This window comes from Amycolatopsis sp. NPDC051716, from assembly GCF_040681595.1.
Classification (GTDB): domain Bacteria; phylum Actinomycetota; class Actinomycetes; order Mycobacteriales; family Pseudonocardiaceae; genus Amycolatopsis.
On sequence record NZ_JBFAZA010000010.1, the window covers coordinates 1 to 52288 of the forward strand.

At 71.7% G+C, this 52288-nt stretch carries 57 protein-coding genes and 1 pseudogene; 19 read left to right on the forward strand and 39 right to left on the reverse strand.

The window, feature by feature from the left end; translation table 11 throughout:
• Nucleotides 1-601: 601 nt before the first annotated feature.
• Both AB0M30_RS15355 and AB0M30_RS15360 read right to left on the reverse strand, forming a co-directional pair.
• Nucleotides 602-1857: pseudogene (locus AB0M30_RS15355) on the reverse strand (RNA polymerase sigma factor).
• A gap of 5 nt (nt 1858-1862) precedes the next feature.
• Nucleotides 1863-2213 (reverse strand): YciI family protein, encoded by a 351-nt coding sequence (locus tag AB0M30_RS15360; protein ID WP_364584484.1) that lies wholly within the window; start codon nt 2211-2213, stop codon nt 1863-1865.
• Nucleotides 2214-2318: 105 nt separating this feature from the next.
• Here AB0M30_RS15360 and AB0M30_RS15365 point away from each other — a divergent pair, with 105 nt between their 5' ends.
• Genes AB0M30_RS15365 through AB0M30_RS15375 form a run of 3 tightly spaced genes read left to right on the forward strand, consistent with a single transcriptional unit; the run spans nt 2319 to nt 3948 of the window.
• The gene (locus AB0M30_RS15365) at nt 2319-2771 is read left to right on the forward strand and encodes a hypothetical protein (protein WP_364584486.1); all 453 of its coding nucleotides are present in this window, start codon (nt 2319-2321) and stop codon (nt 2769-2771) included.
• The gene (locus AB0M30_RS15370; RefSeq protein WP_364584487.1) at nt 2765-2989 is read left to right on the forward strand and encodes a helix-turn-helix transcriptional regulator; all 225 of its coding nucleotides are present in this window, start codon (nt 2765-2767) and stop codon (nt 2987-2989) included. The genes AB0M30_RS15365 and AB0M30_RS15370 overlap by 7 nt, the downstream gene beginning before the upstream one ends.
• On the forward strand, nt 2986-3948 hold the full coding sequence (locus AB0M30_RS15375; protein ID WP_364584489.1) for an NAD(P)-dependent alcohol dehydrogenase: 963 nt from the start codon (nt 2986-2988) through the stop codon (nt 3946-3948). The genes AB0M30_RS15370 and AB0M30_RS15375 overlap by 4 nt, the downstream gene beginning before the upstream one ends.
• 269 nt (nt 3949-4217) lie before the next feature.
• Here AB0M30_RS15375 and AB0M30_RS15380 read toward each other — a convergent pair whose 3' ends face one another.
• From AB0M30_RS15380 to AB0M30_RS15390, 3 genes are read right to left on the reverse strand one after another with little or no spacing between them, the layout of a single operon-like run.
• Nucleotides 4218-4952 carry a hypothetical protein gene (locus tag AB0M30_RS15380; RefSeq protein WP_364584491.1) on the reverse strand — a complete coding sequence of 245 codons (735 nt, stop codon included), beginning with the start codon at nt 4950-4952 and terminating at the stop codon, nt 4218-4220.
• Between the two features lie 4 nt (nt 4953-4956).
• On the reverse strand, nt 4957-5772 hold the full coding sequence (locus AB0M30_RS15385; protein WP_364584493.1) for an NAD(P)H-binding protein: 816 nt from the start codon (nt 5770-5772) through the stop codon (nt 4957-4959).
• A 50-nt stretch (nt 5773-5822) separates the two neighbouring features.
• Nucleotides 5823-6194: a YciI family protein gene (locus tag AB0M30_RS15390; protein WP_364584495.1), complete on the reverse strand. Its 372-nt coding sequence runs from the start codon at nt 6192-6194 to the stop codon at nt 5823-5825.
• Between the two features lie 163 nt (nt 6195-6357).
• On the opposite strand from AB0M30_RS15390, the gene AB0M30_RS15395 reads away from it, so the two are divergent.
• Entirely contained in the window at nt 6358-7440 is a 1083-nt protein-coding gene (locus tag AB0M30_RS15395) for an exo-alpha-sialidase (protein ID WP_364584497.1), read from the forward strand.
• A gap of 3 nt (nt 7441-7443) precedes the next feature.
• Nucleotides 7444-7728, forward strand: coding sequence for a ubiquitin-like small modifier protein 1 (locus tag AB0M30_RS15400; RefSeq protein ID WP_360182619.1), 285 nt, complete (start codon nt 7444-7446; stop codon nt 7726-7728).
• Here the strand turns inward: AB0M30_RS15400 and AB0M30_RS15405 are convergent.
• Nucleotides 7703-9115: an MFS transporter gene (locus AB0M30_RS15405; protein WP_364584499.1), complete on the reverse strand. Its 1413-nt coding sequence runs from the start codon at nt 9113-9115 to the stop codon at nt 7703-7705. The genes AB0M30_RS15400 and AB0M30_RS15405 overlap by 26 nt on opposite strands.
• 24 nt (nt 9116-9139) lie before the next feature.
• On the opposite strand from AB0M30_RS15405, the gene AB0M30_RS15410 reads away from it, so the two are divergent.
• Both AB0M30_RS15410 and AB0M30_RS15415 read left to right on the forward strand, forming a co-directional pair.
• Nucleotides 9140-9571, forward strand: coding sequence for a MerR family transcriptional regulator (locus AB0M30_RS15410; RefSeq protein WP_364584501.1), 432 nt, complete (start codon nt 9140-9142; stop codon nt 9569-9571).
• A gap of 149 nt (nt 9572-9720) precedes the next feature.
• Nucleotides 9721-11352, forward strand: coding sequence for a DUF2079 domain-containing protein (locus AB0M30_RS15415; protein WP_364584503.1), 1632 nt, complete (start codon nt 9721-9723; stop codon nt 11350-11352).
• Nucleotides 11353-11356: 4 nt separating this feature from the next.
• Here the strand turns inward: AB0M30_RS15415 and AB0M30_RS15420 are convergent, their stop codons facing one another.
• The gene (locus tag AB0M30_RS15420; protein WP_364584504.1) at nt 11357-12442 is read right to left on the reverse strand and encodes a serine hydrolase domain-containing protein; all 1086 of its coding nucleotides are present in this window, start codon (nt 12440-12442) and stop codon (nt 11357-11359) included.
• Nucleotides 12443-12618: 176 nt separating this feature from the next.
• Here AB0M30_RS15420 and AB0M30_RS15425 point away from each other — a divergent pair, with 176 nt between their 5' ends.
• The 3 genes from AB0M30_RS15425 (at nt 12619) to AB0M30_RS15435 (ending at nt 16609) form a co-directional block, all read left to right on the forward strand.
• Nucleotides 12619-14844: a molybdopterin-dependent oxidoreductase gene (locus AB0M30_RS15425; protein ID WP_364584506.1), complete on the forward strand. Its 2226-nt coding sequence runs from the start codon at nt 12619-12621 to the stop codon at nt 14842-14844.
• 110 nt (nt 14845-14954) lie between these two features.
• On the forward strand, nt 14955-15470 hold the full coding sequence (locus AB0M30_RS15430; RefSeq protein ID WP_364584508.1) for a hypothetical protein: 516 nt from the start codon (nt 14955-14957) through the stop codon (nt 15468-15470).
• Nucleotides 15467-16609, forward strand: a complete 1143-nt coding sequence (locus AB0M30_RS15435; RefSeq protein WP_364584510.1) for an MAB_1171c family putative transporter — start codon at nt 15467-15469, stop codon at nt 16607-16609. Before AB0M30_RS15430 ends, AB0M30_RS15435 begins: the two co-directional genes overlap by 4 nt.
• Here AB0M30_RS15435 and AB0M30_RS15440 read toward each other — a convergent pair.
• Nucleotides 16590-16910 carry a hypothetical protein gene (locus AB0M30_RS15440; protein WP_364584512.1) on the reverse strand — a complete coding sequence of 107 codons (321 nt, stop codon included), beginning with the start codon at nt 16908-16910 and terminating at the stop codon, nt 16590-16592. The genes AB0M30_RS15435 and AB0M30_RS15440 overlap by 20 nt on opposite strands.
• Here AB0M30_RS15440 and AB0M30_RS15445 point away from each other — a divergent pair.
• A complete protein-coding gene (locus AB0M30_RS15445; RefSeq protein ID WP_364584513.1) occupies nt 16902-17147 on the forward strand; it encodes a hypothetical protein in 246 nt (81 codons plus the stop codon). The two genes, AB0M30_RS15440 and AB0M30_RS15445, sit on opposite strands and share 9 nt — an antisense overlap.
• Here AB0M30_RS15445 and AB0M30_RS15450 read toward each other — a convergent pair whose 3' ends face one another.
• Nucleotides 17148-17414, reverse strand: a complete 267-nt coding sequence (locus tag AB0M30_RS15450; protein ID WP_364584514.1) for a hypothetical protein — start codon at nt 17412-17414, stop codon at nt 17148-17150.
• Between the two features lie 32 nt (nt 17415-17446).
• Entirely contained in the window at nt 17447-18553 is a 1107-nt protein-coding gene (gene rlmN / locus AB0M30_RS15455) for a 23S rRNA (adenine(2503)-C(2))-methyltransferase RlmN (protein WP_364584516.1), read from the reverse strand.
• Between the two features lie 154 nt (nt 18554-18707).
• Here rlmN and AB0M30_RS15460 point away from each other — a divergent pair, with 154 nt between their 5' ends.
• The gene (locus AB0M30_RS15460; protein ID WP_364584518.1) at nt 18708-19286 is read left to right on the forward strand and encodes a hypothetical protein; all 579 of its coding nucleotides are present in this window, start codon (nt 18708-18710) and stop codon (nt 19284-19286) included.
• On the opposite strand, the gene AB0M30_RS15465 is transcribed toward AB0M30_RS15460, so the two are convergent.
• Both AB0M30_RS15465 and AB0M30_RS15470 read right to left on the reverse strand, forming a co-directional pair.
• Entirely contained in the window at nt 19279-21573 is a 2295-nt protein-coding gene (locus AB0M30_RS15465) for a pyruvate dehydrogenase (protein WP_364584520.1), read from the reverse strand. The genes AB0M30_RS15460 and AB0M30_RS15465 overlap by 8 nt on opposite strands.
• A 107-nt stretch (nt 21574-21680) precedes the next feature.
• On the reverse strand, nt 21681-22166 hold the full coding sequence (locus AB0M30_RS15470) for an Lrp/AsnC family transcriptional regulator (RefSeq protein WP_360182695.1): 486 nt from the start codon (nt 22164-22166) through the stop codon (nt 21681-21683).
• A gap of 119 nt (nt 22167-22285) precedes the next feature.
• On the opposite strand from AB0M30_RS15470, the gene AB0M30_RS15475 reads away from it, so the two are divergent.
• Nucleotides 22286-22909 carry a PadR family transcriptional regulator gene (locus AB0M30_RS15475; RefSeq protein ID WP_364584522.1) on the forward strand — a complete coding sequence of 208 codons (624 nt, stop codon included), beginning with the start codon at nt 22286-22288 and terminating at the stop codon, nt 22907-22909.
• On the opposite strand, the gene AB0M30_RS15480 is transcribed toward AB0M30_RS15475, so the two are convergent.
• Entirely contained in the window at nt 22846-23658 is an 813-nt protein-coding gene (locus AB0M30_RS15480; protein ID WP_364584894.1) for a class I SAM-dependent methyltransferase, read from the reverse strand. The two genes, AB0M30_RS15475 and AB0M30_RS15480, sit on opposite strands and share 64 nt — an antisense overlap.
• A gap of 114 nt (nt 23659-23772) precedes the next feature.
• Here AB0M30_RS15480 and AB0M30_RS15485 point away from each other — a divergent pair, with 114 nt between their 5' ends.
• Nucleotides 23773-24618: a VOC family protein gene (locus tag AB0M30_RS15485; RefSeq protein WP_364584523.1), complete on the forward strand. Its 846-nt coding sequence runs from the start codon at nt 23773-23775 to the stop codon at nt 24616-24618.
• Here AB0M30_RS15485 and AB0M30_RS15490 read toward each other — a convergent pair.
• From AB0M30_RS15490 to rpsB, 5 genes are all read right to left on the reverse strand, one after another.
• On the reverse strand, nt 24615-25478 hold the full coding sequence (locus tag AB0M30_RS15490) for a phosphatidate cytidylyltransferase (RefSeq protein ID WP_364584895.1): 864 nt from the start codon (nt 25476-25478) through the stop codon (nt 24615-24617). The two genes, AB0M30_RS15485 and AB0M30_RS15490, sit on opposite strands and share 4 nt — an antisense overlap.
• Before the next feature lie 368 nt (nt 25479-25846).
• Entirely contained in the window at nt 25847-26404 is a 558-nt protein-coding gene (frr, locus tag AB0M30_RS15495; protein WP_020644474.1) for a ribosome recycling factor, read from the reverse strand.
• Nucleotides 26405-26452: 48 nt separating this feature from the next.
• Complete coding sequence (gene pyrH / locus AB0M30_RS15500; protein ID WP_013223864.1) at nt 26453-27196, reverse strand: UMP kinase; 744 nt, start codon at nt 27194-27196, stop codon at nt 26453-26455.
• A 117-nt stretch (nt 27197-27313) separates the two neighbouring features.
• A complete protein-coding gene (tsf, locus tag AB0M30_RS15505) occupies nt 27314-28129 on the reverse strand; it encodes a translation elongation factor Ts (protein WP_364584525.1) in 816 nt (271 codons plus the stop codon).
• A 93-nt stretch (nt 28130-28222) separates the two neighbouring features.
• The gene (gene rpsB, locus AB0M30_RS15510) at nt 28223-29098 is read right to left on the reverse strand and encodes a 30S ribosomal protein S2 (RefSeq protein WP_086852124.1); all 876 of its coding nucleotides are present in this window, start codon (nt 29096-29098) and stop codon (nt 28223-28225) included.
• Between the two features lie 1053 nt (nt 29099-30151).
• Between rpsB and AB0M30_RS15515 the strand changes: the two genes are divergently transcribed.
• Nucleotides 30152-30646: a M23 family metallopeptidase gene (locus AB0M30_RS15515; RefSeq protein ID WP_364584527.1), complete on the forward strand. Its 495-nt coding sequence runs from the start codon at nt 30152-30154 to the stop codon at nt 30644-30646.
• On the opposite strand, the gene AB0M30_RS15520 is transcribed toward AB0M30_RS15515, so the two are convergent.
• From AB0M30_RS15520 to ffh, 19 genes are all read right to left on the reverse strand, one after another.
• Nucleotides 30647-31495, reverse strand: a complete 849-nt coding sequence (locus tag AB0M30_RS15520) for a FliA/WhiG family RNA polymerase sigma factor (RefSeq protein ID WP_364584529.1) — start codon at nt 31493-31495, stop codon at nt 30647-30649.
• A gap of 109 nt (nt 31496-31604) precedes the next feature.
• Entirely contained in the window at nt 31605-32585 is a 981-nt protein-coding gene (locus tag AB0M30_RS15525) for a tyrosine recombinase XerC (protein ID WP_364584897.1), read from the reverse strand.
• A gap of 102 nt (nt 32586-32687) precedes the next feature.
• On the reverse strand, nt 32688-33830 hold the full coding sequence (dprA, locus tag AB0M30_RS15530; RefSeq protein ID WP_364584531.1) for a DNA-processing protein DprA: 1143 nt from the start codon (nt 33828-33830) through the stop codon (nt 32688-32690).
• Nucleotides 33827-34309, reverse strand: coding sequence for a hypothetical protein (locus AB0M30_RS15535; protein ID WP_364584533.1), 483 nt, complete (start codon nt 34307-34309; stop codon nt 33827-33829). Before AB0M30_RS15535 ends, dprA begins: the two co-directional genes overlap by 4 nt.
• A gap of 134 nt (nt 34310-34443) precedes the next feature.
• Entirely contained in the window at nt 34444-35955 is a 1512-nt protein-coding gene (locus tag AB0M30_RS15540) for a YifB family Mg chelatase-like AAA ATPase (RefSeq protein WP_364584534.1), read from the reverse strand.
• On the reverse strand, nt 35955-36332 hold the full coding sequence (locus AB0M30_RS15545; RefSeq protein WP_364584536.1) for a YraN family protein: 378 nt from the start codon (nt 36330-36332) through the stop codon (nt 35955-35957). Before AB0M30_RS15545 ends, AB0M30_RS15540 begins: the two co-directional genes overlap by 1 nt.
• A gap of 262 nt (nt 36333-36594) precedes the next feature.
• Nucleotides 36595-36918, reverse strand: coding sequence for a DUF2469 domain-containing protein (locus tag AB0M30_RS15550; RefSeq protein WP_003096226.1), 324 nt, complete (start codon nt 36916-36918; stop codon nt 36595-36597).
• Entirely contained in the window at nt 36915-37757 is an 843-nt protein-coding gene (locus tag AB0M30_RS15555; protein ID WP_103343720.1) for a ribonuclease HII, read from the reverse strand. The genes AB0M30_RS15550 and AB0M30_RS15555 overlap by 4 nt, the downstream gene beginning before the upstream one ends.
• Nucleotides 37758-37847: 90 nt before the next feature.
• Nucleotides 37848-38786 carry a signal peptidase I gene (lepB, locus tag AB0M30_RS15560; protein WP_364584538.1) on the reverse strand — a complete coding sequence of 313 codons (939 nt, stop codon included), beginning with the start codon at nt 38784-38786 and terminating at the stop codon, nt 37848-37850.
• 31 nt (nt 38787-38817) lie between these two features.
• Complete coding sequence (gene rplS / locus AB0M30_RS15565) at nt 38818-39186, reverse strand: 50S ribosomal protein L19 (protein WP_013223853.1); 369 nt, start codon at nt 39184-39186, stop codon at nt 38818-38820.
• A 166-nt stretch (nt 39187-39352) separates the two neighbouring features.
• Nucleotides 39353-40099, reverse strand: coding sequence for a tRNA (guanosine(37)-N1)-methyltransferase TrmD (gene trmD, locus AB0M30_RS15570; protein WP_364584540.1), 747 nt, complete (start codon nt 40097-40099; stop codon nt 39353-39355).
• 4 nt (nt 40100-40103) lie between these two features.
• Nucleotides 40104-40808: a hypothetical protein gene (locus AB0M30_RS15575; protein WP_364584542.1), complete on the reverse strand. Its 705-nt coding sequence runs from the start codon at nt 40806-40808 to the stop codon at nt 40104-40106.
• Entirely contained in the window at nt 40805-41320 is a 516-nt protein-coding gene (rimM, locus tag AB0M30_RS15580) for a ribosome maturation factor RimM (RefSeq protein ID WP_103343716.1), read from the reverse strand. The genes AB0M30_RS15575 and rimM overlap by 4 nt, the downstream gene beginning before the upstream one ends.
• Before the next feature lie 27 nt (nt 41321-41347).
• A complete protein-coding gene (locus tag AB0M30_RS15585) occupies nt 41348-41587 on the reverse strand; it encodes an RNA-binding protein (RefSeq protein WP_003103110.1) in 240 nt (79 codons plus the stop codon).
• Nucleotides 41584-42027: a 30S ribosomal protein S16 gene (rpsP, locus tag AB0M30_RS15590; RefSeq protein WP_103343715.1), complete on the reverse strand. Its 444-nt coding sequence runs from the start codon at nt 42025-42027 to the stop codon at nt 41584-41586. Before rpsP ends, AB0M30_RS15585 begins: the two co-directional genes overlap by 4 nt.
• 159 nt (nt 42028-42186) lie before the next feature.
• Nucleotides 42187-42990 carry a type II CAAX endopeptidase family protein gene (locus tag AB0M30_RS15595; protein WP_103343714.1) on the reverse strand — a complete coding sequence of 268 codons (804 nt, stop codon included), beginning with the start codon at nt 42988-42990 and terminating at the stop codon, nt 42187-42189.
• 100 nt (nt 42991-43090) lie between these two features.
• A complete protein-coding gene (locus AB0M30_RS15600) occupies nt 43091-43816 on the reverse strand; it encodes a type II CAAX endopeptidase family protein (protein ID WP_360169505.1) in 726 nt (241 codons plus the stop codon).
• Between the two features lie 46 nt (nt 43817-43862).
• Nucleotides 43863-44939 (reverse strand): amidohydrolase family protein, encoded by a 1077-nt coding sequence (locus tag AB0M30_RS15605; RefSeq protein ID WP_364584899.1) that lies wholly within the window; start codon nt 44937-44939, stop codon nt 43863-43865.
• An 8-nt stretch (nt 44940-44947) separates the two neighbouring features.
• Nucleotides 44948-46486 carry a signal recognition particle protein gene (gene ffh / locus AB0M30_RS15610; RefSeq protein WP_364584544.1) on the reverse strand — a complete coding sequence of 513 codons (1539 nt, stop codon included), beginning with the start codon at nt 46484-46486 and terminating at the stop codon, nt 44948-44950.
• 195 nt (nt 46487-46681) lie between these two features.
• Between ffh and AB0M30_RS15615 the strand changes: the two genes are divergently transcribed.
• Both AB0M30_RS15615 and AB0M30_RS15620 read left to right on the forward strand, forming a co-directional pair.
• Complete coding sequence (locus AB0M30_RS15615; RefSeq protein ID WP_364584546.1) at nt 46682-48460, forward strand: ABC transporter ATP-binding protein; 1779 nt, start codon at nt 46682-46684, stop codon at nt 48458-48460.
• Between the two features lie 9 nt (nt 48461-48469).
• On the forward strand, nt 48470-48949 hold the full coding sequence (locus AB0M30_RS15620; protein WP_103343709.1) for a MarR family transcriptional regulator: 480 nt from the start codon (nt 48470-48472) through the stop codon (nt 48947-48949).
• A 279-nt stretch (nt 48950-49228) separates the two neighbouring features.
• Here AB0M30_RS15620 and AB0M30_RS15625 read toward each other — a convergent pair whose 3' ends face one another.
• Complete coding sequence (locus AB0M30_RS15625) at nt 49229-50110, reverse strand: Ku protein (protein ID WP_364584547.1); 882 nt, start codon at nt 50108-50110, stop codon at nt 49229-49231.
• 52 nt (nt 50111-50162) lie between these two features.
• Entirely contained in the window at nt 50163-50525 is a 363-nt protein-coding gene (locus tag AB0M30_RS15630; protein ID WP_364584549.1) for a hypothetical protein, read from the reverse strand.
• 120 nt (nt 50526-50645) lie between these two features.
• Here AB0M30_RS15630 and AB0M30_RS15635 point away from each other — a divergent pair, with 120 nt between their 5' ends.
• Both AB0M30_RS15635 and AB0M30_RS15640 read left to right on the forward strand, forming a co-directional pair.
• Nucleotides 50646-51233, forward strand: coding sequence for a TetR/AcrR family transcriptional regulator (locus AB0M30_RS15635; RefSeq protein ID WP_364584550.1), 588 nt, complete (start codon nt 50646-50648; stop codon nt 51231-51233).
• Between the two features lie 23 nt (nt 51234-51256).
• Nucleotides 51257-52009: a glucose 1-dehydrogenase gene (locus tag AB0M30_RS15640; protein ID WP_364584552.1), complete on the forward strand. Its 753-nt coding sequence runs from the start codon at nt 51257-51259 to the stop codon at nt 52007-52009.
• Nucleotides 52010-52288: the final 279 nt, after the last annotated feature.

Below are 52288 nucleotides of genomic sequence, written 5' to 3' on the forward strand. Positions count from 1 at the left end.
AGAACCCCAAGCCGTTCGTGTGGACCAAGACCGCCGAAGAGATCATCGACTCACTCGCACGATATTGCCGACGAATTTCAGGTGCGGGTCACTAGCGGCGCAGCCGCAGGGCAACGGCGCAACCGCAGGGCAGCGCGAAAGCGGCGGCGCAGCCGCACTGCGGCGCAAAAGCGGCAGCGGCGCAGCCGCACTGCGGCGCAGCCGTGGGCGCGGGGGAAGCGGTGAAGCGGCAGCCACAAGCCAAGGCGGCGCAGGAAGCGCACCCGGCGAGGCGGGCACGCGCGGAAAGCGGCGCGGCCGCAGTGCGGTTGGGGAAAGCGGCGGCAGCGGTGCGGAAACGGTGGGCGGCAACCGTTGGGCAGGGCGGCCCAAGAAGCGCGCGCCCTCCGGCGAGCGGCGCAGCCGCAGTGCGGCGCGGAGGCGGCGACGCAGCGGCAGCCGCAGGGCAGCGCAGGAAGCGCAGGACGCGCGCCCGGCAAGGCGACCGCGCTCGGGAAAGCTGCACAGCCGTTGCGGCGCAGGGGCAATGCCAGGCCTGTGCGGCGAAGCCCGCCGTACCGAAGCGGGCGACCCGCCGCGGAGAGGCGGCATGCCAACTGGCTCACCGCTCTCCGTCCACCTCCCCCACCTGAGCCAACCGGCCCCGCAAATGAACTCGCTCCGGCTCAGTCCCCGCCAGCTCCAGCGCCTCCCGGTACGCCACCGCCGCCTCCCCATGACGACCCAATCGGCTCAGCAAGTCGCCCCGCGCCGCCGGGAAGGGGCTGTAGCCGCTCAACCTCGGCTCCTCCGCCAGCCCGTCCAGCAACGCCAGCCCCGCTGCCGGGCCGTCGCGCATGGCCACCGCCACCGCTCGGTTCAGCTCCACCACCGGTGAGGGTGCCAGCCCGCGCAGGACGTCGTACAACGCCACGATCTGCGGCCAATCCGTGCTCGCCACGTCCGGGGCCTCGTCGTGCAGGGCCGCGATCGCCGCCTGGACGCCGTAGCGGCCCGGTGGGCCTCCCGTCAGCGCCGCCACCACCAAATCCGCTCCCTCGGAGATCATCGCGTCGTCCCAGCGGGTGCGGTCCTGGTCGTCGAGGAGGATCAGGTCGCCGTCCGGGCCCGTGCGGGCGTCGCGGCGGGCGTGGATCAGCAGCATCAGCGCCAGCAGGCCCGTCACCTCCCGCTCGCCCGGCAGCAGCCGGCGCAGGATCCGCGCCAGGCGGATCGCCTCCTCCGCCAGGTCGAGCCGCTGCAGGTCCGGGCCGGAACTCGCCGCGTAGCCCTCCGTGAAAATCGAATAGACGACCTGCAGCACGCGCCCGGCAGGCGCCCCGGCAGCTCGGCGGCATCCGGCACGCGGAACGGGATCCGCAGCGTGCGGATCCGGTTCTTCGCGCGCACGATCCGCTTGCCCATCGTCGCGCTCGGGACCAGGAACGCGCGCGCCACCTCCGGGGTCGTCAACCCCGCGAGGCAGCGCAACGTCAGCGCCGCGCGGTCCTCGGCCGACAAGGCTGGGTGGGCGCAGGTGAAGAACAGCTGGAGCCGCTCGTCGGGCAAGCCGCCGTCGGCGAGCGGGGCGGGCGCCGGGCGCTCGGCTTCGACCTGCAGCACCGCGAGCCGGGCCGCGTAGGCCTGGTCGCGGCGCAGCCGGTCGACGGCCTTGCGCCGGGCCGTCGTCATCAGCCAGGCACCCGGCTTCGGCGGCACACCCTCGGCCGGCCAGTGCACCAGCGCCGCCTCGATCGCCTCCGACGTCACCTCCTCGGCCAGGTCGAGGTCGCCGAACCGGCGGACGAGCGCGGCCAGCAGCAGCCCGCGCTCCTCCCGGAACACCTCCTCGACCGATGCGGCCGCCCGCCCCGCCACCGCGGTCAGTCCCCGTAGGAAGCGAGCGGCCGCACGACGATGTGCCCGCCGTCGCGGGACCCCGGGCAGCGCGCCGCCCAGTCGAGCGCGACGTCGAAGTCCGGCACGTCGACGACGAAGTAGCCGCCGAGCACCTCGCGGGATTCGGCGAACGGCCCGTCGGTGACGATCCGCTCCCCCTGCTCGTCGACCCGGACCGAGGCGGCCGTGGTGAAGTCGGCGAGCGAGTTGCCGCCGACGTACACGCCGGCTTCCTTCAGGGACTTGTCGAACAGCATCCAGTCGTCCGGCGTGCTGCAGCCGGTGGGCTCGCCGTTCGCGTCGAGCGAGGCGTTGATCAGCATCAGGTACTGCACGGGATCCTCCAGTGGCTCGGTTGCCGTACGCGGTGACAACGAACGGCCGACGCCGCCTTGGACACCCTCGCCGGAGATTTTTTCATGTCAAGAAACTTTGACACGATGTCTGGTTTGTTTTACCTTGACGAGGTGACCCACGAAGAGAAGCGCGCCTGGATCCTCGGGATCGCCGCGATAGCGAGCTACGCGGTGTACCTCGTCCTGATCCTCGGCCGGGCCGGCGGGCACCCGCTGGCCGAAGTCCCCTATGTCGCGACGCTGCTGTGGACGGTCGGCGCGTCCGTCGTCGCGACGATCGTGCTGAGCATCGCCGCCGCGATGGTTTCGAAAGACGGCGCGAAGGACCAGCGCGACCGCGAGATCGGCCGGTTCGGCGAATACGTCGGCCACTCGTTCGTCGTCATCGGCGCCGTCGCCGCGCTGCTGCTCGCGATGGCCGAGGCGCCGCACTTCTGGATCGCCAACGCCGTCTACCTGGCGTTCACGCTCTCGGCGATCCTCGGGTCGATCGCCCGGATCTTCGTCAGTGACCTCAGCGGTTTCCAGCCGTGGTGAAGCCGACCCGCGTCACGAACTCGCTGCGCGCCCTCCGCTTCGCCCACGGCCAGCTGACCCAGGCCGAGCTCGCCACCCGGCTCGGCGTCACCCGCCAGACCGTCATCGCGATCGAGCAGGGCCGGTACTCGCCGTCGCTCGAGATGGCCTTCCGGATCGCGCACGTGTTCGGAGTTCCGCTCGAAGAAGTGTTCCAGTACCCGGAGGAGACGTCGTGAAAGCCATCGTCCAAGACCGTTACGGCAGCCCGGACGTCCTCGCGCTGAGCGAGGCCGGCAGACCGTCGCCCGCGGCCGGCGAGGTCCTCGTGCGCGTGCACGCGGCCGGCGTCGACGCGGGCGTGTGGCACTTGACCACCGGTCAGTCGTACCTGCTGCGCCTGCTGGGTTTCGGGCTGCGCCGGCCGAAGCAGCCGGTGCGAGGGCTCGACTTCGCCGGCACGGTCGAGGAGGTCGGCGACGGCGTCACGCGGGTCCGGCCGGGCGACGAGGTGTTCGGCGTCTGCGAGGGCGCGTTCGCCGAGCACGCCATCGCGAAGCAGGACCTCGTCGCGACAAAGCCCGAGCGCATCTCGTTCGAGGAGGCGGCGGCGGTCCTCGTCTCCGGCGGTACCGCCCTGCAGGCCCTGCGCGACGTGGGCCGCGTCCGGCCCGGGCAACGCGTCCTGGTCATCGGCGCGGCCGGCGGCGTCGGGTCCTTCGCGGTGCAGCTGGCCAAGGCCTTCGGCGCGGACGTCACCGGGGTGTGCAGCACCGCCAAGACGGACCTGGTCCGCGGGCTCGGCGCCGGGCACGTCGTGGACTACACGCGGGAAGACTTCGCGGCGCGGCGGTACGACCTGATCCTGGACACCGCGGGCCTGCGTTCGCTGACCGACCTGCGCCGGGCGCTGACCCCGCGCGGCACGCTCGTGATCGTCGGCGGCGAAGGCGGCAAGTGGTTCGGCGGCATCGAGCGCGTCTTCCGGGCGGCGCTGCTGAACCCCTTTGTGCGGCACCGGTTGTGCGGGCTGGTCGCCCGCGTCCGGCCCGCGGACCTCGAGACCCTGCGCGAATTGCTCGAGACCGGACGGCTCACGCCGGCCCTCGACCGGACCTACCCCCTCGCGGACGCCGCCGTCGCGGTCGGCCACCTCCGCGCCGGACGCGCGGCGGGCAAGGTCGTCCTCCTCCCCTGAGGCCGCGCTCCTCCGGCTTCCCGGCCGACGTGGGCGGGGTGCCCGGAAGGCGGCCGCGCCCACATCCGCTGTTCGTCGCCACCGCCGGCCCGGATCCACTCCTGGAACAGCGTGTCAGCTCCGGCCCGTAGCCCAGTCGCGCCGCCACTTGGTCAGCCAGGTACTCGCCGAGCCGCTTCGGCCCGGCCAGCCGACGGGGACGGCGGACGGTCCACACCACGGCCGTAGCCGAGAGCCGAGCACAACGGCCGTCCACCGGAAGGCGGCGGTCAGCCGTAGCGGCGCGAGTCGAGGAGCCGGGCGAGCTGTTCGCGCCGCGAAGTGCCGTTCGGCAGCCGGCCGAGCAGCTCCTGCAGCAGGTCGAAGACCTCTTCGGGCACGTCGCCCGGATCCGCGCGTTCGAGCATGGCGGCCACCGTCCGGATGCCCCAGTACTGGATGAACGCGGTGCTCTCCCGGCTGAGGGCCCGCACCGTCTCCTCGAGCAGCGCGGGATCCGGCCTGCCGTAGAGCGCGGCGTACCCGGCGAGCCGGATGCCGCCCTCGTCGTCACCGAAGGCTTGCACCGGGTCGAAGCCCGGCACGCGCGGGAGCACGGTCACCATCGTGCCGAACAACTGGTCCAGTTCCGCAGTCCGCGCCGGCTGCCGGGGGGTCTTGCGCAGCCGCCGGTACTCCTCGGCGAACAGCCGGACCGTTTCCATCGTCGGCGGGAGGTCTTCGCCCCGGGCCGCACCCAGCGCCGCCCGCGCGGTGCTGCTCGCCTCCTCGGTCGTGCGCTCGAGCGCGTCCTGCCGCTGCTGGAGGTCCCGGTACTTGACCTTCCAGCCGCCCGGCAGCTCGATGGTCTCCAGCAGATCACCGAGCCAGGGCACCAGGGCCACCACGACGAGCAGCACCGTGATGGCGTCGATCTTCAACCCGGGCCAGATCAAGTGGGTCGCGGCTCCGAGGAGCGCGACCAGGCTGACCGCGGCGCCCAGCCACCGCCGGCGTCCCTTCACGGCGTCAGCGGAAGGCACCGGCGTGCGCCTCGGCCCACTCGGCGAAGGTCCGCGCCGGCCGCCCGGTCACCTCCGGCACCGTCGGGTGCACCGTCGCCTCGTCCAAAGTCCCGTCCACGTAGAAGTTCCAGAACGCCTCGACGTACTCGCGCGGCATGCCCGCCTCGAGCTCCGTGCGCGTCTCGTCGTTGGACAGCCCCACGAACCGGAGGTCCCGCCCCAGCACCGAACTCAGCACGGAAACCTGCTCCACCGGCCGCATCGCCACCGGCCCGGTCAGCTCGTGGACCCGCCCTTCGTGCCCGCCGGCCAGCGCGAGCGCCGCCACCGCCGCGATGTCGGCCGGGTCGATGCACGCCACCGGGACGTCCGGGAACTGGACGCGGACCGTGTCGCCGGAACGCAGCTGCGGCAGCCAGCGCAGGGCGTTCGACATGAACGCGCGCGGCCGCAGGAACGTCCAGTCCAGGCCCGATTCCCGCACCGCGCGCTCGGACAGCGTCATGTAGCGGGAGACCGCGTTGTCCAGGTCTTCCAGCGCCGCCGATCCGCCGGACAGCAGCACGATCCGCCGCACGCCCGCGTCCCGCAGCATGCCGGACATGTCCTCGTAGCCGGACATCAGGAAGACGCCCTCGATACCCTTGAGAGCGTCCGCGAGGCTGCCGGGCGAGGTGAGGTCGCCCACCGCGGCCTCGACGCCGCCGGGCAGCGGGACATCCGGCCGGCGCACCAGCGCCCGGACCGGGGCGCCCGCGGCCGCGAGTGCCGCAACCACTTCCGCGCCGACGTTGCCGGTGGCGCCGGTGACCAGGAACATCGCTCAACCCCCCAGAGCCGTTCCGGCCAGCCTAGCGCCACCGGCGGTGCTCAGTCCTGTGTCGGGATTTCGTCGAACTCGACGACCTGGCGGATCTCCACCTCGATTTCCTGGTCGAACAGCTCGACGTACCGCTTGGCGAACTCGACGGCCTCGGCCCGGTCCGCCGCGTTGATCAGCGCGAACCCCCCGATGACCTCCTTGGCCTCGGCGAACGGCCCGTCGGTCACGCGGATCGCGGCGCCGCGGGCCTTGCGGACCAGCGAGCCCTTCTCCGTCGGGTGGACGCCCTCCGCCGTGATGAGGATGTCCTTCTCCGCCGCCTCCTGGATGAACGCGCCCATCTTCCCGATGAACTCCTGGCTGGGGTTCCACGACTGCGGGTCGCTCTCGTCGACGCGGTGCATCATGAGGAAACGCATGGTCTGCTCCCTGGTGTTTTTTCGGCCGGGGCCCGGTTCCTCCCGGACTCGCTGACCGGCCTTCACCCCCGCGTCGAACGGCCGCTTCCGGCGTTCGACATTTCCCCGGGGAGATTTTTCCGGCAGAGTACCTGTGACCTGCATCACCGGAGGAAGGTGCCCGATGTCCGTCCTGCTCGCGATCGGCACGCGCAAGGGTCTGTGGCTGGCGACCAGCACGGACGACCGGGCCACCTGGGAGGTCACCGGCCCGCACCACCCGATGACCGAGGTGTACGCGGTCGGCATCGACACGCGCCGGGCCGCGCCGCGGCTGCTCGCCGGGGTCACCAGCGAGCACTTCGGGCCGAGCGTGGCCACCAGCGACGACCTGGGCGCCACCTGGGCCGAGCCCGACCACGCGCCGATCGCGTTCCCGCCGGACACCGGCGAATCCCTGGCCAGGGCGTGGCAGCTCGTGCCGGGCCCGGTGAGCGAGCCGGACGTCGTCTACGCCGGAACCGAGCCGTCCGCCCTGTTCCGCTCGTCCGACGGCGGCCGCACCTACGAGCTCGTCCGCGGCCTGTGGGACCACCCGCACCGCGAGCACTGGACGCCCGGGGGCGGCGGCAAGGCCGTCCACACCGTGCTCCCGCACCCCACCGACCCCGGCCGCGTCACCGTGGCGATGTCCACCGGCGGCGTCTACCGCACCGAGGACGGCGGCGAGTCCTGGGCGGCGAGCAACACCGGGATCAAGGCGGTCCACGTGCCCGACCCGTACCCCGAGTACGGCCAGTGCGTGCACAAGGTCGCGCGGCACCCGGCCGAGCCGGACCGCCTGTTCGCCCAGGTCCACCACGGCGTCTACCGCAGCGACGACGCGGGCGCGACCTGGCAGTCCATCGCCGGCGGCCTGCCCAGCGACTTCGGCTTCCCCATCGTCGTCCACCCGGACCGGCCCGAGGTGATCTACACGTTCCCGCTGGTCGCCGACGCGATGCGGTTCCCGCCGGAGGGCCGGTGCCGGGTGTACCGCAGCGAGGACGCCGGGAAGTCGTGGGAGGCGCTGGGGCCGGGCCTGCCGGACGGGTACTGGGCCGGCGTCATGCGCGACGCGATGTGCACCGACGACGCCGACCCGGCCGGGGTGTACTTCGGCTCGCGGACCGGCGACGTCTACGCCAGCCGCGACGAGGGCGACAGCTGGCAGCTCGTCACGGCACACCTGCCCGACGTGCTGAGCGTCCGCGCCGCGAGGGTGTGAACCGTGCGGATCACCGTGCTGCTGCCGGGAACGCTGCGGGAGAAGGCCGGCGGCGAATCCCGGCTCGACGTCGAGGTCGCCGGGCAGGCCACGCTGGGTGGCCTGCTCGACGCGCTCGCCGAGCGGTACCCGGCGCTCGAGCGGCGGCTGCGCGACGAGCAGGCCGGGCTGCGCCGGTACGTCAACTTCTACGTCGACGGCGAGGAGTGCCGCCACCGCGAAGGCACCGCGACGGTGCTGCGGGAGGACGCCGAGGTGCAGATCATCCCGTCGGTCGCGGGAGGCTGAGCTCGTCGAACAGCGCGGCCGCCCGGTCGGCCGTCGCGGCCGCCCGGCGCCCGGTGCTCAGCAGCGCCAGGGCGAGGAGACCGGCCCCGAGCCCGGCGACCAGCCACCACACGCCGGCCTGGCTGCCGGCGCCCGTCCCCGCGATCGTGCCGGCCACCGCGACCCCCAGCGTGGTGCCGGTCTGCCGGCCGGCGGAGGCCAGCGAGGAGGCCAGCCCCGCCATCGAGCCCGGCATCCCGGAAACCGCGGTGTTGGTGATCGGCGGGTTCACCGTGCCGAAGCAGATGCCGAACAGCACGAAGGTCGCGAGCACGACGGGCAGCGGCGTGACCGGCCCGAGTCCCGCCGACACGGCGCCGCCGGCCGCGAGCGAGACCCCGGCGACGACGAGCGGCAGCCGCGGCCCGCGCGTGCCGACCAGCTTTCCGGTCCTCGGGGACAGGGCCACGACGAGCACGCCGACCGGCAGCAGGCACAGCCCCGCCGACAGCGCCGTCATGCCCCGGACGTCCTGCAGGTACTGCGTGGTCACGAAGAGGAACGCGCCGAACCCGCAGAGCGCGAACAGCGCCATCACGATCGCCCCGCTGAACGAGACGCTCCGGAACAGGCGCAGTTCGAGCAGCGGGTCGGCGCGGCGGGGTTCGTAGGCGAGGATGCCCAGCACGCCCAGCCCGGCGAGGGCGAGCAGGCCGAGGGTCCACGGCGACGTCCAGCCCAGCCACCGCGCCTCCACGATGGCTTCGACGACGCTGCCGAGCACGACCACCACGAGCACCTGCCCCACCGGGTCGAACCGGCGCGCCCGGAGCGCCCGGGACTCCGGCACGAACAGCGCGGTGGCGACGAGCGCGGCGACGACGATCGGGACGTTGACCCAGAAGACGGCCCGCCAGCCGAAGCCGTCGACGAGCACGCCGCCGAGGATCGGCCCGAGCGCCAGCGCCAGGCCGGACATCGAGCCGAACACGCCGATGGCACGGGCCCGCTCGGCCGGGACGGGGAAGGTGGTGGCGACGATGGCCATCGCGACCGGGTTGAGCATGGTGCCGCCGACGGCCTGCAGCGCGCGGGCCGCGATCAGCCAGCCGATGTCCGGCGCCAGGCTGCACAGCAGCGACCCGAGGCCGAAGACGGCCAGCCCGCACCGGAAGACGCGCTTGCGGCCGAACCGGTCGGCGGCCGAGCCGCCGAGCACGAGGAAAGCCGCCAGGACCAGCGTGTAGGCGTCGACGGTCCACTGCAGGCCGGAGACGGAAGCGCCCAGGTCACGGCGGATCGAAGGCAGGGCGACGGTGACGATGGAGATGTCCATCACCACGACGACGATGCTGGCGCAGCAGATCGCGAGCACGAGGCCCGGGCGGCTGGTGGTCGGAACGTTCATGCGATCGACGCTAGGATTTAGAGCGTGCTCGAAGTCAAATCGCCGATCCCCGCGGAAGGGCTGACCATCGCGGACGCGGCCCGCCGCACCGGGGTCAGCGCGCACACGCTGCGCTACTACGAACGAGCGGGCCTGGTGGTGACCCGCGTCGACCGCACGAGCGGCGGCCGGCGCCGCTACCGGCAGCTGGACCTCGACTGGATCAAGATCTGCACCAAGCTCCGCGCGACGGGCATGCCGATCAAGACGATCCGCCGGTACGCGGACCTGGTCGCCGCCGGCCGCGGCAACGAGCCGGAACGCCTGGCGCTGCTGGAGGAGCACCGCGCCGACGTGCTGGCGAAGCTGGCGGAACTGCAGGAGAACCTGGTGCTGATCGACCACAAGATCGGCGTGTACCGGGGCCGCCTGGAAGCGGGCGACGCGGACGGCCTGTGGGCACCGGCGCCCGAGTAAGTCCGAAGCGCCTCGCCCTTCGGCGGCGCGGCAGACGACCGCGGCGACGCCGGGAAATCGAGCAGGAGGATCTCCGAGCCACCGCCGCCGGATACGATGCCCGGCGGTCCGGCCGCCGCCGGACCACACCTCGTTCCGGCAGGAGACCGATGCCCCAGCCAGCGCTCGCCGACGCCCTCGCCGTGGACGTCACCGCGCCGATCCCGCGGGTCGCCGGACGGCGTGCGGCGGGGCGGCTGCCGGTCCTCGGGTGGTGGCTCTTCGCCGCCCTGCCCGCCGGTCTGGCGCTGCTGGCCGCGGTGCGGGCGCCGAAGATGCACGTGCTGCTCGACTACTGGCACGTCTTCGCCAAGATCACCGACGACAACGGCGATCTCCTGCTCGGCCAGGTCTTCACCTACCACCTCGACCAGCCGTTCGTCGTGCCGTCCCTGCTGTTCTACGCCGACGCGGCGTGGTTCGGCGGCGACAACCGCGCCCTCACCGTCCTGACCGTCGCCCTGCTCGCGGTCGCCGTGCTGGCGCTGCGGACGATGCTGCCCGAGCACCCCGCCCGCGGCGCGCTGACGGCCGCCATTTCGTGGCTGCTGTTCTCCTCCCACGCCACCGAACTCTGGGTGCAGGGCACCAACGGCATCAGCTGGGTGCCCGCGGTGACCGCATGCACGATCGCCGTCGCCTGCGCTCATCGCGGGCGCCTGGCCGGCGCGTGCGCGGCCGCCGTCGTGGGATGTCTCTGCTTCGGCGCCGCGTTGCCGATCTGGTTCGTGGTCGCCTTCGTCGCCTGGCTGCGCGGGGAATCCCGGCTCCGGGCCGCGATCCCGGCCGCGGCCGGCGTGGCCGTCCTGGGCGCGTGGTGGCTGACCAAGCCCGCCGGGACGCAGTCGGGCGCGACGTCGGCCTTCGATCCCGACAGCCGCCTCTCCGTCGCCGCGGCCGCGGCCGGCGGGCTGTGGTCGGTCGACGTCGCCGTCGTCGCGGTGATCGCCGGCGGGCTCACGCTCGCCCTGCTCGGCCTGCTGCTGCGCCGGACGATCACCACCCGGGCGGCGGCGGACGCGGGCTGGGCCGGACTGGCGCTCTACGCCTTCGCGCTGGCGGCCATGCTGGCGCTCGGCCGCACCACGGCGAACGTGCCCGGCGGCAACGTCGGGCTCATCAGCCGGTACGTCCTGGTCGCGGCGCTGGCGACGATCGCGCTGACGGTGCCGGCCACCCTGCACCGTCCACAGTGGCCACACCGCTACGTCGTCGCGGCCGTCGTCACCCTGGCGCTGGTGACACACGCGATCGGTGGCGGCAAGGCCGACCTCGTCCGACGGAGTTACGCGCCGCTCAGCCTGTCCGCGGTCGCGCTGCGCGTCGACGCCCCGGCAGCACTGGAGGCGCTGCACATCCAGCGCGCCGCCCGCCCCGCGGCCCGCGCGCTGCGGGTCTACCCGTTCACCGACACCTTCACCCTGGGCTGCCACGGCCCCGAACTCGGCGACCACGTCGCCCTGAGCACGGCCCAGCCGGTGCGCGGAGCGCTCGACGCTCCGGCCACCGACCCCGGCGCGGTCCTCACCGGCTGGGTGGCCTTCGACGGCACGCCGCCGGACTGCGTGCTCGTCACCGACCCGGCCGGCACGGTCACCGGCGGCGGCAGCGCGGGCCTGCCGCTCACCGCCGGCCAGGCCGCCGCACCGGGCGCGACGGCCTGGCAGGCGACGGCGGGGCCCACGAACGGGCCGCTCACCGTGCTCGCGGTCCGTGACGGGCGCCTGTACCGGATCGGCTGACGCGTCAGCCCAGGCCGCCGTAAGCCGCGGTCACCATGCTCATGCCCCGGCCGTCGCCCACGATGGCGTCGAGCATCTGGTTCATCGCGTAGGCGATGGTGAGCCCGGCGTCGAGGTCGTTGAACACCAGCGAACCGCCCATGCCGCCCCAGAAGCAGTTGCGGCCGCTGATGCCGTAGCCCATGCCGTACCGCATCGGCACGCCCAGGCCGTGGTCGAGCCCGTGGTACTGCTCCTCCAGGGCCCGCTCGCACCCGGCCCGCGACAGCAGCCGCACCCCGCCGGCGGTCCCGCCGGCCGAAAGGACCGCCTGGACGGCCGCGACCGACCGGGCGTTGCCGTAGCCGGCCCCCGACGGGATCTCCGCGCGCCGCCACGCCGCGGTGTTCGTGTCCTCGGGCACCAGTTCGGGATTGGGCGCGACGTCGAAGTGCTCGGTGGGCGGCGGCACGGTCATCCCCCCGGGCGGGGCGAGGGACGGCGCGACGCGGTGGTGGTGGCGCTCGGGCAGTCCGATGTGGAAGTCCGCGCCCAGCGGGCCGGCGACCTCCGCGGCGAAGAACGCGCCGATCGTCTTCCCGGTGACCCGCCGGACCACCTCGCCGAGCAGAAACCCTTGCGTGAGCGCGTGGTAGCAGCCGATTTCGCCCGGCTTCCACCGCGGTTCCTGCGCGGCCAGCAGCGCGGTGACCTTCGGCGGGTCGCCCAGATCGCCGAGGGTGATGGGCGTGTCCCAGACGGGCAGCCCCGAAGTGTGCGAAAGGACGTGCCGCACCCGCACGTCCTGCGCGCCGAACTCCGGCCAGTACCGGACGAGCGGCGCCTCGAGGTCCAGCTCCCCGCGATCGGCGAGGATCAAGGCGCACAAGGCGATCATCGTCTTGGTGCTGGACCAGACGTTGGTGATCGTGTCCCGTTCCCAGGCCACGGTTCGCCCGGCATCGGCGTACCCGCCCCAGAGATCGACCACGGGCTCACCGCGGAAGACGACCGCCACCGAGGCGCCGACATCGTCCTTGGCCAAGGACTCCGCCAGCGCGTCGCGCACCTCGTGGAACCGTTCATCGCACGTCCCGTGCACCTGCACCATGGGAATCGACTTAACCCCGTCGCCGCCGGCGGCGCCACCGAATTAGGCGGCGCGGAAAAATGGCCGGCCGCGCATTCTCCACGAAATTTCCTTTATCAACTTGTAGTGCGCCGCCCGGGCGCGCAGGTGCAACGATGGCTCCAGTGCTCCGGATGGAGCACATCGGAGGTGCGCCGATGGCGACCGAAGTGGCGACGTTCTGCCCGCTGTGCGTGTCCCGGTGCGGAGCCACCGCCACCGTCGACGAGGGCCGCCTGCTCGCCCTGCGCCCGCTGCCCGGCCACCCCACCGGCCAGGCGATCTGCGTCAAGGGCAAGGCCGCGCCGGAGATCGTCGCGCACCCCGATCGGCTGCTGCACCCCCTGCGGCGGACCGCTCCGAAGGGCGCGGCCGACCCCGGCTGGGAGCGCATCGGCTGGGACGAGGCGCTGGCCACCGTCGCGGCGCGGCTGACGGCGATCGCCGCCGAGTCGGGGCCGGAAGCGGTCGTGTTCGGCAGCGCCTCGCCGTCGACGTCGGCCATGTCCGACTCCGCCGACTGGCTGACGCGGCTCCGGCGGGCCTTCGGCAGCCCGAACCTCGTCAGCTACATGGAGCTGTGCGGCTGGGGTCGCCACCTGGCCACCACCTACACCTGGGGCGAGCCGGTGCCGGGCGGCTACTTGCCCGACCTCGAACGCGCCGGCTGCATCCTCTACTGGGGGTACAACCCGTCGGTGTCCCGGCTCGCGCACGCCACCGCGACCACGGCCGCACTGCGCCGGGGTGCGAAGCTCGTCGTGGTGGATCCGCGCCGGGCCGGGCTGGCGAGCAAGGCCGACCACTGGCTGCGCGTCCGGCCCGGCACGGACGCCGCGCTCGCGCTGGCCATCACGCACGAGATGATCGAAAACGGCTGGTACGACAAGGAATTCGTCAACCGGTGGACCAATGCGTCGTGGCCGGTCCGGACCGACACCGGCGAGCTGCTGGCGCCCGGCACACCCCCGCCGGACGGGGTGGCGACCCGCCGGGTGTGGGACCTCATCGCCGAGGAGTGCGCCCGGTTCACCCCCGACGTCGCCGAACGGATCACCGGCGTGCCCGCGGACCGGATCACCGCCACCGCCCGGCTGCTCTGGGAAGCGCGCCCGGTCGCGTTCTACACCTCGAGCGGGCTCGAACAGCACAGCAACGCGACGCAGACCGTGCGGGCCATCGCGCAGCTGTACGCCCTCACCGGGTGCCTCGACGTGCCCGGCGGGAACGTCCTGTTCACGCCGGTGCCGGCGAATCCGGTCGACGGGATGCCGCTGCTCTCCGCCGGGCAGCGGGCCAAGGCCATCGGCGTCGCCGAGCGGCCGCTCGGCCCGGCGCGGTTCGAGTTCGTCACCGGCGAGGACTTCTACCGGGCGGCGCTGGACGGCGTCCCCTACCGGGCCCGGGCGCTGGTCAACTTCGGCGCCAACCTGGTGCTGGCCCACGGCGACAGCGCCCGCGGCCGGGATGCGCTCGGCGCGCTGGACTTCTTCGTGCACACGGACCTGTTCCTGAACCCGACCGCGGAGCAGGCCGACATCGTGCTGCCGGCGACCAGCGCGTGGGAAGCGGAGGCGTTGCGGATCGGGTTCGAGATCAGCCAGGACGCGCAGTCCACCGTCCAGCTGCGCCGTCCCTTGGTCGCCCCGCGCGGCGAAGCGCGCCCCGACCTGCGGATCATCTTCGACCTGGCGCTCGCGCTCGGCCTGGGCGAGCACTTCTTCGATGGTGACATCGAGGCGGCCTGGCGTCACCGGCTCATGCCCAGCGGCGTCACCCTCGAACAGCTGCGGGCCGCGCCCGAAGGCATCCGGCTGCCGTTGCCGACGGTCCACCGCAAGTACGAGCAGCGCGGCTTCCGGACGCCCTCCGGCGTGGTCGAGCTGTATTCCGAGGAGCTGCTCCGGCAGGGCTACCCGCCGCTGCCGGGCTACGACGAGCCGTCGCTCAGCCCGCTGTCCCGGCCGGACCTGGCGGCCCGCTACCCGCTGATCCTCACCTGCGCCAAGTCGCTGTTCTTCTGCGAGACCCAGCACCGCGCCATCACCAGCCTGCGCAAGTCCGCCCCGGATCCCCAGGTCGAGCTGCACCCCGACGCGGCGGCGGCGCGCGGCATCACCGCCGGCGACTGGGTGCGGCTGGAGACGCCCCGGGGCAGCGTCCGCGCGCGGGCGAAGTTCAACGTCAACCTCGACCCGGGCGTGGTGTGCGGACAGCACGGCTGGTGGCAGCCCGCGGCCGGGCTCGGCGAGCCGGGCTATCCGGTCACCGGCGACGGCAGCGCCAATTTGAACCTCGTGCTGAGCCAGGGACCGAGCGACCCGGTGAGCGGCAGTTCACCGCTGCGCGCGTCGTTGTGCGAGATCGCCCGGGAGAACGCCTAGCGGCTCCGGGTCCCCGGGGCGGGCGATGATCGACTGGGGTGCCGTCGTCTACCGTAAGGGCGGAAGGGGCTACCGTCCGTGGTCCTCCGACGGCGATGGCAAGGCGGCTGGTGAAGGAACGCGAGTTGCGGCGCCGCTGCAGGCGGCTGCTGAACGAACTGGGCATCCGGCCGCCGCTCGACGTCCTCGAGCTGTGCCGCAGCGTCGGCCGGCAGCGCGGCCGCCCGATCCGGCTGCTCCCGCACCGGATCCCGGTGCCCGGGCCGTTCGGGGCCTGGATCGCCACCGCCCAGGCCGACTACATCGTCTACCAGCAGGACACGAGCAAGCCCCACCAGCGCCACATCATCCTGCACGAGCTGGGCCACCTGCTGGCCGGCCACGGCGCCACCGAGGAGAACGACGACCTGGTCGCCCAGCTGGCACCGGGCCTGGAACCGGAGGCGGTCCGGCGGGCCCTGCTGCGCACCTCCTACGACACCGACCGCGAGCGGGAGGCCGAGACGGTGGCGACGATCATCCTGGAGTGGGCGTCGGTCCTCGACCGGGTCGCCCCGCCGTCGTCGGGCGAGGGTGCCGCGCGGGGGATCGACGCCGCGCTGGACGAACGGCTGGGCTGGCTGTGAACAGCAAGATCACGCTCATCGTGGTCCAGGGCGTGATCCTGTTCCCCGCCCTGCTGTGGAAGGTCTACCAGCTCACCCGCGCGCCGGGCGACGTCGCGCGCTGGATGGTCACCGCCTGCCTGGCCTGCTTCGCGGCCGCCTACCCGCTGGGCCTCTTGGCGGGCGACGTCAACCAGCCGGACCCCGGGCGGATCGTGCCGCTGCTGTTCCAGCACATCTTCCTCTGCGGCCTGGTCTTCTCGCTGGCGTGCTTCTTCCTGTTCTCGGCCCGGCCGGCCGCCCAGGCACGACGGCGGGCCCTGCTGGAAGCGGTACCGCTGGGCGCGGCGATCCTGGTGATGGCGACGGTCACGGTGCTCATGCCCGACGTCCCCCCGGCGCAGTATCCCCGCGCGGGGGTCTCGCTCTTCTACCTCGCGGCCGACCTGTACCTCACCTACGGCATCGCGAGCGCCTGCTTCTTCGCCCGCCGCTACGCGCGCGGGGCGGCGCCGCGGCTGGCCCGCGGGCTGTCGGTGGCGTCGCTGGGGTTCGCGATCGGCGCGGTGGGCGGAGCGACCCTGATCGCGGTGGTCCTGGTGCACTGGGCGGGCGCGGCGATCCCCTGGCTGCTGGTCCAGGCGACGGTCTGGCTGGTGTTCCCGAGCGCGATCCTGCTCGTCGTCGGCCTGTCCTACCCCGGCGTCGCGACCCGCCTGGCGGCGGCCCGGGTGTGGTGGCAGCACCTGCGGACGTACCACCGCCTCCGTCCGTTGTGGACGAAGCTGCACGAGGCGTTCCCGGAGGACGCGCTGAGCCGTACGCCGCTCAGCCGCTGGCGGGACGCGCTGAGCGTGCTCGGCGTCCACCGCCGCTACTACCGGCGGGTGATCGAATGCCGCGACGGGCTGGTCCGGATCAGCCCGTACGTCGCGCGCTTGGACGGTCCGTTGCCGGATCGGCTGACGGAGGCGTTGCGAGCCCACGCCCGCCGCGAACCGGTCCCGGAGGAGCCGATGCCGATAGCCGTCCCGGACGGCGGCAGCCTCGACGACGACGCCCGCGAGCTGGTCGCCCTGTCGGAGTCCCTGGCGGGGACCGCTGAAGCGTCCCGGCCGGCACGCGCAGCAGGAAGACCGGTCAGCCGCAGGGCACGCTGAGGACCACGCCGTTGGCGGTGTAGGTGTTGAGCGCGGCACCGTTGCAGTGGTACTGCACAACGCCGTTGCCGCTCGCCACGACCTGCGCGGTGCCGTCGACCACCCGCGAAATCGAGACGGGGAACGGGATGATGGGCCCGAGCGGGAAGTTGGAATACTCGTTCACCGCGGTCAGCGTGGTCCCGGTGAACGTGAAGCTCTGGATCGGGCCACTGATGGCGTACGCGGGTGTGACACCGGCGCCGGTCAGAGCGACAACCCCGACGGCGATGGCGGCGTACCGAGAAATCCGATGCGTCATGCCTACCGTTCTAACACCGCGGCCGGGGAACTGTCTGCCACCATTCGTACGCCCTCTTCGGCACCGTTTGCCGGTGTCGCGAGCGCCGCCGTCGTCTGGCCACCCAGCAACGCATTGCTAAATCAAGAAAGGATCGACGATGGCGAAAAGCCGCTGACCACGGCCGGTTTCCCCGGGCAGTACCGGCCGAACCACGACGGCAGCCGACGCGAAACCCTGCCGAACTGGCGGGGCTGATCAGCGGTCAAGCCACGGAGCGAGCAGCTTCTCCAGATCGGCATCCGAAAGCGCCCGAGGCCCACTATGGAACTCGTGCCACCGCGAAGCGTCCCGCGCCGCGTTGTACTCGACCTCGTACGCCCGCATCAGCACGTACATGAACGTCACCGAGCTGAACCGCTCACCCAGCAACGTCCGGGCTTCCCGAGCGACCTGCGTCGCACCGCACACGTCCGACAGCTTCAACGATTCCGCAGCCGGGTCCAACAGGCTGGGGGCATACATCACGACGATTTCTCCATCACTGAAACAGAAACTCAGCCTTCAGCGGCCAGCTGGCCGCAGGCGGCGGCGATCTCCTGACCGCGCGTGTCACGCACCGTGCACGCTACTCCCCCGGCATTGACCAGCCGCACGAACTCCCGCTCCACCGGCTTCGGCGACGCATCCCACTTCGACCCCGGCGTCGGGTTCAGCGGAATCACGTTCACGTGCACCAGCTGGCCCAGGTGCTTCCGCAGCCGCTTGGCCAAAAGCTCCGCCCGCCACGGCTGATCGTTGATGTCCCGGATCAACGCGTACTCGATCGACACCCGCCGACCGGAGGTATCCGCGTAATACCGCGCAGCCGACAGCACCTCGTCCACCGACCAGCGCTCGTTCACCGGCACCAGCGTGTCCCGCAGCTCGTCATCCGGCGTGTGCAACGACACCGCCAGGCGAACCTGCATCTTCTCGTCCGCCAGCTTGCGAATCGCCGGAGCCAACCCCACCGTCGACACCGTCACCGACCGCTGACCGATCCCCAGCCCACCCGGAGCGGGATCCGTGATCCGCCGCACCGCGGCCACGACGCGCTTGTAGTTGGCGAGCGGCTCGCCCATCCCCATGAAGACGATGTTCGACAGCCGGCCCGGCCCACCGGGCATCGCCCCGTCGCGCATGACCGCCGCCGCGGAACGGACCTGGTCGACGATCTCCGCCGTCGACAGGTTCCGGTCCAACCCACCTTGGCCGGTGGCGCAGAACGGGCACGCCATGCCGCAGCCCGCCTGGCTCGAGATGCACAGCGTCGCCCGGTCCGGGTAGCGCATCAGGACGCTCTCCAGGAGCGTGCCGTCGTGGGCTCGCCACAGCGTCTTGCGCGTCGCGCCGTCGTCGGCCGCCAGGGCGCGGACCTCGGTCAGCAGCGTCGGCATCAGGTCCGCGACCAGCCGTGACCGGGACGCCGCCGGGATGTCCGTCATCTCCTCCGGGTCCACCGTCAGGCGGGAGAAGTAGTGGTTCGACAGCTGCTTCGCGCGGAACGGTTTCTCCCCCAGTTCGGCGACGGCGGCCGCGCGCTCGGACACCGAGAGGTCGGCGAGGTGGCGCGGCGGCAGGCCGCGCTTGGGCGCGTCGAAGACGAGGGGAAGGGCAGTCATAACCGGACCAGTGTCCCATGCGCCCGCCGGCACCGCCCGAGCCACCCTAGCCGGTGTACCCCAGGTCACGGGCCGCCCCCGGTCGGCGGGCCCGCGTCACCCGGAGGGATGATCGACGGCGTGAAAACCGGCGCCCGACGAAAGAGGTGAGCGCGTGTCCTTCCGGCACCTTGTCCTGGTGGCCGCGGTCATCCTGAGCGCCGCCGCCTGCAGCACCCCGGGCGAGCACCCGCCCGCGCCGAGCACGCCGAGCGGCCCGCGCGCCACCGTGGGGTCCTTGCACCTGACCCTGCCGGCCGGCGCGACCTACACCGAGCACAGCCCGGACGGCCTGCTGGACGGCTGCGTCGCCGAAGGCGCCGTGGCCTGCGAAGCGCGGGTCGTGAACCTGCGCAAGCCGGACTCCGACGCGCCGATCAACCTTCCGAGTACGAAGCGGCCTTTCGGCTGGTACACCGGCACGGACCTGCCGACCTGCATCACGCCCGCGTCGCCGCCCGGCAAGGCCACCGGCGCCACCGGCAGCACGCTCATGGACTCCGGCTTCGCGCCGGTCGGGCCCAAGAACGCCGAATACGGCCGCTGGAAGGTCACCTGCGAGAACTCGGCGCAGAACAACCAGGTGCGGATGTGGTGGCTGCCGACGAGCCGGATCCTGATCGTCCAGTACGGGTCCTTCCCCGGCTGGGACGCCAAGATGGACGCCCTGCTCGCCGGCGCCACCTTCAGCTGACGGCGTCGAGCGCGGCCCGGATGATCGCGTCCGTGTCGATGCCGTGGTAGCGGTAGACGTCCTCGAGCGACCCCGACTGCCCGAAGCCCGTGACGCCGAGCGCGACCGACGGCACCCGGTTGATCCCGGCGAGGAACGCCAGCGTGTGCGGGTGGCCGTCGAGCACGGTGACCAGCGGCTTCGCTCGCGAAGCGGGGAAGACCTGGTCCAGGATCCACGACTCGGCACTCCCGCGGCCGGACCGGGCTTGGAGCGCCTCGAACAGCAGGCCCGGGCTCGTCACGCACACGACGTCGGCCTCGACGCCGACCTGGGCCAGCCGCTCGGCCGCCGCCAGGGTGTCCGGCACCAGCGCCCCCATCGCCGCCAGCGTGACGGCCGGTGCAGCCGCCCGCCGCAGGAGGTACGCGCCGGCCACGACCTGGCGGCGACGGCGTTCGCGGGCGGCCGGGTCGGCCGGCACCGCGGCGAGCGTCTGGTCGACCGGCCGCGTCGAGAGCCGGAAGTACGACGACGTCCCGCCCGGCTTGCCGAGCCGGCCGAGCGCGGCCAGCAGGGTCCACTCGGTGTCGATCGCGAACGCCGGTTCGTAGCTGACGCAGCCGGGCTGCTCGATCCCGATCGACGGCGTGGTGATCGACTGGTGCGCGCCGCCTTCCGGCGCGAGCGTGACCCCCGACGGCGTCCCGATCAGGATCGACTGCCCGCCCGCGTAGATGCCGAACGACCACGGCTCCAGCGCGCGCTCGACGAACGGGTCGTACATGACGCCGATGGGCAGCAGCGGCTCGCCCCACCGGCTCCAGGTCGCGCCGAGCTCACCCAGCAAGCCGACCAGGTTCGTCTCGGCGATCCCCAGCTCGACGTGCTGGCCGGTCGGCTTCTCCCGCCAGTGCATGATCGTCTCGGGGTCGTCCTCGAACCAGTCGCGGCGCTCGGTGGCCGACCAGACGCCGACCTTGTTGACCCAGCCGCCGAGGTTGGTCGTCGAGCTGACGTCCGGGCTGACCGTCACCACGCGCTTCGCCGCTTCGGGCGCTTCGCGCGTCAGGTCGAGCAGCACGCGGCCCAGCGCGGCCTGCGTCGTAGCGGTCCCAGAAGGCGTACGTCCGATGTCGACGGGCAGTTCCAGCGAAGGCGCCGAAGGAATGTCCGGACGGCGAAGGCGCGAAGCGACTTCAGCGCACAACGCGGCTTCGGCCGACCCGTCGGCGAAGCGCTCCCACGGCGACGCGAGGTCCGTGCCCGATGACGAAGCCAGCTCTTCCATCTGCGCCACGGTCAGCAGCGACGAGTGGTTCTGCGGATGCCCTTGCGTGGGAAGACCGCGTCCCTTGACGGTGTAGCAGAAGATCACTGTCGGCCGATCGTCCGCGATGGACGCGAAGACCTCGTCGAGCGAGCCGAGGTCGTGCCCGCCGAGATTGCGGATCGCAGCCAGCAGCGTTTCGTCGTCGAGCGACGCGACCAGCTCGGAGAGGGCAGCGTCGCCCGCGGGCAGCCGGTCGCGGACCTGCGCGGCGTCGCAGCGCAGCAGCCGCTGGTACTCGGGGTTCGGCATCGCGTCGATGCGGGCGCGCAGCTCGGCGCCGCCGGGCCGGGTGAACAGCTCCTCCAGCAGGCGGCCGTACTTCAGCGTGAGCACCTGCCAGCCGGCGGCGTCGAACATGCCCTGCAGCCGCCCGGCCGCGATGTTCGGGACGACCCGGTCGAGGGACTGGCGGTTGAGGTCGACGATCCAGACGATCTCGCCCAGCTCGGCGACGCCCGGGTCGAGGATGGCCTCCCAGATCGCGCCTTCGTCCAGCTCGGCGTCGCCGACCAGCGAGTACTGGCGGCCGGTGCCCGCCGACGAGCCCCGGGCCGTCAGGTAGCGGCGGGCCAGCGCGCCCCAGATCGGGGCGGTCGCGCCGATGCCGACCGAGCCGGTCGAGTAGTCCACCGGGTCGGGGTCCTTGGCGCGGCTCGGGTAGCTCTGCAGGCCGCCGAACTCGCGCAGCGTCGGCAGGTAGGCCTCGTCCAGCTCGCCGAGGAGGTAGTTGATCGCGTGGAGCACCGGCGACGCGTGCGGCTTCACCGAGACGCGGTCCTCGGGACGCAGGTGCCGGAACCACAGCGACGTCATGATCGAGACCGGTGAGGCGCACGACGCCTGGTGCCCGCCGACCTTCAGCCCGGATGGGTTGGGCCGGACGCGGTTGGCCTGGTGCACGATCGCGGTGGCGAGCCACAGCACCCGCTGCTCGATCGCGGTGAGCGCCGGGGCGGTCACGGGGGCCTGAGTCATCGTCGACACCTTTCGTGCAGGAAGCGCCCACCAGGACAGCACTGGTGGACGCATCGCACAACCGATGCCGCCGAGAGTGCGCAGAATGCGCACTGGACGCCGAGAGCTCAGGTCTCCGGCTGCGCAGAATGCACGCGCTCCAGCAGGGGCGCCAGACGGTACGGGACGAGCTCACGCATGACGAGCGAGATGTTCGTCCGCTCCACCCCCGGCGAGGCGAGGATGTGCCCGGCGATCCGGTAGAGGTCGTCGGCGTCGACGGCGACCACCTGCACCATCAGGTCGCTCGCCCCGGTCAGCCCGCACACCTCGGTCACCTCGGGGATCGCGGCGAGGGCCGTGCCGATCTCGGCGAGGCGCCGCTGGTCGACCTGCGCGTTGACGAACGCCCGCAGCGGGTAGCCCAGGCGGGCCGGGTCGATGCGGCGTTCGAACGACCGCAAGACACCGCGCTGCTCGAGCCGTGCGAGCCGGGCCTGCACCGTGTTGCGGGACAGCCCCAGCCGCTCGGCCAGCGCGACCGCGGTCGACCGCGGGTCCTCGCCCAGCGCCTGGAGCAGGCGCGCGTCGATCTCGTCGATGGTTTCCGGCACGCCGCCGATCTTTCCACCCGGGCGCGGAGGTGAGCGGGCTCACCATGAGCGGGTTGCCAGCCGACCGTTTCCGATATATCGTGAACGTGTCGCAACAGTTCGAGAAAGGAACACAAGACATGCGTAGGCACCAACACCCCTTCGCTCACGAACGTGGGCGCACACCTTTCGGGCCCTTCGGTGGTTTCGGCGAGTTCCCCCCGGGCTTCGGCCCCGGTGGACGCGGTCGCGGCCACGGACCGGGCCGGCGGGGTCACGGCGGACGGCGCAGCCGCCGCGGTGACGTCCGCGCCGCGATCCTGGCGCTGCTCGCCGAGCAGCCCCGGCACGGCTACGAGATCATCCGCGAGATCGGCGAGCGCTCCGGCGGCTTCTGGCGGCCGAGCCCCGGCTCGGTCTACCCGACGCTGCAGCTGCTGGCCGACGAAGGCCTGGTCATCAGCAAGGACGAGCACGGCAAGAAGCTGTTCGAGCTGACCGACGCCGGCCGCACCGCCGCGGAAGAGCAGGACAGCACCCCGCCGTGGGAGCACATCGCGCAGGACGTCGACCCGACCGAGGTCGGGCTGGCCAAGGCGGGCAAGAACCTGGCCGCCGCCGTCGTGCAGATCATGCGCGCGGGCACCGAGAGCCAGCAGGCCCGCGCGGCCGAGGTCCTCAACGACGCCCGGCGCTCGCTCTACGGCATCCTCGGCGAAGACGAGGACGAGTCCTCGGCTTCCTCGGAAGAAGCAGCCGAGTGACCTGGCAGGACGAGGCCGGTGGGCTTGACCCGCGTGTGGACGCGGTAGCCCACCGGCAGCGTCAGGTCCTGCGCGCGATTCCCGTTACGCTGCAAGGACTCCGCGATCGCCTGTTCGGCGACCGGCCGGCTGAACTCGATCTTCAGCACGGCTTCGAGGTCCGCGGCGGTCGCGAACCGCCATTCGGTCGCGACGCGGCGGCAGCCGAACCCGGCCCGGGCGAAGAACCGTTCCACGGCGCCCGGGTCGTACTGCGGTAGGTCGGCGCGCATCCAGCGCCCGTAGGGCTCACTGGTCACGTCCAGATCGACGATCAGGAGCGCGCCGCCCGGCCGCAGCACCCGCTCGGCCTCCGCCAGCCCGGGCTCGCACCCGGGCCCGAAGAAGTACGCCGTGCGCGCGTGCACGACGTCGACGCTCGCGCTGCGAACCGGCAGCCGCTGGGCCCGGCCCATCCGGACGTCCACGTTCGACAGTCCCTCGACGCGCTTCAGCGCGGTCCGCACCAACGGCTCGTGCGGCTCCACTCCGAGCACCGATCGCGCGTCACGAGCGAAGCGCGGCAAGTGAAACCCGTCACCGCAGCCGACGTCCAGCACGTCCCGGCCGGTCCAGTCGTGCTCCTCCCGAAGCACCCGCCAGATCTCGCCGCCGCTGTCCTGCGCGCGGTTCTCCAGCTCGTAATCGGCCTGGTAGTACCAGATGTTGGGGCTGGGCACGACCTCCGCGCGCCGGGACGACCACCGCACCCCCGCTGCTCCTTCCGGGTCCTCGTCGCCGGGCCGTGTTCTCACGGAGGCGATTTCTTGGCGGAAAACTCACGGATCACGCCTAGAATCCGGTGGGTATCGGGAGGAGCACCCATGGCAATCGGCCCGTCCAGTACCCCGTCCCCGGTCCCGGCCGGAATTCCGTGCTGGATCGAGCTGGCCTGTCGCGAGCAGGCCGTGGCGGAAAGATTCTACGGCGCCCTCTTCGGCTGGGAGTACACCACTCAACGAGACCCGGCGACCTCCGACGGCCGCTACTCCATCGCGGCGCTCAACACGCTCCCCGTGGGCGGGCTCTACCGCGCCGCCCAGGGCTCGCCGCTGGGGTGGATGCCGCACATCTCCGTGCCGCACACCGCGAGCGCGGCCGAGTGGGTGGAGCACCTCGGCGGGCGGATCACGCTCGGGCCGGTGGCGATCCCGGACCGCGGCATGATCATGCACGCCATGGACGCGTGCGGCGCGCCGGTGGTGTTCTGGGAGGTGCCGCCGAACTGGGAGTTCGTCACCGGGATCCCGAACACCTTCAGCGGCGCGGACCTCAACACCCACGACGGCGTCGCGGCGGATCACTTCTACACCAAGCTGTTCACCTACGGCAGCCATCAGATCGGCGACGGCGAGATGCTCGACTACGTCGAATGGCTCATCGAGCACGAGCCGGTGCTGTACCGGTACGTGATGGGTTCGGAATACAGCCTCGACACCCCGCCGCACTGGCTCGTGTACTTCGACATCGACCCGGCCCGCGGCGTCGACGCGGTCGCGGGCGAGGCGCTCATGCACGGCGGCACGGTGGTGATCCAGCCCTACGACACCCCGTTCGGCCGGATGTCGATCCTCGCCGACCCCGAGGGCGCGGTCTTCGCGGTGATCGACCACTCCCGCGTCGCCGAAGGCTGGGGCCGCGCGGAAGTCGACGACCCCTACGACGACTAGACCGGCACGAACGCCGAAAGCAGCAGCCAGGACACGACCGCCGAGGGCAGCAGCGAGTCGAGGCGGTCCATGATCCCGCCGTGCCCGGGCAGCAGCGTGCCCATGTCCTTGACGCCGAGGTCGCGCTTGATCAGCGACTCGACGAGGTCGCCGAGGGTCGCGGTCAGCACGATGGCGACACCGAAGATCACGCCCTGCCAGACGTGGCCGTCGAGCAGCAGGCTGAGCGTCAGCGCTCCGGCCACGACGCCGCCGATCACCGAACCCGCGAAGCCTTCCCAGGTCTTCTTCGGGCTGATGGTGGGCGCCATCGGGTGCTTGCCGCCGAGCACGCCGGCGATGTAGCCACCGGTGTCCGACGCGACGACGCCGATCAGGAAGGTCAGGACGCGCCCGACGCCGTCCGACGGCGGCACGAGCATCGCCGCGAAGGCACCGAAGAGCGGCAGGTAGGCGGCGGCGAAGGTGGACGCGCTGATGTCGCGCAGGTAGCCCTTCGCGCCGCCGGGCAGCCGCCACAGCAGGCAGGCGAGCACGGTGAGGACGAACGCGGTGAGCGCGCCCTCCCGGCCGAACGGCCAAGCGAGCCAGATCATCGCCTGCCCGCCGACGAGCACCGGGATCATCGCGACCCGGATGTCGGCGACCCGGCGCAGCACCCCGGCGAACTCGAAGGTGCCGACCGCGATCGCGATCGCGATGATCCCGATGAACAGGTAGCGCACGGTGAGCAGGGAAACGATGATCGCGGCGCCGAGCAGCAGCGCCACCCCGATGGCCGCGGGCAGGTTCCGGCCGGCCTTGGAGGCCTTCTTGGCCTCCGGCGCCGGTTCCGCGGCCGCGGTTGCCCCGGCCGCCACGCCGTTCGCCGAAGGCGTTTCCGCCGCCACGCCGCCGGCAGCGGCTCCTGCTCCGGCGGTCGTCGAAGCGTCGCCCGCAGCATCGGCCCGCGAGCCCGCCGGCGTTTCCGCGGCGGCGGTTCCGGCGGCCGACAACCGGGCCGCTTCGCCGGTGCCCGAAGCCTCCGGCACGATCGGCGTCCCCGCCGCGCGGCCGTTTTCCGAGGTCGCCGAAGCCTCGCCCGCAGAAGTCGGCGCCCCGGCGGTTCCCGGGAACTCCGGCGTGGCCGGGCTGCCGGCGTCACCCGGCTCCGGCGTCCCGGGCGTGGCTGCCGGGTGTGCTCCGGTGGCGTCCACCCGGTCCTCGCGTTCCTCGCTCACCTTTGCCATCAGACCTCGAGCAGCTCGGCTTCCTTGTGCTTGACCAGCTCGTCGACCTTGTGCGAGTACGTGTCGGTGAGGTTCTGCAGCTCCTTCTCCGCGCGCACGACCTCGTCTTCGCCCGCTTCGCCGTCCTTGCCGATGCGGTCGAGCTCTTCCTTGGCCTTGCGGCGGATGCTGCGGATGGTCACCCGCGCGTCCTCACCCTTGCTCTTGGCCACCTTGACCATCTCCTTGCGCCGCTCCTCGGTGAGCTGCGGGATGACGATCCGGATCACGTTGCCGTCGTTGCTCGGGTTGACCCCGAGGTCGGACTCGCGGATGGCCTTTTCGATCGCGACGAGCTGGGTCTGGTCGTATGGCTTGATCAGCGCCATCCGCGCCTCCGGCACGTTCACGCTGGCCAGCTGGTTCAGCGGGGTCGGCGCGCCGTAGTACTCGACGACGATGCGCGAGAACATCGACGGGGTGGCCCGGCCGGTGCGCACCGACGTCAGATCATCCTTGGCGACGGACACCGCTTTTTCCATCTTCTCCTCGGCGTCGAGGAGGGTCTCGTCGATCACGGCTACTCCCGTTGTTGTGATGGGTGGCGCTTGCTGATCCCAGCAGGTCTAGGCCGGCACCCCGGCAGTGGGGGTGCTGACCAACGTGCCGATTCTTTCACCACTCACCGCGCGGGCGATGTTCCCCTCGGTGAGCAGGTTGAACACGATGATCGGCATGTTGTTGTCCATGCAGAGGCTGAACGCCGTCGCGTCGGCCACCTTGAGGTCCCGCTCCAGCACCTCGCGGTGGGTGATCTCGCGGAACATCTCGGCGGTGGGGTCGGCCTTCGGGTCCGCGGTGTAGACGCCGTCGACGGCCTTCGCCATCAGCACGGCTTCGCAGCCCAGCTCGAGCGCCCGCTGCGCGGCCGCGGTGTCGGTGGAGAAGTACGGCATGCCGACCCCGGCGCCGAAGATCACGACGCGGCCCTTCTCCAGGTGCCGCTCGGCGCGGCGCGGGATGTAGGGCTCGGCGACCTGGCCCATCGTGATGGCGGTCTGCACGCGGGTGGGCAGGCCCTCCTTCTCCAGGAAGTCCTGCAGCGCGAGGCAGTTCATCACGGTGCCCAGCATCGCCATGTAGTCGGCGCGGTCACGGTCCATGCCGCGCTGCGACAGCTCGGCGCCCCGGAAGTAGTTGCCGCCGCCGATCACGACCGCGACCTGGACGCCGGTGCGGGCGACGTCGGCGATCTGCTGCGCGACCGAGTGGACGACGTCCGGATCGACGCCGATCGAACCACCGCCGAACATCTCGCCGCCCAGTTTCAGCAGCACCCGCCGGTAGCCACCTTCGACCCGGTCACCCATCTATGTCGCCTCCTACGCCCCTCGACCGCTGTGAATTCCTCTGGACCCGACAGTGCCCCGTCCCCGATGGACGGAGACGGGGCACTGTGGGGGTAGAACCTACGCCCTGGCCTGACGTCAGGCCTGGCCGACCTCGAAGCGCGCGAACTTGGTCAGCGTCACGCCGGCCGCGTCGAGCAGGGCCTTGACGGTCTTCTTGTTGTCCTTGACCGACGGCTGCTCGAGCAGGACGTTGTCCTTGTAGTAGGCGTTGACCTTGCCCTCGATGATCTTCGGCATGGCCTGCTCCGGCTTGCCTTCTTCGCGGGCGGTCTGCTCGGCGATGCGGCGCTCGTTCTCGACGATCTCGGCCGGCACCTCGTCGCGGGTCAGGTACTTCGCGCGCAGCGCGGCGACCTGCATGGCGGCACCACGGGCGGCCTCGGCGTCGTCACCGGTGAACTCGACGAGCACGCCGACGGCCGGCGGCAGGTCGGAGCCGCGGCGGTGCAGGTAGGTCGCGGTCTGGCCCTCGAAGGCCACGACGCGGCGCAGCTCGAGCTTCTCGCCGATGCGGGCCGAGAGCTCCTGGACGACCTCGTTGACGGTCTTGCCGTCGAGCTCGGCAGCCTTCAGCGCCTCGACGTCGGAGGTCTTGACGGTCTTCGCGACCTCGACGATCTTCGCGGCGAGCGCCTGGAAGTCGGCGTTCTTCGCGACGAAGTCGGTCTCGGAGTCGAGCTCGATGAGGACGCCGCCCTCGCCGGTGACCAGGCCCTCGGCGGTGGCGCGCTCGGCGCGCTTGCCGACGTCCTTGGCACCCTTGATGCGGAGGAACTCGACGGCCTTGTCGAAGTCGCCGCCGTTCTCCTCGAGGGCCTTCTTGCAGTCCATCATGCCGGCGCCGGTCATCTCGCGCAGGCGCTTCACGTCAGCGGCGGTGTAGTTCGCCATTCTGGTAAATCCATCCTTCGCAGGAAATCTGTGGGTTGCTACACCCGTGCGGCCGGGCCCCCAGAGGGCACGGCCGCACGGGCGGGTGGAGCGTCAGGAGGAGGCGGTCGCCTGCTCGGTGGCGGCCTCGGCCGGGGCCGCCTCGACGGCAGCGGCGGCTTCGGTCGCGTCGGCGGCGGCGGTCTCGGAGCCGGCGAGCAGCTCCTTCTCCCACTCGGCCAGCGGCTCGTCGGCGGCGACGCCCGGCTCCGGCTTCGTGTCGGCCGAAGCACCGTTGCGGCTGGAGCGGGCCATCAGACCGGCGGCCGCGGCCTCGGCGACGACCTTGGTCAGCAGCGCGGCCGAGCGGATGGCGTCGTCGTTGCCCGGGATCGGGTAGTCGACCTCGTCCGGGTCGCAGTTGGTGTCCAGGATCGCGACGACCGGGATGTTCAGCTTCCGAGCCTCGCCGACGGCGATGTGCTCCTTCTTGGTGTCGACGATCCACACCGCGCTCGGCACCTTCGCCATGTCGCGGATACCGCCGAGGGTCTTCTCGAGCTTGTCCTTCTCGCGGGTCAGCGTCAGGATCTCGCGCTTGGTGAGACCTTCGAAGCCACCGGTCTGCTCACGAGCCTCGAGCTCCTTGAGGCGGAGGAGACGCTTGTGCACGGTCTGGAAGTTGGTCAGCATGCCGCCGAGCCAGCGCTGGTTGACGTAGGGCATGCCCACGCGCGCGGCCTCGTTGGCGATGGCTTCCTGAGCCTGCTTCTTGGTGCCGACGAACATGATGGTGCCGCCGTGCGCGACGGTTTCCTTGATGAATTCGTACGCACGGTCGATGTAGGTCAGCGTCTGCTGCAGGTCGATGATGTAGATGCCGTTGCGCTCGGTAAAGATGTAGCGCTTCATCTTCGGGTTCCACCGACGGGTCTGGTGCCCGAAGTGCACGCCGCTGTCGAGCAGCTGCTTCATGGTGACGACGGCCATTGCCGGAATCAACCTCTTCTGTGTAGTGCGCGCTTCGCTTCCGCTGACGCGCTGCTCGGTTTGTCGCTCGCGGCCGGGAGGCCGTTCGCCCTGGTGCCCGTGCCGGTGCCCGGACCCGGGGAGTGAAGAACTCCCAGGGACCGCCGGACCCCGTGCGCCCGCCCGGCTTGTTTCCAGACCGGGGAACGCGCACGTGCACGCGAAGTCAGCCCGCTGAAACGGACTGCGCAGAAGATTCTACCCCCTCCCACCACCCCCTCCCCCACCGGCGGCCACTGGGTGACGCAGTTGTCCACATCGGGTCCGGTTATCCACAGATTCGGCATCGGTCCCCCACGAGGCACCGAGCTCCCCCACCCTGGAGGCATGGAGTCGATCATGCGGGTCCGGCGGCGGGTGCCGGGGTGGTTATTGGGCACGATTGCGCTGGTCATGGCGCTTTTCGGAGGGGTGGTAGCAGGTGGAGACACAGCCATTCGAGCACCGGAAGCGACGGCTCGGGGAGGCGGCATGCCGCCGACGACGCCCCTGGGGACAGGTGTGGCTCGAACGGGCGAATCCCGGCCACCACGACCCGAGCCTTGGACGCACGGCCTGGCCCCGCCGGCGCCGGGCTCACCGGCGCTGGGCGTAGCGACACCAGCCGAGTCTCAGGCGAGTTGGCTCGCATCGATCGCACACCCGGCGTCGGGTGAGCGCGCAGCCTCCCTTATGGCCGGGCACGTGCGGGCTGACTCCCCCGAGGCCGCGCAAATGCGGACCGGATCCCCTGGAGTCGCGCAGGTGCGGGCCGGTCCCCCTGGGGTCCGGCAGGCACCGACCGATTCCCCTGGGGCCGCGCTGGCGCGGGCCATTTCCCCTGGGGTCGGGCAGGCGCAGGCCGGTTCCCTTAAGTCCACGCTGGGACCAGCCGAGCCCCCCGGAGTCCGGCAACCGCCGACCGATCCCCCCGAGATCGGGCAGGCGTGGACCGATTCCCCCCAGGCCACGCGGGCGCCAGCCGATCCCCTCGAGGCCGCGCTGGGGCCGGCCGTGCCGTGGGGGATCGCCCTCATGGCCGGCTCGGCATCGCCGCCGTCCGTCGGGGTCGGACCTGGCGCGGATGGTTCCGTCTCCGCGCGGCAATCGCGGCTCTCCTGGCCCCTGTCACCCGTTCCGGTGATCACCAAGTATTTCGACGCCCCCGATACGCCGTTCGGACCCGGTCATCGCGGAGTGGACCTGGCCGCCGTGCCCGGGCAGGACGTGCTGGCCGCCGATGCGGGCGTCGTCGTCTTCGCGGGTGCCGTGGGCGGGCGGCCCGTCCTCTCCGTCGACCACGACGGAGGGCTGCGGACCACCTACGAGCCCGTGGTGCCGAAAGTGGCCGTGGGCGAACAGGTCTACCGCGGCCAAGTGCTCGGCACCGTCCTCGCCGGGCATCCCGGCTGCACGGTGGCAGCGTGCCTGCACTGGGGTGTGCGGCGGGGCGAGGAGTACGTCGATCCCCTCGCGCTGACCGGCGAGGTGGGCGAATACCGGCTCAAGCCGTGGGGAGGTGGTCGGTGATCAGGCGCCGGTCTGCTCGACCAGCTTGGCGCGCAGCCGCATGACCGCCCGCGTGTGCAGCTGGCTCACCCGCGACTCGGTGACGCCGAGGACCTTGCCGATCTCGGCGAGGGTCAGGCTTTCGAAGTAGTAGAGGCTGACCACGATCTTGTCGCGCTCGGTCAGCTGCGCGATCGCCTGGGCGAGCTGGCGGCGGTTGTCCTGGTCGACGAGCACCGCGACCGGGTCGACGGCGTCGTCGTCGGGCAGTGTGTCGACCAGCGAGCCGCTGTCCTTGCCCGCGGCCACCAGGTCCTCCAGCGCGACGACGCTGGTCAGCTGCAGCTGACCGTAGAAGTCGCGCAGGTCGTCGAGGCCGATGCCGAGTTCGGCGGCGAGCTCCGCGTCGGTCGGGGTGCGGTGCAGGCGGGCGCCGAGGCGCTCCATCGCACGCTCGGCCTCCTTGGCCTTGCTGCGCACCGCGCGCGGCACCCAGTCCTGCGAACGGAGGTCGTCAAGGATCGCGCCGCGGATGCGCTGCATCGCGTACGTCTCGAAGCGCAGGCCGCGCTCGGGATCGAACTTCTCGATCGCGTCGACGAGGCCGAAAATGCCCGACTGCACGAGGTCGCCCACGTCGATGTGGGTGGGCAGCCCGGTGCCGACCCGGCCGGCGACGTACTTGACCAGCGGGGCGTAGTGCAGCACGAGCCGATCGCGCGACGACTGGTCCGGGCTGTCGGCGAACTGCTGCCACAGAGCCGCGATCCCGGCGTCGACGTCGTAGCCGGCCCGGGTCTCCGCGGGCGCGGCAGCCTCACCGTGAGTGGTCACTCCGGCGGCTTCGGTCACGTGCGGGCCTGCGGTCATTGCACAGTCGTTCTCGGCATGCGGCTCAGTGTCATCTCCGTGCTCGTGCGGATGCGCGTGCGCCGCCAGTCCTGCTGGTGACGACCCCGGTGAGCCTCCCCCGGCCGCCTCAGGCCCTGGGGTGCGCTCGGTCATGGATCGCTTTCAACCGGTCGACGGTCACATGAGTGTAGAGCTGCGTTGTGGCAAGCGTAGCGTGACCAAGCAGTTCCTGAACGCTCCTGAGATCGGCACCCCCTTCGAGCAGATGCGTCGCGGCGGAATGCCGCAGGCCGTGGGGCCCCATGTCGAGAGCTCCGGGCACCGCCGTGACGGCGTCGTGGACGACGCGCCGCACCGCGCGCGGGTCGACGCGTTTGCCCCGGACACCCAGGAAAAGCGCGCGCTCGACGCTCTCACCACCGCTTTCGGCGATGACCTTCGGCCGCCCCTCGTCGATCCAGTCGGTGAGCGCCTCCGCCGCCGGAACGCCGAACGGGACGACCCGTTCCTTGCCGCCCTTCCCCATTACCGTCACGACACGACGGGAGAAATCGGCCCCACCGACGTCCAGCCCGCACAACTCGGACACCCGGATGCCGGTGGCGTAGAGCAGTTCGACGATCGCGCGATCACGCAGGGCGACGGGATCCCGTTGTGCCGCGCCGGCGGCCGATGCCTGCATGACTTCCCCCGCCTGCCCGGCCCGCAGCACCCCGGGCAGGGTGCGGTGCGCTCGCGGCGCCGCGAGCCGCCCGCCCGGGTCCGTGGCCAGGACACCGGTGCGGTGCGCCCAGGCGGTGAACGTCCGCGCCGAGGCAGCCCGCCGGGCGAGCGTCGTCCGGCTCGCCCCACCGGACTGCTGGGCGGCGAGCCACGCGCGCAGTCGCGCGAGGTCCAGCTCCTCGACCGCGCTGCCACCGTCCACGACGAACCCCAGCAGCGCCACCGCATCGCCGACGTACGCCCGGACGGTGTGCGCGGACAGGCCGCGTTCGAGCCCGAGGTGCCGTTCGTAGGCGGTGACGACGGCCCGCACGGGCTCGGGCAAGGCGGCCCGCAGCGCGCGCAGGTCGGGACGGCGGGCCCGTCCGGAGCGTGGTGACGGCATGATGTCACGCTGCGCGAACAACCGCCTCCGGTCAAGGATCGCCACGCGGCCCCACCGGACCGGCCGAACGCCGTCGACGAATTCGCCCGGATTTCGTCGTGGTCACGCGCTTTCCTTCCGCCGTCGCCAGCCGGCTTCCCCGCGGACGGCGAATCCATCGATTTCCAGTTCGGGCAGCAACGCCCGCACCCGCCGCAACGGGAGGCCGGATTCGGCCGCGACCTCGGCGTCGGACCGGTCGGCGCGCACGGCCAGTGCCTCGAAGGCGCGCAACGCGTCGGGCCCCAGCCGGTCGGTGCGCCGTTTCGGCCGGCTCGAAACGGTGTCCTCGGCGATGCCGAAACGTCCGACGGTCTCGAGGACTTCGTCGACGGTCGAGACCAGCGTCGCTTTGGCGTCGCGGATCAGTTCGTGACAGCCGATGGACATCCCCGACGAAACCGGGCCGGGCAGGGCCATCACCACCTTGCCGAGGGCACCGGCGGTACTGGCGGTGTTGCGGGCGCCGCTGCGCCGTCCCGCTTCGACCACCAGGGTGCCCTCGGTGAGGGCGGCGATGAGCCGGTTGCGGACGAGGAAGCGGTGCCGCGCCGGCGTAGTGCCGGGCGGGTACTCGCTGATCACTGCGCCGCCGGAGCGGACGATCCGGTTCAGCAGCGCGACGTGCCCCGCCGGATAGCCGGCATCGACAGCGCATCCCAACACCGCGGCGGTGACGCCCTCGGCAGCGAGCGCGCCGCGGTGCGCAGCCCCGTCGATGCCGTAGGCGGCACCCGAGAACACGGGCACGCTCCGGCCGGCCAGCCCGTAGGCGAACTCGGCGGCGTGGTGTTCGCCGTAGTCGGTCGCGGCACGAGCACCCACGATGGCCACGGCCCGGTCGGCCGCAGTGCCGAGCGCAACGTCGCCGGCGACCCACAAGGCCAGAGGCTGCACGGCTTCGGCAACGCCTTGCCGGGCCGCGAGGTCGAGGGCGTGCAGTGGCCAGGTGGGCCACTCGTCGTCCTCGGGCACGACGAGCCGGGCGCCGGCCGCGGCGGCCCGGGTGAAATCTTGGCTGACGAGGTCGTAGTCGCGTCGCGCCTCGGTTGCTTTCAGGACCTCGTCCGGGCAGTCACCACGCCGGACCCGCGCGGCTGCCGCTATCGGCCCGTGCTCGGCAACGAACGCCACGAGGGCGGGCGCCGGCGGCTCGGCCACCCGCAGCAGGTACGCGCGAGCCTGCCGCAGCTCATCGGCACTCATGCGGCCACCCGCTCCCGAACGCTCCCCATCGGCACCGGCTCGCGATCGCCGGCAAGTGCAGCGGCAGCGGCAGCCGCCGCCAGCGGCTCGGGCGCCTGCAGCTGAAGAACGCCCCGTCCGCGCTCGGCGACGAAGACCGCGGCGGCCGCCGATGGCCCGACCTCCCGCAGCAGGACGGCGCGAACCTGCCGCAACTCGCCGGGGCTCATACCGCCGCCCGCTCCCGAACAACCGAGATCGGGCTCGCCGGCAAACACAACGCCAGCAGACGCCAGTGACTCGAGCACCTGCTCCCCAAGAACGACCCGCCCGCGCTCGGAGACCGAGATGACCCTGACGTTTGCCGATGGCTCGATCGCCCGCTCCCGAAAAGCGATCCGACCGCACCCGGACACGAGTGCGGCCATGGCAGCCGCCGATGGCTCGACCACCCGCCCTCGAAAAGCGACCCGCTCGCCCTCGGAAACGGAGTCGACCATGGCAGCCGCCGGTAGCTCGACCGCACGCCCTCGGTAAGCGACCAGCCCGCACTCAGGGACGAAGACCGTGGCGAGCGCCGGTGGCTCGGCAGTTCGCCACCGGGAGGGGCCGGGCGGCCGGTGGTTGGCGGGGGTCATGCCGCCACTCGCTCTCGGAATGCCAGGGCCGCGCCGACTTGTTCGGGGCCGGGGCGGGGCTCGGCGTCCAGGTCGGCCAGGGTCCAAGCTATTCGCAAGCAACGGTCGGCGCCTCGGCCGCTCAGGGCGCCTCGGCTCATGGCTCTGTCCAGCAGGGCCGTGGCGTCCGCGGGCAGGGCGAACTCTCGGCGCAGCGCCGGGCCGGGTACCTCCGAGTTGGACAGCCAGCTGTGCTCGCTCCAGCGGTGGACTGCGCGCTCGCGGGCTGCGAACACCCGGTGGCGCACCGCTTCCGATGACTCCGCCGCGCCGGTGTCGTGCGCGCTGATCGCGCTCAGCGGGCGCAACCGGACCCTCAGGTCGACGCGGTCGAGCAACGGCCCGGAAAGCTTGGCGAGGTAGCGGCGGCGGGCACTCGGCGAGCAGACGCAGTCCGCATCCTTCGGCGGCGCGCACGCACACGTGTTGGTGGCGAGGACCAGCTGGAACCGCGCGGGGTAGGTGATCGATCCCTTGACCCGGGAAATGCGCACCTCGCCCTCTTCGAGCACCGTCCGGAGCGACTCGAGGCACTGCCCGCCGAACTCGCAGACCTCATCGAGGAACAACACACCTCGGTGTGCCCGGCTGATCGCGCCCGGTGCGGCGATTCCGCTGCCTCCGCCGATCAGCGCCGGCACGGAGATCGAATAGTGCGGGGCGACGAACGGCGGGACGGTGACCAGCGGCGAAGACTTCGACAGCGAACCGTCGACCGAGTGGACCGCGGTGACCTCCAAGGACTCCTCCGGCGTCAGCTGCGGGAGGAGCCCGGGCAGCCGCTTCGCCAGCATCGTCTTGCCCACTCCGGGCGGTCCGGTGAGGAGGAGGTGGTGACCACCCGCCGCGGCGACCTCCAAGGCCCAGCGTGCCTCCGGCTGGCCGACGACGTCCGCGAGATCCGGCACGTCCGGCGGGGTCACCGGGCCCGGCGGCTCCGGGTGGGCCAGCTCGGCTTCGCGATTCAGCCACGCCACGAAGTCCCGCAAGTGCGCCGCGCCCGCGACTTCGATGCCGTCCACCAGTGCCGCCTCGACGAGGGAGTCCGTCGGCACGACGGCTCGGCCGTAGCCGGCCGCCCGGGCCGCCAGCAGACCCGGGAGGATGCCGCGGACCGCGCGGATCCGGCCGTCCAAGGCGAGCTCGCCGAGCAGCACGGTGCCCAGCAGCCGGGTGGCCGGGACCGCCCCCGATGCCGCGAGCACCGCCGCGGCGATACCCAGGTCGAAGGCGGACCCCATCTTGGGCAGGTTCGCCGGGGACAGCCCGAGCGTGACCTTGCCGTCGGGCCAGGGCTGCCCGGAATTGCGGACGGCGGACCGGACGCGGTCCTTCGCCTCGCGCAACCCGGCGTCGGGCAGGCCCACGAGGGTGATCCGGCTCAGCCCGCCACCGAGGTCGGCCTCGATCTCGATCACCCGGCCGTTGATGCCGAGAAGGCCGGCGGACCAGGCTTTGGCGATGGGCATCAGAACGCCGCCTCGATGTGCTGCAGCCGCGGGCGGGTGCCCGGTTCCGCGAGGATCGTGACCACGTCGTAGCGCACGGAGCACCAGCCGAGGCGGAACTCGCGGAGCCAGCGCTGGGCGGCTCGGCGGACCCGGCCCGCCTTCTCCTCCGTGACCGTTTCCGTGGGGAGGCCGAACTCGGTGCCGGAGCGGGTTTTCACCTCGCAGACGATGATGCGGGTGCGGTCGGTGAAGACGAGGTCCAGCTCGCCTTCGCGGCAGCGCCAGTTGCGGGCCAGCAGGACGAGCCCGCGGCTACGGAGGTAGGCGAGGGCGATGTCCTCGCCCCAGGCCCCCAGGTCGCGGCGGTGTCTTGCGAGCTCGTCGGTGCCCGTCATCGTGTTCGCCCCCTCGTCGGTTCGCTCCCGTCACCGGGGCGGTCCCGGCGATCACGGTGCGTGTGCGTTCGACGATGCCAGCGTGCGGCCGGGGTTCACCAGACCCGGATCGCGCGGCTGTGGACAACCGGGGTGTTGGGGACAACTGGTCCACGAATCGGGCTCGAAGGACCCGGACGGTCGGTGGGGTGTGCTAGGCGAAAAGAACCGCGCCGGCTCGTCCAGCGAGCCGGCGCGGCCGGTAGGTCGATCGGAACCGGGACTAACCCGAGAACGGGCCGTCTTCGGGGAGGCGGAGGTCGGGCTTGTCCAGCTCCTCCACGTTGACGTCCTTGAACGTGATGACCCGGACGTGCTTGACGAAGCGGGCCGGGCGGTACATGTCCCAGACCCACGCGTCGGACATGCGGACCTCGAAGTACACCTCGCCGCCGCCGTCACGGACCTGGACGTCCACCGCGTTCGCCAGGTAGAACCGCCGCTCGGTCTCCACCACGTACGAAAACTGGCCGACTATGTCGCGGTACTCGCGGTACAGCGAGAGCTCCATCTCGGTCTCGTACTTCTCGAGATCCTCTGCGCTCATGAAATCCGCGCCCCTCCTCGGGATCGTGCTGCTGCTCCGCCGGCGGAGCGTTCATTGTGACCCACACCCGCGGCCGGGGCATGCAGCGGCAGGCTGAGTTGTGGCTCTAATGCCTCGTCGAGGACCGCGGCCAGGCCGGCGGCGCCGGGCGTCTCCATGGCCTTTTCCAGCGCCGCGTACGTCAGCAGGACCGGCCGCGCCGGGCGCAGGCCGTGCTTGACGGCCACCGTGGCCACGTTCGTGTACGACCAGCGGTGGACGTCGCTGGGCCCGTGCTCCCGCAGCGCCGCCAGGTGGTCGGACGTGCTGTACCCCTTGTGCACGTCGAAGCCGTAGTGCGGGAAGTCGTCGTGGTAGCCCGCCATGATGCGGTCTCGCGTCACCTTCGCCAGCACCGACGCGGCCGCGATGCAGGCCACCGAACGGTCGCCCTTGATAACCGCCGTGTTCGGGGCCGTCAGACCGGGGACGCGGAACCCATCGGTGAGGACGTAACCCGGCTGCACGCGCAGGGCCGCCGCCGCGCGGCGCATGCCCTCCAGATTCATCACCCGGATGCCGTAGAGGTCGACCTCTTCGGTCGGGATGACGATCACCGAGTAGTCGACGGCCCGGGCGAGGACCAGGTCGTAGACCCGGTCCCGCGCCTTGGCCGTCATCAGCTTCGAATCCGTCAGCTCGGTCAGCTTCGCCGCGTCGCCCTGCTTCAGCACGCAGGCCGCGACCACCAGCGGCCCCGCGCACGCCCCGGCGCCGGCTTCGTCCACGCCGGCGACCGGGCCGAGACCACGGCGGTCGAGTGCGCCCTGCAGACCCCAGAAGAGGTCGCCGCGCACCACGGCTCGCGGTGGCCGGATCGGCTCGGCCGCCGTCAGGGGAACGGGAAGTGTCAAGGCTGGATCACCCGTCTGCCGGCAAACGTCGGGTGGCTAGGGTTTCCGCCCGGCCGCCCGGCGCAGGCCGGACTTGAGCTTGCGCCCGAGGAACAGCGCCGGCCACGCCGCCGCGATCCCGGCACCCAGCGGGAGCCCGCTCTGCCAGGCCGGCGCACCCAGCGCCACCGGCTGCGCCGACGCCTGCGGGTTGTGGTCGGTGATCCCGCCCCACCGGCTCGGCGGCAGGACGATGATCCGCGCCTTGCCGATGATGTTGTCCACCGGGACCGCACCGTTCACGCCGCCGCCGCCCTGGAACCGCGAGTCGTCGGAGTTGTTGCGGTTGTCGCCCTGGACCCAGACCATCCCGGCCGGAACCTTGACCGGCTCGAAGGTCTTCTGCTCCTGGTTCGACGGGTCTTCCCAATGGATGTACGGCTCGTCGAGCGACTTGCCGTCCACGATCATGCGGCCCTGCGGGTCGCAGCACTGGACGGTCTGCCCGCCGACCGCGATCACCCGCTTGACGAAGTCGCGCTCGTCCGGCGGGGCGAACCCGACCAGCGAGCCGAGACCGCGCAGGCCCTGGACGACGATGTTGCTCGACTCCTGCGGGGCGATCTCGTTGTTGATCCACGCCTGCGGGCCCTTGAACACGATCACGTCACCCGGGGAGGGCTCGGTGAAGTCGTAGGTGACCCGGTCGACCAGGATCCGGTCTCCGGTGCACCCGGGGCACCCGTGCAGGGTGGCCTCCATGGAGCCCGAAGGGATCATGAAGACCTTCGCGAGGAAAGTCTGGATCAGGATCGTGAGCACCAAGGCGATCACGAGCAGGATCGGCAGTTCCTTCCAGAACGACCGTTTCTTGGCGGGCTTGGCTCGCCGCCGGCGGGATCCCCCGCGCTCCTCGGAACGGGACAGCCTGGGCTTGTCCTCTTCGGAGCGATCGGGGTCATCCTCGGGAGCGTTCTGGGACACGGGTTCGGCCACGTCGTCAGGCTACCGGTAACCGGGTGGTGACTCAGTTAGCCGAGGCCGTCTCGCGGTTTTCGCGCCGCTCCTTGATCTTGGCCTTCTTGCCGCGCAGGTCGCGCAGGTAGTACAGCTTCGCGCGCCGCACGTCGCCGCGCTTGTGCACCTCGATCTCGGCCAGGTTCGGCGAGTGCACCGGGAAGGTGCGCTCCACGCCGACGCCGAAGGAGACCTTGCGAACGGTGAAGGTCTCCCGGATGCCGCCGCCCTGACGGCGGATCACGACGCCCTGGAAGACCTGGTTGCGCTCGCGGTTGCCCTCGATGACGCGGACGTGCACCTTGAGCGTGTCGCCCGGGCGGAAGTCCGGGATGTCGGAACGCAGCGACTGCTTGTCCAGCGCGTCCAGGGTGTTCATCGGTGGTCCGTCCTCGTCTTCGGTATGGCTTGCGTACAGATCCCGGGCGCGCAACGGTGCCGCTGCGGGCGACCCAGGGGGCTGCTGGCGGGCTCGTGGACGACGAGGTCCACTCACGCCAACCTGTCAAGTATTACAGACCGGGCCACCGGTCGAGTAACCGGCCCTAGGCCTGCTCGGGGTCCAAGCCCTCCAGAACCCCGCGATCGTGCTTGTCGAGACTACCTTCCGGCAGCGCCGCCAGGAGATCGGGGCGGCGCCGGGCCGTGCGTTCGAGGGCCTGGTCACGCCGCCAGCGGTCGATCAGCGCGTGGTTGCCCGACCGCAGCACGTCCGGCACCGCCAGTTCTCGCCACACCTCCGGGCGCGTGTAGCTGGGCCCTTCGAGCAGGCCGTCGGAGAACGAGTCCTCGGCGGCCGAACGCGCGTTGCCGAGCACGCCCGGCAGCAGCCGGACGACGGCCTCGACGATGACCAGCACCGCCGCCTCGCCGCCGACCAGGACGTAGTCGCCGATCGACACCTCGTCGACGGGCATCCGCCGGGCCGCGTCGTCGACGACGCGCTGGTCGATGCCCTCGTAGCGGCCGCAGGCGAACACCAGGTGCTTCTCCGCCGCGTAGGCGTGCGCCAGCTCCTGGGTGAACGGCCGCCCGGCCGGCGTCGGGACGACGAGCCGCGTCTCGGGACGGCAGACGTCGTCCAGCGCCGGGCCCCAGATCTGCGGCTTCATGACCATGCCGGGACCGCCGCCGTAGGGCGCGTCGTCGACCGCGCGGTGCACGTCGTGGGTCCAGTCGCGCAGGTCGTGCACGCCGACCTCGATCAGGCCGCGGTCGATCGCCCGGCCCAGCAGCGCGGCGCGTAGCGGGTCGAGGTATTCGGGGAAGATCGTGACGACGTCGATCCGCACGCGGTCACCACTTCCAGTAGGCGGTGGCCTCGGCGTGCCACGCGCTCGGGACGTCCTGGTCGATCGCGAAGGCCATGCCGAGCCCCTTCGCGATCTTGATGCCGCGGTGCAGCGTCCGCCGGATCGGCGACCCGGCGGGAAGGTCCTTGTCGTCCGACCAGGTTTCGGTCTGCGTGACGCAGGTCCGCGCCCCGAACCGCGCGGAGCGGCAGGGGGCCGGCGCGCCCCAGGTCTGCTCGTGCCGGAACCGGAAGGACCGGCCGCTGCCCTGTTCCGTGACGGTCCCGTCCGCGACCAGCCGGTAGTCCGACGACGGCACGCTCCAGCGCACGTAGTGCTGCCGGCCGCCGTCCGGGGGAATCGGCGTGCAGGTGCTCGCCGAGCAGAACGACTCGCTCGTCACGCGTTCGGTGTAGTACGTGCCGTTGCCGCCCCAGCCGTCGAGCAGCACCCAGTCACCCGATCGAACGAAATGTTCCGCGTACGACGGCGGCCAGGTGACCGGGTCGCCCCAGGAGATCTCGGACTCGGTGGCCGACTTCGGCGACCACGCCCACTGGAAGGCCTTCTCCCCCGGCGGGGCGTACTGGCCCGCGCTGCGCTGGAACATCAGCGAAAAGTCGCCGTAGACCGGTCCCTCGGCCTGAGCGGGCGGAGCGAGGACGACGACGGCGAGCAGGGCCGCGAACACGGCTGTCCGGCGCCTCATTCGTCCAGGAGCCCTTCCGGTGGGTCGAGCACGACCCGGCCGCCGGCGATGTCCACGGTCGGGACGATCGCGTGGACGAACGGCACGAGCACCTCGCGCCCCTCGACGTCGAGCTCCAGGAGCTCGCCCGCCGGTGAGTGGACGACCTCGACGACCTTGCCCACGACCGTGCCGTCGGTCAGCTCCGCCCGCAGGCCGGCGAGCTCGTGGTCGTAGAACTCGTCGGGGTCCCCGGTCGGCGGCAACGTGGCCGTGTCGGCCACGAGCAGCGCGCCCCGCAGCGTCTCGGCGACGTCGCGGGTCAGGACCTCCTCGAAACGCACCAGCAGCCGCCCGCTGTGTTCGCGGGCGGCTGCAATGGTGAGTTCCCTTTTGCTGCCGTCACGCAGCTTCGTCGTGACGGCCGCACCGATCCTGAACCGCTGTTCCGGCGAGTCCGTGCGCACGTCCACCGCGAGTTCCCCGCGGATGCCGTGCGCCTTCGCGATGCGGCCTATCACTACGACGTTCATCCTGACCGTCCGAATCCGGCGCAGTGCTCAGCGGTCGGTGTCGACGACGTCCACGCGGACGCCGCGGCCACCGATGCCACCCATGACGGTGCGCAGGGCGGTCGCCGTGCGACCACCCCGGCCGATCACCTTGCCGAGGTCATCGGGGTGCACGTGCACCTCGAGCGTGCGGCCACGGCGGGTGGTCAGCAGCTCGACCCGGACCTCGTCCGGGTTGTCGACGATCCCGCGCACCAGGTGCTCGAGGGAGTCCGCGAGGAAACTCACTCGGACTTCTCGCCCTCAGCGGCCTCCGCCTTCTCGGCCTCGGCCTTCTTCGGGGCGGACTTCTTCTTCGGCGTGGTGGCCTCGGTGGAGGGCTCCTCGCCGGCCGCGGCCAGCGCCGCGTTGAACAGGTCCTGCTTGGACGGCTTCGGCTCGGCCACCTTCAGGGTGCCCTCGGCGCCCGGCAGGCCCTTGAACTTCTGCCAGTCACCGGTGATCTCCAGCAGGCGCTGGACCGGCTCGGTCGGCAGCGCGCCGACACCCAGCCAGTACTGGGCGCGCTCGGAGACGACCTCGATCAGGCTCGGCTCTTCCTTCGGGTGGTACTTGCCGATCGTCTCGATGGCCTTGCCGTCCCGGCGGGTGCGCGCGTCGGCAACGATGATGCGGTAGTACGGCGCACGGATCTTGCCGAGGCGCTGCAGCTTGATCTTGACGGCCACGGGTGTGGGTTCTCCTCGAATCTCTCTGGTGCTGGGCTGGGCGCACGCGGGCCGAGTGGGGACACGGACGCGGGCACCCGAAGGTCAGGAGCTTTCGCACGGTGAGAGGGTCCGGCGGAAGCAGGCAGTGTGCCATTCTGCCAGACGGCACTCACGGACCTAGAAAGAGGCCACCCCGAGCGCCCCGAGCAGGATGGTCAGCGCCGGCAGGAAGTTGTTCACCTGGTGCGCCACTATGCTGCCCGGCAGGCGGCCGGTGACCAGCCGCACCAGGCCGATCGGCACCGCGATGACCAGCAGCAACGTCGTCCGCAGGGGCTCGAGGTGGCTGGCCGCGAACACCGCCGTGGACAGCAGGAACGCCGCGACGCGGCCCCAGCGCTCGCTGCGCCACTGCAGCTGTTCCGCCGCACCCCAGAGCAGGCCGCGGTAGATGATCTCCTCGCAGATCGGGCCGAGCAGCCAGAGGTAGACGAACATCACGATGGCCGCCGGGATCGACATCCGGCGGTCCTCGACCAGCGCGCTGATCGCCGACGTCGCGTTCGCGTCGCCGACCAGCCGCGTCCACAGGTAGGCGGCGAGCGTGGTGAAGACGAGCCCGACGCAGCCGTACCGGACCCCGGTCTTCACGTCGGCCCAGCGCCACTCGAGCCGCAGGTCGGACACGGGCCCGTTGCCGCGGACGAAGGTGATCAGCACCGCGACGCCGGCCGCGATCATCGTGGGCAGCATGGTGCCGAGCAGCACGACGCGCATCGGCAGCGGGCCGGGGCCGGTGTTGCCGACGAGGACGGACACGAAGGCCGCGGAGGCCAGCAGCACGCCTTCGACGAGCAGGAAGGCGCCGAAGCCCCACCGGTGCCGCGGCGCGGGCTCCAGGAAGGCGGTCGCGGCGGGCTCTTCGGGCTCGGGGAACGGCGTGGCGTCGGGAGCCGGGTCCCGGGGCTGGGAAGTGGTCACGCCTTGCCCTCCGCGTCGCTCGGCTCCTGCGTCGAGCCTAGCCGCCGGGATGTGATCGCACAGTATCCGTCCAGCTACTGTCCATCGATCTTCGCAACGTTCAGTGCGCGACGAACAGCAGCACCGCGGGGGGCAGGTTGTTGGCCGCGTGGGCGATCACCCCAGCGCTGACCCGGCCGGAGAGGTACCGGGCCAGCCCCAGCGCGATGCCCTGGCCGAACAGCGCGATGGTGCGGGTCGGCTCGCCGTGCAGCTGGGCGAACACGAGCGAGGTGAGCACCAGCACCGCCCAGGGCGGGACCCGGTGGAACGACAGCGCGTTCCACAACGTGCCGCGGACCAGCAGTTCCTCGGTGATCGGCGCGCCGGCGATGACGATCACCGCCGCGAGCACCAGCCACACCGTGTCGCCGTCGAAGGTGTCGGCGAGGTCGGTCAGCGGGCTGTCGGAGACGTCGTCGGCGCCGTAGACCGCGATCAGCATCAGGTTGAGCAGGTAGCCGACGACCAGCGCGAGCACCCCGCACGCGAGGCCGATCCGGACGTCGCGCCAGGTCGGCACGAGACCGAAGTCGGTGCGCAGGCCCTGCCCCCACCGCCACGAGCCGGCCGCCGGGCCGAGGCCGAGCAGCAGGTTGGGCACGAAGGCCAGCAGCAGGAGCGGGCCGATGTCGTGCAGCTCGAGGGGGTCGAACTCGCCGACGTTGCGGTTGACCGCCGCGGCGATGATCAGGTTGGCCAGGTAGTAGCCGGCGATCCCCGCGAAGAACGCCACGAAACACCAGTGCGCCCCGAGCACGCGCCGTGCGCCGTCGTCGTCCGTCACGCGTCCCACGCTAAAGTGCCGCTCCCCCAAGGAAATCAGCGGGGGTCTAGGCGTACACGACTCCGCCGAGCACGATGTGCGAAGGATGCCGGAGGACGCCCAGGTCCTCGCGCGGATCGCTCGGGTACACGAGCAGGTCGGCGGGCGCGCCGTCGACGACGCCGGGGTGGCCGAGCCAGTCGCGGGCGGCCCAGGACGCGCTCGCGAGGGCCTGCTCGCGGGTCATGCCCGCGCGGTGGAGCGCCTCGATCTCGTCGACGAGCCGGCCGTGCTCGACCATGCCCCCGGCGTCGCTGCCCGCGAAGACGCGTACGCCGGCTTCGATGGCCGAAGCGACCATCTCGCCGACGCCGGCGTGCAACGCCCGCATGTGCGCCGCGTAGGCCGGGTACCTGCCCGCCTTGTCGGCGATGCCCGGGAAGTTCTCGATGTTGATCAGCGTCGGGACCAGCGCGACGTCGTGGCGCGCCAGCTCGGCCAGCTGATCGGCACTGAGGCCGGTGCCGTGTTCGAGGCAGTCGATGCCGGCCGCGATCAGCCCCGGCAACGCCGCTTCGCCGAAGACGTGCGCGGTGACGCGGGCGCCGTGGTCGTGCGCCACCTTGACGGCTTCGGCCAGGACGTCGTCCGGCCACAACGGGGCGAGGTCACCCACGCCGCGGTCGATCCAGTCGCCGACGAGCTTGACCCAGCCGTCGCCGTCCCGGGCCTGCTCGGCCACGGCGGCCGGCAGCTGCGAAGGGTCGTCCAGCTCGATGCCGAAGCCGGGGATGTACCGCTTGGTGAGAGCGAGGTGCCGCCCGGCGCGGATGATCGTCGGCAGATCCGCCCGCTGCTGCAGCGGCCGGACGTCGATCGGGAGGCCGCAGTCGCGGATGAGCAGGGTCCCGGCGTTCCGATCGGTGATCGCCTGCTCGGTCGCCTCCTCCAGTGACACGGGGCCGCCGACGCCGATGCCGGGGTGGCAGTGCGCGTCGACCAGGCCGGGCACCAAGAAGACGTCCCGGCCGAGGCTCTCGGCGTCCGGCACCGGCTCGAACGAGATCCGGCCGCCGGTGATCCACAGCTCCCCCGGCTCGCCGCCGGGCAGGATCACCCCGGCGGCGTGCAGTGTCTTCTCCAAAGCGCGGCTCAATTGTCCTTGGGGTTCTTCGGCAGCTTGAACTTCGTCGGGTCGAAGCCCGGGACGTCGTTCATGCCGCCCAGCTGCGAGAGGTCGGGCATGCCGCCCGGCATCTGCCCGCCCGGGGGCAGCATCGGCATGCCGCCGGGGAAGCCGCCGCGGACCTTGGGCTGGGTCGGGCCGCGGCCCTTCTTGCCCTTCTTGCCCTTGCGGGACTTGGAGCCGCCGCCCCCGCCGCCGAAGCCGAACCGGCCGGCCATCTGGGCCATCATCTTGCGGGCCTCGAAGAACCGGTTGACCAGGTCGTTGACCTCGCGGACGGTGACGCCGGAGCCGTTGGCGATGCGCAGCCGGCGCGACCCGTTGATCATCTTCGGGTCTTCGCGCTCGGCCGGGGTCATGCCGCGGATGATCGCCTGCAGCTTGTCGAGGTGCTTGTCGTCGACCTGGGCCAGCTGGTCCTTCATCTGGCCGGCGCCCGGGAGCATGCCGAGCAGGTTGCCGATCGGGCCCATCTTGCGGACCGCGAGCATCTGCTCGAGGAAGTCCTCCAGGGTGAGCTGGCCGCTGGAGAGCTTCTCGGCGGCCTTCTCGGCCTGCTTCTGGTCGAAGGCCTGCTCGGCCTGCTCGATCAGGGTGAGCACGTCACCCATGCCGAGGATCCGCGACGCCATCCGGTCCGGGTGGAAGGTGTCGAAGTCCTCGAGCTTTTCGCCGTTGGAGGCGAAGAGGATCGGCTGGCCGGTGACCTCGCGGACGCTCAGCGCGGCACCACCGCGGGCGTCGCCGTCGAGCTTGGTGAGCACGACACCGCTGAAGCCGACGCCGTCCTGGAACGCCTGGGCCGTGGTCACGGCGTCCTGGCCGATCATCGCGTCGACGACGAACAGGACCTCGTCCGGCTCGACCGCGTCGCGGATGTCCGCGGCCTGCTTCATCAGCTCTTCGTCGACACCCAGGCGGCCCGCGGTGTCGACCACGACGACGTCGTGCTGGGCGTGCTTGGCCTCGGCTATCGCGCGGCGGGCGACGTCGACCGGGTCGCCGACGCCGTTGCCGGGCTCGGGCGCGAAGGTGACCACGCCGGCGCGCTCGCCGACGACCTGCAGCTGCGTGACGGCGTTCGGACGCTGGAGGTCGCAGGCGACCAGCATCGGCGCGTGGCCCTGCTTCTTCAGCCACAGCGCGAGCTTGCCGGCCAGCGTCGTCTTACCGGCACCTTGCAGACCGGCGAGCATGATCACGGTCGGCGGCGTCTTGGCCAGGTTGAGCCGGCGCGTCTCGCCGCCGAGGATCCCGACGAGCTCCTCGTTGACGATCTTGATGACCTGCTGCGCGGGGTTGAGCGCCTGGGAGACCTCGGCGCCCTTCGCCCGCTCTTTGATCTTCGCGATGAAGGTCTTGACCACGCCGAGGGCGACGTCGGCCTCCAGCAGCGCGATGCGGATCTCGCGCGCGGTGGCGTCGATGTCGGCGTCGGACAGCTTGCCCTTGCGCGTGAGCGTCTGCAGGGCGGCGGTGAGCCGATCGGACAGGGTGTCGAACACGGGTGTGCACGCTCCAGCTGGGTCGATGGTGGCGCGCCGGGCTCAGCCGGCCATGTCGAGGGTAGTCGCTCCGGCTCTCTCCCTCGCGGGTACGCAGGCACTGGTAAACATACATTTACCAGTAGTCGGACCCACTTTCGCGTGACATCGCGGAAATCGGTGGCGCTCCCGGCGGATTTTGGTAAACATAGGTGTATGACCGCAGTAGCCGTCCTGACCGAACCGGCCTCCGACGCCGACGAACCCGTACCGCTGCGGCGGATCGCCGGGCTGTTCCACCCGCACCGCGGGCCGCTCGGCGTGTTGTTCGCGCTGATCGTCGTGCAGGCCGGCCTCGGCGTCGTCTCGCCGTTCCTGCTGCGCGAGATCCTCGACGACGCCCTGCCGCACCGCGACACCCTGCTGATCAGCCTGCTGGCGGCCGGGATGATCGTCTGCGCGGTCGGCAGCGGCTCCCTCGGCGTCGCGACCACGGGGCTGTCCAACACCATCGGGCAACGGGTCATGAACGAGCTGCGCGTCTCGGTCTACGGCCACCTGCAGCGGATGTCGCTCGGCTTCTTCACGCGGACGAAGAGCGGCGAAGTGCTCTCGCGGGTGTTCAACGACATCGGCGGGGTCGACAACGTGATCACCACGACCGCCGGGTCGATGGTGCAGAACGCGACCACGACGATCGCCATCACGGTGGCCCTGATCGCGCTCGACTGGCAGCTCGCGGCGCTGTCGCTCGTCGTCGTGCCGCTGTTCCTGCTGTTCACGCTGCGGCTGGGCAAGAAGAGGCGGAACCTGGCCCGCGGCCGGACCCGCCGGATGGCCCGGCTGACGACGATGGTCGAGGAGTCGCTGTCGGTCACCGGGGTGCTGCTCGCCAAGACGATGGGCAACGAGCGGGCGATGCGCGAGCGCTTCGGGGCGGAGTCGCGGGAGATCGCGTCGCTGGAGCGGGCCGCCGCGCTGGCGGGCCGCTGGCAGACGGCGTCGCGGGCGATGAGCCTCACCGTCATCCCGGCGCTGGTCTACTGGATCGCCGGGCTGGCGCTGGCGGGCGGTGCGTCGCCGATCTCGCTCGGCACCGTCGTGGCGTTCACCAGCATGCTCAACCGGCTGGTGGCGCCGGCGAGCGCGATGCAGACGATCGGGCAGAACGTGGCGACGTCGAAGGCGCTGTTCGGCCGCATCTTCGAGGTCCTGGACCTGCCGGTGGAGATCGCGGACAAGCCGGGTGCGCGGGAGCTTCAGGTGCGCCGCGGCGACGTCTCGATGCGCGGCGTGTCGTTCCGCTACGGCGAAGACGGCCCGCCGACGCTCCACGAGATCGACCTCGACGTGCCGGCCGGGACCACCACGGCCCTGGTCGGCTCGACCGGCTCGGGCAAGACGACGCTCGCCTACCTGGTCGCCCGGCTGTACGAGGTGAGCAGTGGTTCGGTGACGATCGACGGCACCGACATCCGGGACGTCACGCTGGCTTCGCTCGCGGCCGGGGTGGGGCTGGTGTCCCAGGAGACCTACCTCTTCCACGACACCGTGCGGGAGAACCTGCGCTTCGCGAAGCCGGACGCGACGGACGACGAGATCGAACGGGCGGCGAAGGCCGCGCACATCCACGACACGCTCGCCGGGCTGCCGGAGGGGTACGACACCGTCGTCGGCCAGCGGGGCTACCGGTTCTCCGGCGGCGAAAAGCAGCGGATGGCCATCGCCCGGATCATCCTCCGCAGCCCGCCCGTGCTCATCCTCGACGAGGCGACCAGCGCGCTCGACAACCGCACCGAACGCTCGGTGCAGGCCGAGCTCGACCGGCTCGCCGCGGGCCGCACGACGCTGATGATCGCGCACCGGCTGTCCACTGTGGAGCACGCCGACCAGATCGTGGTGCTGCACGAGGGCCGGATCGCCGAAAGGGGGACGCACGAGGAATTGCTGGCGCGCGACGGGCGCTATGCCCGGCTTGTCCACGGGAGCACCTAATGTGGGGCCATGCAGAGCGAACCGGCCCGGACCCTTGACGAGACCGCCGCGCGGGTCACCGCGGACGCCGAACTCGCCGAGCTGTCCCGGCGGGTGCGCGAAGGCGTCGGGCGGCTGAACTGGCGGATGCGCGCGGAAGCGGACCGGCACATCCCCGGGCCGGCGGTACTCGCGGTGCTGAGCCGGCTCTACCGGGCGGGCACGCAGACGCCGACCGAGCTGGCCGAAGCGGAACGACTGCAGCCGCAGTCGCTCACCCGCATCTTGGCGTCGCTCGACCTCCGCGGCCACATCGAGCGGAACCCGGATCCCGACGACGGACGCCGTTCGCGGGTCAGCATCACCGACGAAGGTCTGGCCGTCCTCCGCCGGTACAGCGCCCAACGCGAGCGCTGGCTGGCCGGCGCGCTCGAATCGACGCTGTCGCCGACCGAGCGTCAGCTGCTCCGGCTGGCCGCCGACCTGCTCATCCGGGTCGCGGACGCCTGAAAGCTGCCGTGGAGACCCCTCGATCCCTCCACGGCAGCCTTCGGACACCCCCTTGGTGTCCCGCGCCGCCTCCCCGCGGTGCGGGACGGGTTCCGGAAACGGGCCGCTCCTCCTCCGGCCCGCCCCGGAACCCTGGCGTCTGGACGGCTCACCTCCCCAGGGGCCGTCCGGACTTCCCCCCTCGCCAGCGATCCGGTATCCGCTGGCAGAAGGAAGTCTGCCGCGCCGGAGACGGCGGGTTCAGTGTGAGAACCCTCAATTACCCGTGGGTAGTAATACTCAGCCGGACGCCTTCGTGCGTCCACGGCTGCGCGCCGCGGCTCGCTTCGCCGTCGTACGCGCCTTCGCAGCCCTCGAGGCCGCCGCCTTGGCCTTCGTGACGGCCGCGTTGCGCTCGTCCTCCGCCTCGGCGGCGCTCTCCTGCAACGCCACCAGCAGGCGGGTGACGCCCTCGGCCTGTTCGGCGGCCGTCGGCTGGACCACCTCGGCGCCGTCGATCTTCGCCTGGACCAACGCTTGGAAGGCCTCGCGGTAACGGTCGGGATAACGGCCGGGGTCGAACTCTCCGGTCAGCTCCTCGACCAGGTTCACCGCGCGCCGCAGCTCGCCGGGGCGGATGTCGACGTCGGCGTGCTGGAACGGGAAGTCCGGGGTGCGCACCTCGTCCGGCCACCGCATCGTCTCCAGCACGATCACCTGGTCGCGCACGCGCAGCGCACCGAGCGTCTCGCGGCGGCGCAGCGCGACGGTGACCAGCGCGAGCCGGCCCGACTGCTGGAGCGCCTCGCTGAACAGCACGTACGGCTTCGTGCCCGCCGGTTCGGGTTCGAGGTAGTAGCTCTTCGCGAACCACAGCGGATCGACGTCGGGCACCGGCGCGAACCCGCGGATGGCGATCGTGCGGCCCGGCATCGGGAGGGACGCGAGCTCGTGGTCGGACAGCAGGACGACGTCGCCGCCGGGGACCGGGTAGCCGCGGATCATCTCTTCGGGTGGCACTTCGGCGCCGTCGACCTCGCACACGCGCTTGACGCGGACGCGGCCGCCGTCGGTCTCGTGGACCTGGTGCAGCGGGATTTCCCGCTCCTCGGTGGCGCTGTACGCCTTCACCGGGATGGCGTAACTACCGAACCCGATCGTGCCTGTCCACACTGCGCGCATCCGTGCCACCTCCGCAGCTCCAGGCTAGACAGCGGCCCCGGCGGATCGACAGCTACAAACGGGTGTCAGGCGCGACGGATTCGCTCACACATTCGAACGACGGTGTCACCTCGTCGAGCGCCTCCGCCGAGCACCGGGAGGCGATGGCGGCCGCGCGGAGCACCTCGGCAACCACTTCGACGTCCAGCGGCGGGGCCGCGGCGAGGGCGGCCGAACCGCCTTCGACCCGGGCGGCGAGGCCGGCGAGCGCGTGCGAGATGGCTTCCTGGCCGGCGACCAGCTGGGCGACGACGTCGGTGAGCTCGGCCGTCGTGGCGCCCGGGCCGCCGCAGCGCAGGCCGGCGGCGAGTTCCTCCGCGCAGAAGCGCAGGTGGGTGGCGACCACGGTCGGCGGCAGCGTCAGCCGATCCTGCATCGCTCACCCCCTCGGGCCGGTCGAAGCAGCCATAGTGCCACCGCACGCGGCGTCACCGGACGCGACACACCGCCAGCCACATATTTGACCGAGCGTTCTAGATGTGGTTAAGGTTCGATCATGTCCCGGGTCAAGGAGTTCGACGTCGGCGAAGCCTGCGACGGCGCGCTCACGCTCTTCCGGCGCCAGGGGTACGAGGCGACGTCCGTCAGCGACCTCGTCACGCACCTCGGCGTCGCCAAGGCCAGCCTGTACGCCACCTTCGGCACGAAGCACGACCTCTACGTCACAGCGTTGAAGCGGTACGCGGAGCGCACCGACGCGCGGGTCATGGCCCAGTTGTCGGAGCCGTGTTCCGGGGTGGCCGCGGTGCGCCGGCTCTTCGACGGCTACATGGCGGAAATCCTCGGCGACGAAACGAGAATGGGCTGTTTCGTCGTCAACGCGGCGATCGAACTGCTCCCTCACGACCCCGAAGTCGCACGGCTGGTGGAACGCAGCTGGGACACCCTCGAGGTCGCGCTCACGATGGCACTGGAGCGAGCGAAGGCCCAGGACGAACTCCCCGCCGGAAGCGACCCGGCGACACTGGCGCGCTTCCTGCTCACGGTGCTTCAAGGGCTGCGCGTCCTGGGCAAGGGCACCGATGCCGCGAGCCGGCTGGAAGCGGCCGTCTCCCAGGCCATGCGCCTGCTCATTCAAGAATGATCGGACCAGAAAGAAGGCACACGATGGGGGCACGTTTCGCGGGCAAGGTCGTCCTGGTGACGGGCGGCGGCTCGGGGATCGGACGGGCGACGGCGCGGGCGTTCGCGGGCGAAGGCGCGACGGTGGTCGTCGCCGGGCGCGACGAGCGGCGGCTGGCGTCCGCGGTGGCGGAGATCGGCGGCGACGCGAGCGCGGTGACCGTCGACGTGATCGACTCCGCGGACGTGGCGCGGATGGTGGAAACGGTCGTCGCGCGGCACGGCGGGCTGGACGTCGCGTTCAACAACGCGGGCATCCTCGGGTCGCCGGCGGCGGCCGCGGACCTCGGCGAAGACGACTTCGGCGCGGTGATGGGCACGAACGTCACCGGGACGTGGCTGTGCCTGAAGCACGAGGTCGCGCACATGCGGGCGCACGGCGGCGGCGCGATCGTCAACATGGCGTCGAACATCGGCGCGCACGGCAGGCTGCCGAACATGGCGGCCTACGCGGCGTCGAAGGCCGCGGTCAGCGCGCTGACCAGGACGGCGGCGCGCGATCACATCGCCGATGGCGTCCGGATCAACGCCGTCAGCCCGGGCGCGACCGACACGGACATGTCCCGGCGCCCCGGCGAGACGGACGCCGGCCGCGCCGAGCGGCTGAAGAACGCGATTCCGCTGGGCCGGGTGGGTGCCACCGCCGAGGTGGCCGCCGCGGTGTTGTGGCTGGCTTCGGACGAAGCCGCGTTCACCGTGGGGCACGACCTGGTGGTCGACGGCGGCGCGACCGCCTGAGCGGTCCCACCCGGGCCCGCGGATGGGGGTTGGCCGGATCCTCCTCCGGCGGGAATTCACGACTCACGGTTGCGCATGGTGACGATTCCTCTCTCGGGCGGGAACGGACGGGTGCACGGCGGGGATCAGGACTCGCGGTTGCGCACGGCGGCTCTCCTTCCGGTGCGATCGGCCGGGTGGACATCGGCTCAGGACTCGCGATTGCGCACAGCAGCTCTCCTCTCGGGCTCGGACGAACAGGGGTCACGGCAGCTCAGGACTCGCGGTTACGCACGACAG

What these genes read in the sequence shown, in the direction of transcription:
- AB0M30_RS15365 (WP_364584486.1), top strand. Translation starts at nt 2,319, where the DNA reads ATGTCTGGTTTGTTTTACCTTGACGAGGTGACCCACGAAGAGAAGCGC.
- AB0M30_RS15385 (WP_364584493.1), bottom strand. Translation starts at nt 5,772, where the DNA reads ATGTTCCTGGTCACCGGCGCCACCGGCAACGTCGGCGCGGAAGTGGTT.
- AB0M30_RS15390 (WP_364584495.1), bottom strand. Translation starts at nt 6,194, where the DNA reads ATGCGTTTCCTCATGATGCACCGCGTCGACGAGAGCGACCCGCAGTCG.
- AB0M30_RS15395 (WP_364584497.1), top strand. Translation starts at nt 6,358, where the DNA reads ATGTCCGTCCTGCTCGCGATCGGCACGCGCAAGGGTCTGTGGCTGGCG.
- AB0M30_RS15405 (WP_364584499.1), bottom strand. Translation starts at nt 9,115, where the DNA reads ATGAACGTTCCGACCACCAGCCGCCCGGGCCTCGTGCTCGCGATCTGC.
- AB0M30_RS15415 (WP_364584503.1), top strand. Translation starts at nt 9,721, where the DNA reads ATGCCCCAGCCAGCGCTCGCCGACGCCCTCGCCGTGGACGTCACCGCG.
- AB0M30_RS15420 (WP_364584504.1), bottom strand. Translation starts at nt 12,442, where the DNA reads ATGGTGCAGGTGCACGGGACGTGCGATGAACGGTTCCACGAGGTGCGC.
- AB0M30_RS15425 (WP_364584506.1), top strand. Translation starts at nt 12,619, where the DNA reads ATGGCGACCGAAGTGGCGACGTTCTGCCCGCTGTGCGTGTCCCGGTGC.
- AB0M30_RS15445 (WP_364584513.1), top strand. Translation starts at nt 16,902, where the DNA reads ATGCGTCATGCCTACCGTTCTAACACCGCGGCCGGGGAACTGTCTGCC.
- AB0M30_RS15440 (WP_364584512.1), bottom strand. Translation starts at nt 16,910, where the DNA reads ATGACGCATCGGATTTCTCGGTACGCCGCCATCGCCGTCGGGGTTGTC.
- AB0M30_RS15450 (WP_364584514.1), bottom strand. Translation starts at nt 17,414, where the DNA reads ATGTATGCCCCCAGCCTGTTGGACCCGGCTGCGGAATCGTTGAAGCTG.
- rlmN (WP_364584516.1), bottom strand. Translation starts at nt 18,553, where the DNA reads ATGACTGCCCTTCCCCTCGTCTTCGACGCGCCCAAGCGCGGCCTGCCG.
- AB0M30_RS15465 (WP_364584520.1), bottom strand. Translation starts at nt 21,573, where the DNA reads ATGACTCAGGCCCCCGTGACCGCCCCGGCGCTCACCGCGATCGAGCAG.
- AB0M30_RS15475 (WP_364584522.1), top strand. Translation starts at nt 22,286, where the DNA reads ATGCGTAGGCACCAACACCCCTTCGCTCACGAACGTGGGCGCACACCT.
- AB0M30_RS15485 (WP_364584523.1), top strand. Translation starts at nt 23,773, where the DNA reads ATGGCAATCGGCCCGTCCAGTACCCCGTCCCCGGTCCCGGCCGGAATT.
- pyrH (WP_013223864.1), bottom strand. Translation starts at nt 27,196, where the DNA reads ATGGGTGACCGGGTCGAAGGTGGCTACCGGCGGGTGCTGCTGAAACTG.
- tsf (WP_364584525.1), bottom strand. Translation starts at nt 28,129, where the DNA reads ATGGCGAACTACACCGCCGCTGACGTGAAGCGCCTGCGCGAGATGACC.
- rpsB (WP_086852124.1), bottom strand. Translation starts at nt 29,098, where the DNA reads ATGGCCGTCGTCACCATGAAGCAGCTGCTCGACAGCGGCGTGCACTTC.
- AB0M30_RS15515 (WP_364584527.1), top strand. Translation starts at nt 30,152, where the DNA reads ATGGCCGGCTCGGCATCGCCGCCGTCCGTCGGGGTCGGACCTGGCGCG.
- AB0M30_RS15520 (WP_364584529.1), bottom strand. Translation starts at nt 31,495, where the DNA reads ATGACCGCAGGCCCGCACGTGACCGAAGCCGCCGGAGTGACCACTCAC.
- AB0M30_RS15525 (WP_364584897.1), bottom strand. Translation starts at nt 32,585, where the DNA reads ATGCCGTCACCACGCTCCGGACGGGCCCGCCGTCCCGACCTGCGCGCG.
- dprA (WP_364584531.1), bottom strand. Translation starts at nt 33,830, where the DNA reads ATGAGTGCCGATGAGCTGCGGCAGGCTCGCGCGTACCTGCTGCGGGTG.
- AB0M30_RS15535 (WP_364584533.1), bottom strand. Translation starts at nt 34,309, where the DNA reads ATGGTCGACTCCGTTTCCGAGGGCGAGCGGGTCGCTTTTCGAGGGCGG.
- AB0M30_RS15540 (WP_364584534.1), bottom strand. Translation starts at nt 35,955, where the DNA reads ATGCCCATCGCCAAAGCCTGGTCCGCCGGCCTTCTCGGCATCAACGGC.
- AB0M30_RS15545 (WP_364584536.1), bottom strand. Translation starts at nt 36,332, where the DNA reads ATGACGGGCACCGACGAGCTCGCAAGACACCGCCGCGACCTGGGGGCC.
- AB0M30_RS15550 (WP_003096226.1), bottom strand. Translation starts at nt 36,918, where the DNA reads ATGAGCGCAGAGGATCTCGAGAAGTACGAGACCGAGATGGAGCTCTCG.
- rplS (WP_013223853.1), bottom strand. Translation starts at nt 39,186, where the DNA reads ATGAACACCCTGGACGCGCTGGACAAGCAGTCGCTGCGTTCCGACATC.
- AB0M30_RS15575 (WP_364584542.1), bottom strand. Translation starts at nt 40,808, where the DNA reads ATGAGGCGCCGGACAGCCGTGTTCGCGGCCCTGCTCGCCGTCGTCGTC.
- rimM (WP_103343716.1), bottom strand. Translation starts at nt 41,320, where the DNA reads ATGAACGTCGTAGTGATAGGCCGCATCGCGAAGGCGCACGGCATCCGC.
- AB0M30_RS15615 (WP_364584546.1), top strand. Translation starts at nt 46,682, where the DNA reads ATGACCGCAGTAGCCGTCCTGACCGAACCGGCCTCCGACGCCGACGAA.
- AB0M30_RS15620 (WP_103343709.1), top strand. Translation starts at nt 48,470, where the DNA reads ATGCAGAGCGAACCGGCCCGGACCCTTGACGAGACCGCCGCGCGGGTC.
- AB0M30_RS15625 (WP_364584547.1), bottom strand. Translation starts at nt 50,110, where the DNA reads ATGCGCGCAGTGTGGACAGGCACGATCGGGTTCGGTAGTTACGCCATC.
- AB0M30_RS15630 (WP_364584549.1), bottom strand. Translation starts at nt 50,525, where the DNA reads ATGCAGGATCGGCTGACGCTGCCGCCGACCGTGGTCGCCACCCACCTG.
- AB0M30_RS15635 (WP_364584550.1), top strand. Translation starts at nt 50,646, where the DNA reads ATGTCCCGGGTCAAGGAGTTCGACGTCGGCGAAGCCTGCGACGGCGCG.
- AB0M30_RS15640 (WP_364584552.1), top strand. Translation starts at nt 51,257, where the DNA reads ATGGGGGCACGTTTCGCGGGCAAGGTCGTCCTGGTGACGGGCGGCGGC.